This window comes from Lactococcus taiwanensis, assembly GCF_014905395.1.
Classification (GTDB): domain Bacteria; phylum Bacillota; class Bacilli; order Lactobacillales; family Streptococcaceae; genus Lactococcus; species Lactococcus taiwanensis.
In genome coordinates, this window is sequence record NZ_BNDT01000005.1 from 57,672 (window position 1) to 115,342 (window position 57,671).

The 57,671-nt window shown below is 39.6% G+C and carries 53 protein-coding genes (2 of these 53 cut by a window edge); 11 read left to right on the forward strand and 42 right to left on the reverse strand.

The window, feature by feature from the left end; genetic code table 11:
- Nucleotides 1-294, forward strand: the end of a protein-coding gene (mgrA, locus tag JKP71_RS07025) for an L-glyceraldehyde 3-phosphate reductase (RefSeq protein WP_200407520.1). Its footprint begins 717 nt before the window's first position; 294 of the gene's 1,011 nt are visible here — the last part of the coding sequence; its start codon lies off the left edge, out of view; the stop codon is at nt 292-294.
- 45 nt (nt 295-339) lie between these two features.
- On the opposite strand, the gene JKP71_RS07030 is transcribed toward mgrA, so the two are convergent.
- The 3 genes from JKP71_RS07030 to JKP71_RS07040 form a co-directional block, all read right to left on the reverse strand.
- A complete protein-coding gene (locus JKP71_RS07030; RefSeq protein WP_200407521.1) occupies nt 340-1,479 on the reverse strand; it encodes a nicotinamide-nucleotide adenylyltransferase in 1,140 nt (379 codons plus the stop codon).
- Between the two features lie 101 nt (nt 1,480-1,580).
- Nucleotides 1,581-2,879 carry a peptidase U32 family protein gene (locus JKP71_RS07035; RefSeq protein ID WP_200407522.1) on the reverse strand — a complete coding sequence of 433 codons (1,299 nt, stop codon included), beginning with the start codon at nt 2,877-2,879 and terminating at the stop codon, nt 1,581-1,583.
- A gap of 318 nt (nt 2,880-3,197) precedes the next feature.
- On the reverse strand, nt 3,198-4,121 hold the full coding sequence (locus JKP71_RS07040; protein WP_200407523.1) for a peptidase U32 family protein: 924 nt from the start codon (nt 4,119-4,121) through the stop codon (nt 3,198-3,200).
- A gap of 222 nt (nt 4,122-4,343) precedes the next feature.
- Between JKP71_RS07040 and JKP71_RS07045 the strand changes: the two genes are divergently transcribed.
- The gene (locus JKP71_RS07045) at nt 4,344-4,625 is read left to right on the forward strand and encodes a DUF3270 family protein (RefSeq protein ID WP_075525900.1); all 282 of its coding nucleotides are present in this window, start codon (nt 4,344-4,346) and stop codon (nt 4,623-4,625) included.
- A gap of 28 nt (nt 4,626-4,653) precedes the next feature.
- Here JKP71_RS07045 and JKP71_RS07050 read toward each other — a convergent pair whose 3' ends face one another.
- Nucleotides 4,654-5,475, reverse strand: coding sequence for a putative RNA methyltransferase (locus tag JKP71_RS07050; protein WP_200407524.1), 822 nt, complete (start codon nt 5,473-5,475; stop codon nt 4,654-4,656).
- Nucleotides 5,476-5,781: 306 nt separating this feature from the next.
- Here JKP71_RS07050 and JKP71_RS07055 point away from each other — a divergent pair, with 306 nt between their 5' ends.
- A complete protein-coding gene (locus JKP71_RS07055; RefSeq protein ID WP_200407525.1) occupies nt 5,782-6,405 on the forward strand; it encodes a copper homeostasis protein CutC in 624 nt (207 codons plus the stop codon).
- A 39-nt stretch (nt 6,406-6,444) separates the two neighbouring features.
- Here the strand turns inward: JKP71_RS07055 and JKP71_RS07060 are convergent, their stop codons facing one another.
- Complete coding sequence (locus tag JKP71_RS07060; protein ID WP_200407526.1) at nt 6,445-7,461, reverse strand: ABC transporter permease; 1,017 nt, start codon at nt 7,459-7,461, stop codon at nt 6,445-6,447.
- Entirely contained in the window at nt 7,454-8,227 is a 774-nt protein-coding gene (locus JKP71_RS07065) for an ABC transporter ATP-binding protein (RefSeq protein ID WP_200407527.1), read from the reverse strand. The genes JKP71_RS07060 and JKP71_RS07065 overlap by 8 nt, the downstream gene beginning before the upstream one ends.
- A gap of 137 nt (nt 8,228-8,364) precedes the next feature.
- Here JKP71_RS07065 and JKP71_RS07070 point away from each other — a divergent pair, with 137 nt between their 5' ends.
- Entirely contained in the window at nt 8,365-8,766 is a 402-nt protein-coding gene (locus JKP71_RS07070) for an HIT family protein (RefSeq protein WP_075525905.1), read from the forward strand.
- An 11-nt stretch (nt 8,767-8,777) separates the two neighbouring features.
- Nucleotides 8,778-8,999 (forward strand): hypothetical protein, encoded by a 222-nt coding sequence (locus JKP71_RS07075; RefSeq protein ID WP_075525906.1) that lies wholly within the window; start codon nt 8,778-8,780, stop codon nt 8,997-8,999.
- A 12-nt stretch (nt 9,000-9,011) separates the two neighbouring features.
- Here the strand turns inward: JKP71_RS07075 and JKP71_RS07080 are convergent, their stop codons facing one another.
- The 21 genes from JKP71_RS07080 to typA form a co-directional block, all read right to left on the reverse strand.
- Entirely contained in the window at nt 9,012-9,353 is a 342-nt protein-coding gene (locus tag JKP71_RS07080) for a hypothetical protein (RefSeq protein WP_075525907.1), read from the reverse strand.
- A gap of 56 nt (nt 9,354-9,409) precedes the next feature.
- Nucleotides 9,410-10,129, reverse strand: coding sequence for a pilin N-terminal domain-containing protein (locus JKP71_RS07085; RefSeq protein ID WP_200407528.1), 720 nt, complete (start codon nt 10,127-10,129; stop codon nt 9,410-9,412).
- Nucleotides 10,126-11,397, reverse strand: coding sequence for a class C sortase (locus JKP71_RS07090; RefSeq protein WP_200407529.1), 1,272 nt, complete (start codon nt 11,395-11,397; stop codon nt 10,126-10,128). Before JKP71_RS07090 ends, JKP71_RS07085 begins: the two co-directional genes overlap by 4 nt.
- A gap of 23 nt (nt 11,398-11,420) precedes the next feature.
- The gene (locus tag JKP71_RS07095) at nt 11,421-13,097 is read right to left on the reverse strand and encodes a SpaH/EbpB family LPXTG-anchored major pilin (RefSeq protein WP_200407530.1); all 1,677 of its coding nucleotides are present in this window, start codon (nt 13,095-13,097) and stop codon (nt 11,421-11,423) included.
- Nucleotides 13,098-13,164: 67 nt separating this feature from the next.
- Complete coding sequence (locus JKP71_RS07100; protein ID WP_200407531.1) at nt 13,165-16,659, reverse strand: lectin-like domain-containing protein; 3,495 nt, start codon at nt 16,657-16,659, stop codon at nt 13,165-13,167.
- A 248-nt stretch (nt 16,660-16,907) separates the two neighbouring features.
- Nucleotides 16,908-17,597, reverse strand: a complete 690-nt coding sequence (gene rplA / locus JKP71_RS07105) for a 50S ribosomal protein L1 (protein ID WP_075525911.1) — start codon at nt 17,595-17,597, stop codon at nt 16,908-16,910.
- 215 nt (nt 17,598-17,812) lie between these two features.
- On the reverse strand, nt 17,813-18,238 hold the full coding sequence (rplK, locus tag JKP71_RS07110; RefSeq protein WP_075525912.1) for a 50S ribosomal protein L11: 426 nt from the start codon (nt 18,236-18,238) through the stop codon (nt 17,813-17,815).
- A 182-nt stretch (nt 18,239-18,420) separates the two neighbouring features.
- On the reverse strand, nt 18,421-18,630 hold the full coding sequence (locus JKP71_RS07115) for a YozE family protein (RefSeq protein WP_075525913.1): 210 nt from the start codon (nt 18,628-18,630) through the stop codon (nt 18,421-18,423).
- Nucleotides 18,631-18,646: 16 nt separating this feature from the next.
- Entirely contained in the window at nt 18,647-19,183 is a 537-nt protein-coding gene (msrA, locus tag JKP71_RS07120; RefSeq protein ID WP_200407532.1) for a peptide-methionine (S)-S-oxide reductase MsrA, read from the reverse strand.
- A gap of 113 nt (nt 19,184-19,296) precedes the next feature.
- On the reverse strand, nt 19,297-20,157 hold the full coding sequence (locus JKP71_RS07125) for a CvfB family protein (protein WP_200407533.1): 861 nt from the start codon (nt 20,155-20,157) through the stop codon (nt 19,297-19,299).
- Nucleotides 20,158-20,373: 216 nt separating this feature from the next.
- Nucleotides 20,374-20,928 carry a ribosome recycling factor gene (gene frr / locus JKP71_RS07130; RefSeq protein ID WP_075525916.1) on the reverse strand — a complete coding sequence of 185 codons (555 nt, stop codon included), beginning with the start codon at nt 20,926-20,928 and terminating at the stop codon, nt 20,374-20,376.
- A 4-nt stretch (nt 20,929-20,932) separates the two neighbouring features.
- Entirely contained in the window at nt 20,933-21,748 is an 816-nt protein-coding gene (locus tag JKP71_RS07135) for a DUF817 family protein (protein ID WP_200407534.1), read from the reverse strand.
- Nucleotides 21,749-21,753: 5 nt separating this feature from the next.
- Nucleotides 21,754-22,470 (reverse strand): UMP kinase, encoded by a 717-nt coding sequence (gene pyrH, locus JKP71_RS07140; protein ID WP_075525918.1) that lies wholly within the window; start codon nt 22,468-22,470, stop codon nt 21,754-21,756.
- An 86-nt stretch (nt 22,471-22,556) separates the two neighbouring features.
- On the reverse strand, nt 22,557-23,009 hold the full coding sequence (locus JKP71_RS07145) for a hypothetical protein (RefSeq protein ID WP_200407535.1): 453 nt from the start codon (nt 23,007-23,009) through the stop codon (nt 22,557-22,559).
- A 148-nt stretch (nt 23,010-23,157) separates the two neighbouring features.
- Entirely contained in the window at nt 23,158-24,348 is a 1,191-nt protein-coding gene (locus JKP71_RS07150; protein ID WP_075525920.1) for an acetate kinase, read from the reverse strand.
- Between the two features lie 255 nt (nt 24,349-24,603).
- On the reverse strand, nt 24,604-25,794 hold the full coding sequence (locus tag JKP71_RS07155; RefSeq protein WP_200407536.1) for an acetate kinase: 1,191 nt from the start codon (nt 25,792-25,794) through the stop codon (nt 24,604-24,606).
- Between the two features lie 112 nt (nt 25,795-25,906).
- Nucleotides 25,907-27,130, reverse strand: a complete 1,224-nt coding sequence (locus tag JKP71_RS07160; protein ID WP_200407537.1) for an MFS transporter — start codon at nt 27,128-27,130, stop codon at nt 25,907-25,909.
- A 63-nt stretch (nt 27,131-27,193) separates the two neighbouring features.
- Nucleotides 27,194-28,090: an Rgg/GadR/MutR family transcriptional regulator gene (locus tag JKP71_RS07165; protein ID WP_200407538.1), complete on the reverse strand. Its 897-nt coding sequence runs from the start codon at nt 28,088-28,090 to the stop codon at nt 27,194-27,196.
- Between the two features lie 10 nt (nt 28,091-28,100).
- Nucleotides 28,101-29,054, reverse strand: coding sequence for a class I SAM-dependent methyltransferase (locus JKP71_RS07170; protein WP_075525924.1), 954 nt, complete (start codon nt 29,052-29,054; stop codon nt 28,101-28,103).
- An 84-nt stretch (nt 29,055-29,138) separates the two neighbouring features.
- Complete coding sequence (locus JKP71_RS07175; RefSeq protein ID WP_075525925.1) at nt 29,139-29,390, reverse strand: DUF3165 family protein; 252 nt, start codon at nt 29,388-29,390, stop codon at nt 29,139-29,141.
- Nucleotides 29,391-29,492: 102 nt separating this feature from the next.
- A complete protein-coding gene (typA, locus tag JKP71_RS07180) occupies nt 29,493-31,331 on the reverse strand; it encodes a translational GTPase TypA (protein WP_075525967.1) in 1,839 nt (612 codons plus the stop codon).
- 280 nt (nt 31,332-31,611) lie between these two features.
- On the opposite strand from typA, the gene JKP71_RS07185 reads away from it, so the two are divergent.
- Genes JKP71_RS07185 through JKP71_RS07195 form a run of 3 tightly spaced genes read left to right on the forward strand, consistent with a single transcriptional unit; the run spans nt 31,612 to nt 33,216 of the window.
- Nucleotides 31,612-31,830: a YqgQ family protein gene (locus JKP71_RS07185; RefSeq protein ID WP_075525926.1), complete on the forward strand. Its 219-nt coding sequence runs from the start codon at nt 31,612-31,614 to the stop codon at nt 31,828-31,830.
- 25 nt (nt 31,831-31,855) lie between these two features.
- Nucleotides 31,856-32,827, forward strand: coding sequence for an ROK family glucokinase (locus JKP71_RS07190; RefSeq protein ID WP_200407539.1), 972 nt, complete (start codon nt 31,856-31,858; stop codon nt 32,825-32,827).
- A gap of 2 nt (nt 32,828-32,829) precedes the next feature.
- On the forward strand, nt 32,830-33,216 hold the full coding sequence (locus JKP71_RS07195) for a rhodanese-like domain-containing protein (RefSeq protein WP_082272337.1): 387 nt from the start codon (nt 32,830-32,832) through the stop codon (nt 33,214-33,216).
- 80 nt (nt 33,217-33,296) lie between these two features.
- Here JKP71_RS07195 and JKP71_RS07200 read toward each other — a convergent pair whose 3' ends face one another.
- Complete coding sequence (locus JKP71_RS07200; RefSeq protein ID WP_075525928.1) at nt 33,297-33,746, reverse strand: Dps family protein; 450 nt, start codon at nt 33,744-33,746, stop codon at nt 33,297-33,299.
- A gap of 164 nt (nt 33,747-33,910) precedes the next feature.
- Between JKP71_RS07200 and JKP71_RS07205 the strand changes: the two genes are divergently transcribed.
- The gene (locus JKP71_RS07205) at nt 33,911-34,570 is read left to right on the forward strand and encodes a prepilin peptidase (protein ID WP_200407540.1); all 660 of its coding nucleotides are present in this window, start codon (nt 33,911-33,913) and stop codon (nt 34,568-34,570) included.
- Here the strand turns inward: JKP71_RS07205 and dinB are convergent.
- The 10 genes from dinB to argS all read right to left on the reverse strand — a co-directional run bounded on the left by dinB (nt 34,512) and on the right by argS (nt 47,266).
- Nucleotides 34,512-35,621: a DNA polymerase IV gene (gene dinB / locus JKP71_RS07210; protein WP_200407541.1), complete on the reverse strand. Its 1,110-nt coding sequence runs from the start codon at nt 35,619-35,621 to the stop codon at nt 34,512-34,514. The genes JKP71_RS07205 and dinB overlap by 59 nt on opposite strands.
- Before the next feature lie 49 nt (nt 35,622-35,670).
- Nucleotides 35,671-36,162 carry a YbaK/EbsC family protein gene (locus tag JKP71_RS07215; RefSeq protein ID WP_200407542.1) on the reverse strand — a complete coding sequence of 164 codons (492 nt, stop codon included), beginning with the start codon at nt 36,160-36,162 and terminating at the stop codon, nt 35,671-35,673.
- Nucleotides 36,163-36,185: 23 nt separating this feature from the next.
- Nucleotides 36,186-37,679, reverse strand: a complete 1,494-nt coding sequence (locus JKP71_RS07220) for a basic amino acid/polyamine antiporter (RefSeq protein WP_075525932.1) — start codon at nt 37,677-37,679, stop codon at nt 36,186-36,188.
- Nucleotides 37,680-37,868: 189 nt separating this feature from the next.
- Nucleotides 37,869-38,999: an aminotransferase gene (locus JKP71_RS07225; protein ID WP_200407543.1), complete on the reverse strand. Its 1,131-nt coding sequence runs from the start codon at nt 38,997-38,999 to the stop codon at nt 37,869-37,871.
- A 221-nt stretch (nt 39,000-39,220) separates the two neighbouring features.
- Nucleotides 39,221-40,165 (reverse strand): carbamate kinase, encoded by a 945-nt coding sequence (gene arcC, locus JKP71_RS07230; RefSeq protein WP_200407544.1) that lies wholly within the window; start codon nt 40,163-40,165, stop codon nt 39,221-39,223.
- A 31-nt stretch (nt 40,166-40,196) separates the two neighbouring features.
- Nucleotides 40,197-41,141 carry a carbamate kinase gene (gene arcC / locus JKP71_RS07235; protein WP_200407545.1) on the reverse strand — a complete coding sequence of 315 codons (945 nt, stop codon included), beginning with the start codon at nt 41,139-41,141 and terminating at the stop codon, nt 40,197-40,199.
- 16 nt (nt 41,142-41,157) lie between these two features.
- Nucleotides 41,158-42,738 carry a basic amino acid/polyamine antiporter gene (locus JKP71_RS07240; RefSeq protein ID WP_075525936.1) on the reverse strand — a complete coding sequence of 527 codons (1,581 nt, stop codon included), beginning with the start codon at nt 42,736-42,738 and terminating at the stop codon, nt 41,158-41,160.
- A 141-nt stretch (nt 42,739-42,879) separates the two neighbouring features.
- Nucleotides 42,880-43,944, reverse strand: a complete 1,065-nt coding sequence (gene argF / locus JKP71_RS07245) for an ornithine carbamoyltransferase (protein WP_075525937.1) — start codon at nt 43,942-43,944, stop codon at nt 42,880-42,882.
- A 99-nt stretch (nt 43,945-44,043) separates the two neighbouring features.
- Nucleotides 44,044-45,276 carry an arginine deiminase gene (arcA, locus tag JKP71_RS07250; RefSeq protein ID WP_075525938.1) on the reverse strand — a complete coding sequence of 411 codons (1,233 nt, stop codon included), beginning with the start codon at nt 45,274-45,276 and terminating at the stop codon, nt 44,044-44,046.
- A 295-nt stretch (nt 45,277-45,571) separates the two neighbouring features.
- Entirely contained in the window at nt 45,572-47,266 is a 1,695-nt protein-coding gene (gene argS / locus JKP71_RS07255) for an arginine--tRNA ligase (protein WP_075525939.1), read from the reverse strand.
- A gap of 67 nt (nt 47,267-47,333) precedes the next feature.
- Here argS and argR point away from each other — a divergent pair, with 67 nt between their 5' ends.
- A complete protein-coding gene (gene argR / locus JKP71_RS07260) occupies nt 47,334-47,792 on the forward strand; it encodes an arginine repressor (protein WP_075525940.1) in 459 nt (152 codons plus the stop codon).
- Nucleotides 47,793-47,978: 186 nt separating this feature from the next.
- On the opposite strand, the gene murC is transcribed toward argR, so the two are convergent.
- From murC to JKP71_RS07280, 4 genes are all read right to left on the reverse strand, one after another.
- The gene (gene murC, locus JKP71_RS07265) at nt 47,979-49,310 is read right to left on the reverse strand and encodes a UDP-N-acetylmuramate--L-alanine ligase (RefSeq protein WP_200407546.1); all 1,332 of its coding nucleotides are present in this window, start codon (nt 49,308-49,310) and stop codon (nt 47,979-47,981) included.
- Nucleotides 49,311-49,556: 246 nt separating this feature from the next.
- Nucleotides 49,557-50,159 (reverse strand): hypothetical protein, encoded by a 603-nt coding sequence (locus JKP71_RS07270; RefSeq protein WP_200407547.1) that lies wholly within the window; start codon nt 50,157-50,159, stop codon nt 49,557-49,559.
- A gap of 250 nt (nt 50,160-50,409) precedes the next feature.
- The gene (locus tag JKP71_RS07275; RefSeq protein WP_200407548.1) at nt 50,410-53,547 is read right to left on the reverse strand and encodes a DEAD/DEAH box helicase; all 3,138 of its coding nucleotides are present in this window, start codon (nt 53,545-53,547) and stop codon (nt 50,410-50,412) included.
- A 238-nt stretch (nt 53,548-53,785) separates the two neighbouring features.
- Nucleotides 53,786-56,581, reverse strand: a complete 2,796-nt coding sequence (locus tag JKP71_RS07280) for a Spy0128 family protein (RefSeq protein ID WP_200407549.1) — start codon at nt 56,579-56,581, stop codon at nt 53,786-53,788.
- 738 nt (nt 56,582-57,319) lie between these two features.
- On the opposite strand from JKP71_RS07280, the gene JKP71_RS07285 reads away from it, so the two are divergent.
- Nucleotides 57,320-57,671 carry the 5' portion of a cell division protein gene (locus JKP71_RS07285; protein WP_200407550.1) on the forward strand. 158 nt of this gene lie beyond the right edge of the window, so 352 of the gene's 510 nt are visible here — the first part of the coding sequence; its start codon is at nt 57,320-57,322; the stop codon falls past the right edge of the window.

Consider the following 57,671-nt stretch of genomic DNA (forward strand, 5'->3'; position numbering starts at 1 on the left):
GATTCTCGCATGCGCGACCCGCATTATGCCACTTTGCAAGAAGACAGCTTGACACGCCCAACACTGGCTAAAATTGAAAAACTCCAGAAATTGGCCCAAAAACGTGGACAGAGCTTAGCACAACTTGCACTGGCTTGGGTGCTTCGGACGGATTTAGGACGTGGAGTAACTCCCGTTACTTCTGCGTTAATTGGAGCCAGTCGCCCACAACAAATTATTGAAAACGTTGCGGCTTTAGAGCAGCTTGACTTTAGTGCTGCTGAACTCGAGCAAATTGAACAAATCTTGAAATAAAAAGTTACTGACCAGCTGGTCAGTAACTTTTTAAGGTGTTAATACTTACGAACGCAAGCGTTCAATTGTTATGCCTGTGTAAGCTTTGACTGCATCAATCGCATGATGATAACGTGATAAATATCCAGCTCGATCCTTCTGATTTCCAGAATCATCAAGGATGACGACACGATCCATCAAATCAAATGCGGCGAGCTGACGTAACAGCTCCTGATGAAAAATCAGGCGTGGGTCTTGAGCCCCTTCTTGAAGTGCGCACCCCTCTTCTTTTTCCACTGAAGGAGGGATGACCAAGATTAAATCCATCCGTTCTCTAGCAATCGTTTTTTGAAAAAGGAGCTTAAGTTCCTCGAACTCCGTTTTGGGTAAGTTTATCCTTGCATGAACACTCGTTACCAAAGCGTCCGTGTCCAAAAACACGATTCCCTGATTCGCTGGTGAATTTAGCTGCTGTGAGTTAGCATCGTATTGACCAGTGATGAGACGAGCATAATCTTCCTGACGTAATTCTTCGTCAGTGAGGTTATAAGTTGCTTTGTAAGCTTGGAGGTAATCTTCAGAAAAAGGGGCATTAATAGAGCGCGCTAGTCGCCGAACGAGTGTTGTTTTTCCTGTTGAAGCTGAACCCATCACTGTCACAACTTTCGAAAAATGCCGCCTAAAGACACGATTGATTTTGTCCCATTGGGCTTGCGGATTTTCACGTATCTTTGTCGCAGACATCGCGATATCTTGACGGTCGGCAAGCTCTACCTCATAGCTGTTGCCGTCCTTTGGAAATCGACGCTTAAGTTCCGTAGCATAAGCAGATTCGCCCACATAAAAAGTAATTTCCAACTTATCTCGTGTGGTGTACGTATTAATCAGGTTTAAAAGACGACTCACCCACTCATCCCAACCATGAGGCATTGCAGGTAAGTCATTTTCATCGAGTTTAGCGACTTGTATCGCTTCTTCATCTCGAAAAGCTTCTCGTAAATAACGAAAACGTTTCTCCAAAGGCAGCCCAATCTGCGCGCCACGATCTTGATCATCGCCTGAAACGACTAATAACACGCCATCATTCAGACTAGCACATTTATAGATTTGCTGTTGATGACCAACATGCAAGGGGGCAAAGGTTCCAAAATAGACCCCTATTTTTTCACCTGTTAATTTTTTATTCGAACGTATATTTGACATCATGATAGCCTTATTTTACCAAAAAAATCTTCTAAGTAAACTTTTACGGGCAGCCACAGTGTTAAAAAATACTGACCAGCCGGTCAGTATTTCATCAGTCCTATTTAAGCACGCGCACGCACTGTTTTAGACATGCCTGTTTGTTTATCATAAAGATTGATCAACCCTGAACCATTTTTACGAATCATATCGCCTGCTTTGACCGCAAATGGCACGTCAATGTGCAAGAGCGTCATAGGATTTGGCGCACGGTCAATATGCTCGTCTGTCTCAGCCAAGCGCAAGTTGGTCACGACCGTATCCACATGGCGGAAGCCCGGCCCGTAAAACTCGATTTGGTCGCCTTCAGTTATGACATTACGTTGGCGGATTGTTGCCACCATTGTCGTTTCATCAAAATCCACCACTTCGCCGACAAATTTGTATTCAGGAATTTTCCGACGCGCGCCGAAAAGTTGTTTATTTTCATCAGGTGTTTCATAGTAAAAACCAGTGTCCAACTCACGTTGTGCGACTTTCCAAAGCTCATCAACCAAGCGTGGTTTGATTTCTTCAAAACGTTCTGGCGATTCCCAGTAAGCATCAATTGCTGCTTTGTAAACATTGGCAACCGTTGACACGTAGTGAATTGATTTCATCCGGCCTTCAATTTTGAGCGAATTCACCCCATTTTCAATCATATCTGGAATATGCTCAATCATAGACATATCCACGGCTGACATTGAAAATTCTTCAGAAACTTCACCTGTGATGGAATGACGCTCTCCACCAAAGGGCAGATCATACAAATCATATTTCCAACGACATGACTGCGAACAGCCCCCACGATTGGCATCACGCATGCTCATGTAGTTGGACAAAACACAGCGCCCAGAATAAGAGATACACATGGCACCGTGGACAAAAGCTTCGATTTCAACATCCGTATGCGCGCGTATTTCGCGCAATTCTTCCATAGAGACTTCACGCGCCAAAACGACACGTTCAAGACCAAGATTTTTCCAAAATTCTAGTGTTTCATAATTCGTCGCTGAGGCCTGAGTTGATAAGTGAATTGGCAAGCCTGGTGCTTCTGCCGCACAGATGGCAATAAGTGCAGGATCAGATACGATAACCGCAGAAATACCTAAATCGCGCAAAGTACGGAACCATTCGCCAGCGCCTTTTTCATTGCCTTCGTGCGTGACCATGTTGGCCGCCACGTAAACCTTCGCATTATGGCTAGAGGCATAAGCCACCCCCTCGGCCATTTCTTCAAAGGTAAAATTACCCGCCCGCGAGCGTAGACCATAAGCCTGCCCACCGATATAGACAGCATCAGCACCGTAATCGATCGCAACTTTTAGTTTTTCAAGCGTACCAGCAGGTGCAAGCACTTCTGGACGCGTTTTTGTGATTGACATAATAAATTCTCCAATTTTCAAGATTGTAAGTATTTTGAAAAGGCTGGTGCAGAACAAACCCCGCACCTCGGTAAACTCCTTGTCAAAGAGTACCTGCCAAAACTTCTTAACAACAGCAACTTGGCACCTTAGCGCTTAGTCACTGGATGCTCCAAAAGACAAAGCCTTCCAGATTCCTTATAGGTTTATTTTACAGGATTTTGAAGGAAATGGAAACTGTCAAAGATGACAAAGTTCTTTGACATTATAGTATTTATCGAGGTAATAGGTGGGCAAAAACAAAAAAATTACTGACGTACCTGTCAGTAAATTTTTCACTTATTTTACAGCATCTTTATCCAAATCATAGAAACCATGTGACAATGTACGGCCTGCTGGATGCAACTTACGCACCTTTTCATCCAACTGGAAAGCTTTAAGTTCAGTAAATTCTCCAGATTCAATCAGATTTTTTGCTTCCACAAAACATTTTGTAATTTCAACAAAATTTTCTCCTCGAGTGAAAATACCATCAAGTTTCCAGTGGTCGTAACCCATATCCACTAAATCAGAAAGCTCTGTCATCATATCCAAGTCATCATTTGCAAAGATATGCGTCCCGTGTTTGTCCTCAAAAATTGAGTAGTGGGTTTCTTCTTTTTTGGGTTCCGAAACAAAGAGATTGCGTGCACGATCTTTTCCAGTCTCTTCGGTTTTGATAAAGTTATAGTAATTTTGTACCAGTGGACGCTTACTATGATGTATCACAGTTGCACCGTAAACTAGTAGTTCGCCAGGAACTTGTAATTCTTGTGCCATGTCTGCTAGCTCTTCTTTAGGTAATTCACGAGCAAGGACAGCTTCTACAGCTCCTTGTTGTGCCCAAAAATTAACTTGCCGTGCTGACGCCACCATCGTGGAAGCATCATAAGTAAAGGGAAGGGCGTAGTGGTCACGTTGCAAAACAAAGATAACTCCTGCATCCCCTACTGCAATACGATCCACCTTAATTTCCACTAAGAAATCAAGGTAAGGCTTAATTTTAGCCATCATTTCTGTATGCATCAACGCATTAACCGCTACTGTGACAGTTTTTCCAGCTGCATGCGCTAATCTCGTAATTTCCTGCAGTTCTTCCCGACTCAAAGCCGTCGGAACACGTAATCCGTAGTTTTCTTCACCAATGTATAAACGATCGACTCCTGCTCCAAGCAATGCCTTCGCTTGCTCAACGCTCTCAGCCGTAGAAGTAATAGTAATCATATTGCTATTATATTATAAAATAATCTATTAAGCGAGTGTCAAAAAGATCCTCCTTTAAGATTCCTCTCAATCCCCTACTCTTTTCACCCTTTTTCAGGCTCTTTAATCATGTTTTGCGCTTACAGTAATCTTTTTGTAACCAAATTAACTCTAATATAACATTTATTGGATAAATTTATACTATAATAATGACATAAATCTCGGAAAGCTGCTAAATTATCTATGGAATTAAGAAATCTCAAAGACTTTTACGAAAAACAAGAATATTACAATTATGAAGAAACTCAAGGACGTGAACAACGACAATTCAATAAAAGGGTCGAAGAATTAAATTTCTTTACCAATATTGCTGTTTTTTCGATTTTCCTTGCAATTATTACTTATATTTTAGTTTCTGTGCTGATTAGTTGGATTGCAGTTCCCGTTGCTGTGGTGGTTTCTTTAGGCCTTTATATTTCTGTCAAAAAAGGGATTTCTAAAGCAATTAAATTTCTCATGAAATAAAACAAAACCTATCGTTTAAGATAGGTTTTTATTTATGCCCGATTAAGAGTTGGACATGGATTGTTGCTCGCATTGGTGGATTTTTACGCGCCTGCTCCTTACGCTCTGGCGAAACCGCCCACTCCAGAGGACTCATGGATAAGAAATCCTGACGTAATGGTTCTGGGAGTTCAAAAGTATAACGCAATTCCTTTTGTTCTACTTCAGAAAACTCTGCTTTAAAGCGATCCACAACCGCTGTGTTTTCATAGTCAATAGGAAGCCCATAAACGTTACGGAGTTCCTGTAAATAATAACGGTCGGGCACGACTTTAATTACCACTCCTTCTGGGACAAGTACCCGTTTGAATTCTGCATAATTTGAAGGGGTAAAAATGTTCAGAACCGTCGAAAAGGATTGATCAGCAAATGGGAGATTGGTTAGATCAGCCAAGCTCAAAAAACTTCTCATTTCGAGTTCTGTTGCCATTTCTATGCCTTCTTTCGCAATGTCAAAAGCAAATTTTGTTCCTTTTACATCTAACTCTTGTAAAAATGTCCCCTCACCTGTACCCACATCTATCAAATGTCCCTCTTTCAAAATCAACTGAATTTCTTTCAAAAGTGGTTGATACATTCCTGATTCGATTAGACGCCGCCGCGGTTCAAACATTTTTCGTGTATAATGTACTGTATCCGGTTTTGTTTGCAAAAAATTAACATAGCCTTTTTTGTTCAAGTTATAAGTATGTTTATTTTCGCACCGCAAAGCATAGGGGCTAAGTTGGAACGGGCGATGACAAAGCGGACACCTTACAAGTTGCAAATTTTCTTCTAATAATTTATAAGACTTTTCAATTTTTTTTAACATAGCTATTATGTTATAACAATTCTCAAAGATATGCAACTTCTCTTAAAAGCAACTTTCAGTTGATTAAACTGCCTTTTCTGATCATTTTTGATAGCCACATTTGTTACATCATAAAACTTGCTCGGCATGCTATAATAATTACGGCTAAATACTAACAAATTTTATTGATTAATAACCGCAAAGCTATTTTACACCCTGCTCGACTCCAGCCAATTCGAGCTTTTTTTATTTTAACCTTCCCTTATAACATTGCAAGTCCTGATAATATCGTTTATAATTGTTAGAGAACTTTTGAAAGGAAAAACTATGATTATTCGAGAACTTTGTGTTGAAAATTTTACGAAAGTGCCTCATGCTATCCGAGAAGGCGTAGAGCGTATTGAGCTGTGTGATAACCTTGCGGCGGGAGGAACTACACCATCTTACGGAGTTATTCAACAAGCAGCCGAACTCGTTGCTGAAAGCAAAACAACCCTTGCAGTGATGATTCGTCCTCGCGCAGGAGATTTTGTTTATAACTCCTATGAACTTAAAATCATTGAAACAGATACACTCAAAGCCATTGAAGCTGGCGCCCAAAACATTGTCTTTGGTGCGTTGACCGAGGAAAATGAATTAGATACTGATGCCCTAGAAACTGTGATGGTAGCCGCACAAGGCCTCCCTGTAACTTTCCATATGGCCTTCGATGAGATTAAGAATCAAAAAGAAGCCATTGACCAACTAATTGAATTCGGTGTGGATAAAATTTTGATGCATGGTGGCCCACTTAATCAACCACTCAACACAGAAAAAATTAAAGATTTAGTTACCTATGCCAATGGTCGGATTACAATTTTGATTGGCGGAGGTGTGACATCAGCAAACTATGAAAGTTTAGCGCAAGCTTGCCAAACCTCGTTTGTTCATGGTACAAAAATCATTGACTAAAATAAAAAAAAGCTTCATAAAGTAGAAGCTTTTTTATTTTTATTTTTTCAATCTAACTCTAACATAAAACTTAGTAAGTATGAAGTTAAACAGAACAATGACCACCGCCAAAACAATTGGACGTATAAAGATTAGGCTCATTATCAATTCGATAAGGGTAGTTACGAGCATCACTCGAAAAAGAACAACACGCAAACCTGCAGTTTTCGCCGTTTTTTTCACGGGATAAATTCGTGTCAAAAGTTGATAATCAAATGTCGTACGCAATGAGAGGAGCTGAAAAATTAAGAGGTAATTAAAGACCAAGACAATAATAAGCGCTACAATCCCATTGCTGATAAAAATCATGGACAGAATTGATAAAACTAAAAGTCGCAAGGTTAAACCTAAGAAATCTCCACTGCGCAAGAAACTCCGCATAAACAGATAATCATAAGTCCTTCTGGTATCTGGTAAAAGAAAATCTAGATATTTCCTACGGTGACTATGTGATTTTAGACCTTTGACATTCGTAAATAAAGCAAAGAGACGCAAAGTAGCAGTTTTACGTGTTTCTTCTGACTCAATCATCGCTGTCCAATTCAGGATACCTGTCTGTTGCCAACGCCAGATTTGAGAGTAAAACCACGCTCCTTTTAGTGCCACTAAAAGAATGAACCAGATAATAAATATAACTACGTTAAAGTTCAACAAAGGTGCAACAATGAGTATCAAAAGTAGAGATAAGACCGCTGGTAGTATCAATGAACGTACTAGACATTGCAAGAGATAACGCTTTAGTGCGAGTTCTTGTGGAAGGAGAAACACCTTATCAGCTGCTTCCACAAATGTAGCGATGCGTCCCACAAGCTGACTAAGTACTGTGACTAGCACAACAAGAATTATCTTCTCTAAAAGATGTGCTTGGTGTGTTTGAAGAAAAGTCACATACTGAACGACCAAGGCACCTAGCAAAATCATTAAGAATAGAACAAAATGATCATTAAAAACATAGCGAAGATATTTTAAATTTTGCTTGTACCAGTCTTTTCGACGTTTCGCAAAAATTTCAGTCATGAGTAACTTCTTCCCCCTTCTTCAGCGGGTCGCTGGGGAAATTTCCCTTCGTCAAAGAAAGATAGATTTCATCCAAGCTTGCTTCTGGCTGACCAAATTGTTGACGAAGTTCTTCTACTGTTCCTGTAGCAACAACTTGACCTTCATGGAGGACAACAAATTTATCACAGAATTTTTCTGCTGTTGATAAGATATGAGTACTCATAAGAATCGAGCTACCTGTTTGTTTCATTTCCAACATCAAATCAATCAAATCTTGAATCGCTAGTGGATCTAATCCCATAAAGGGCTCATCTACAATATATAAAGAGGGTTCCGTCAAGAAAGCACAAATAATCATGACTTTTTGCTTCATCCCTTTTGAGAAATTGACAGGGAACCAGTCCAATTTATCACTTAATCGGAAAGTTTTTAGTAATTTTTCCGCACGCTTTAGAGCTAGTTCCAAAGGAATTCCATAAGCCATTGCCGTAACTTCAATATGTTCACGAAGCGTTAATTCTTCATAAAGACTTGGAGTCTCTGGAATAAAACCTATCTTTTTTCGATAGCCCTCTAAATCTTGCTGCAAAGTTAAACCATCGAGCTCAATCTGTCCTGAGTAAGGAGTCAAAAGCCCAATCACTTCTTGAATTGTTGTCGATTTCCCAGCACCATTGAGACCAATTAGCCCCACAAGTTCGCCATCTTTGATTTCAAAATTAAGATTTTTTAAAACAGGATGCCCGAGATAGCCACCCGTTAAGTTTGTTATTTTTAGTACCACGTTATGTACTCCAATTCTACTTAAATTTGGTATAATCTAAGTATATTATAACATTTTCCTTAGCAATTCTGCTCAATTTTTAGGGTATTCATCGCTCAATAGGTAGAAAAGCTAAACAGTTTGGAGGCTAATATAAAATGGAAGATTGTATTTTTTGCAAAATCATCGCTGGAGATATCCCCAGCACAAAAATCTATGAAGATGATGATGTTGTAGCTTTTCTTGATCTCACTCAGACAACTAAAGGACATACCCTTCTCGTTCCTAAGCAGCACGCACGCAATATCCTCGCAATGCGCCCCGAAGATGCTGCACTATTATTCAGTAAAGTTCCTCTGATTGCCAACAAACTTGTCCATAAACTCCAAGCCAAAGGGATAAATATCTTGCAAAATAATGAGGAGATTGCTGGTCAAACAATTTTTCATACGCATGTGCATTTGATTCCCCGCTATGATGATAACGATGGCTTTATTGGTAAATTCACTCCACACGACTATGACTTAGCTGAAATTGCGGCTCAAATCAACAAAGATTAAAGGAGAAAGCAATGTTTGAACTTTTTAAGGATTTAAAAACAATGATGGGTGAACTCTCAGATGATTTCAAAACCATGAAAGTCAACTTAGCACGTGTTCAAGAAGAAACCCTCAAGGCAGAGCAAGTTGGCAAAGCACTGCAAACAAAAGTTAATGAATTTGAAATCTCTATTGCTCCTCGGATTGAAAAAATCAATAGCTTAATTGATGAAATAACAAAACAGGTTGAATGATTCAACCTGTTTTTATTTTGTTTTATTTTGTTGTTTATAAAATTGTCTTCCCCAAAAAATGCCTAAAAGTTGCGCTAAAATGAAGCCAACAATGATAACTAACAGTTTTTCGATATCATGATGTTGGATATAAGTGAATGTATGCTGTGAGATGGATAAAACAGCAATAAAAATAATCAAAATAAGATTCATCCCAATAATACGACGATATCTTCCTTTTCTACTTTCCCAAAAACTGATAAACAAGATTAAAATCGTTACCATTTCAAGTCCGATTAAGGTTAACCCTAAAAGCTGAAAAAGGTACGCAATCCCAAATATAATTGTTGTAAAACCCCATAGAAATAATAACATAACATTATTTTAACATGTTTCTCTTAATTACTCAATACTGTACAAAAAAAGAGGGTTTACCTCCTTTTTTTCATCAGAATAATGTCACCAAGTAAGAGAGAAAATCCTAGTAATCCCATCAAAATTGAAATTTTAACACCCGTTTTAGGGAGGTATTTTTCAAAAATATTGGTTTGTTGTATTTGTGTGTCTTTAAGTTTCCTAGACCCTTTTTGTTTTGTTAGTGATGTTATAAATTCTGCTGGATCTACGCTCGATTTGGGATACAGATAAACAGTATCTTTAGTTTCTATACCTGTGGTGTCAGGTAAGGGCAACCTCACCACAACGGGAGGTGAAGCTTGTGAAAGCTTGAGCATCGGATTTGGCTGCTCACTAATCAAGTAGTCACCGTCCGGTAACATCGTGGTCGCCATACCGTTTTTATTAGTGACTAATTCTTGTGGGCTTCCAACTAAACGATAAGTCGAAGGCTTGGGATTTTCCGTCGCTACATCACGAGCTGCTCCTGTTGGGACAAACCGCTGTACAATATAATGAATTCCAGCCATCGGCGACAATTGATTGCCTAGATTATCAATTGGAAGATTATTAATTTTCTGCCCATCATCAGTTGTTTGTGAGGGGATAAAGCTCGTTGCACCAGCAGTCAATCCATATTTGACGATGACTAGCTGCTGGGTATGGACCTCTTCAGCTAAACTATTTTTTGTAAACACAATATTTCCCAGAAAAAGGAGTAAAATCATCCAGCTATATTTCATTTTGTGCATCATGATTGCTCCTTTCCTTTTCTGAGGGGAATGCTCTTGAGATAACGGAGGTGAGCAAGAGCTTTTGTGGATTTTAGACAATATTGTTGCGTTTTTCTTGCGGTTGGGTGCGGACCAATAATCAACTCATGCTCTTTATCCACGAAATTTGAATTTTTTACTTTTGACAGATATTTTTTCCAGTTTTCACTTTTATTTTTAAAAATCCAACGTGACAGCTCTTTATGTTTTCTCAAACGATAAACGTTCAGGTAAAGGGGCTGATCAGGGTATATTTTTTCTGCTTGTGCAATAGCGACTGATTTGCTTGTGACCAAGTAGAAACCCGCTCCAAAATCTCCTCTCAAGCTGTCATGGGCTAGTGTTGGTTTTTCTAATTTTTCCAAACTAACTTGGTAAAGGGGGCGTTGGTTGGCTAAAAGCCAATAGAGGAGAATGACCAACCCTAACAGCGCTAATACTCCAGATGCTAGCATGACCCAGAAATTATAGCCAAATGAGTTTCTGTTGATTGCTTCACTAGGTAGCTTTTGGTTATAGGGAACACGCTCCCCTGTGACCAAGAGGCGCTTATTATTTATCCCTGTCGGATAGCAAGTGACAAGCGTCACCAGATCTTTACCTTTGATCACGTTGAGCGACGAAATATCTTTGGGATCCACTACTTTGATATTATCAATCTTGTATTTTAAGTCTAAATCGAGAACACTCAAATAGAAAACATCACCAAGTTTAAGTTTATCGAGTTCTGTAAAGAGGGTATTATTTATCCGACCAGAGTGGGCTGGTAGGACGGCGTGCGTGTTTATCCCACCGATGGGGAGGCTGGTTTGTGGGATGTGACCGACACCTGCAAAAAGAATCTTTTCAGAATCGCCGTGATAGATAGGAACATTCCGAACATTGATTTGTGGAATCGCGATATAACCCATCATCCCACTCTCATCGAGGGATAGCTGCTTGTTATAATCAGGGAGAGCCTTCTTGAAGGCGACACCTTGACTAACAGCATAGATGTATTCGTTGTATAATCTTGCACTGGCCAAGAGTTCATGCTCTTTTTGGGCGGGAATTTTACTGACTTGTGCGCGATAGTTTTGAATGGTTGTAAGATTTTGCTGAGCCACCATGAAATTTACCACGATTGGATAAAAAAGCAACCCTAGAGCAATAATTGCTAGCAGAATACTTAGAGCATTGCGCAGGATCAGACGGCGTTTTTTCTTTGGCCTCTGCTGTTTTTGAGAGGCCTTGTGTTGAATAAATTTCATAATAATCCTCTCAAAATGAAGCCCTAGTAGCTGGCTTCTTCATCGGTCGTTTGGTGACGACGAATCAAGAACGCTGTTGTTCCGATCATGCCTGATAGTACAAGAATTCCCAAAATTCCTTGCCCACCAGTGAAGGGTAAATCTAGTGTCCGATTATTGTCAATTGTGACGTTTGACAAAGGAGAGCTACCTGTTGAGACCGTCAACTGAGTGGCTGATGCGCTACCACTTGGTAGCTGATATCCTGTGGGTGCCTTGGTTTCAACCGCCCAGTAAGTCACTCCGTCTGTGGTTGCTGTGCCGTCTCCTGTGGTACCAACAGGTAAACTCAAGCCTTCAAAGGTCGTCATCCCTGTACTAGTTGTAGTGTGATTGGCTGTGCTATCGACAATAGTGCCTTTGGTCGTATCACCTCCTACTACGGCGACTGCATCAGCAGCACTAGCTGCAGCAACAATTGTAAATTCTGCTCCTGCAAGTGGTGTTTTTGTCGAAGCATCTTCTTTGGTTAATTGTCCACCAGCGACGTTGATTGTTTCTTTAGTCGTTGACGTGTCAGTGTTATCTAGAGTTGTCCCATAGGCATTGGTCACCGTTGTGGTATAGGTGGAGTTGACCGTTCCGACAAAATCCGAGTCAACGGTAGTTGGGACGGTCACTTTCAGTTGGGTATTTGCCGCTGTAGCATCGCCATCTGTTGTCAATGCTACCGCCTTAGCAATCCCTGCAGGAGTTAGTGTAATCGTCACAACTGATGGCGAGCCAGAACCTCCTGTCACTGTAGTCGTGTAGTCTGTCCCTGACGTCAAGCCATCAATCGTGATTCCACTGCTGCTTACAGTGACACCTTTGTCGATATTTTCTGTGATGATGTATTTGGCAGTTGAATTTGCTGCACCATTGGCAATGGCTTCGGTAGTCATCATCGAAGCGTCAAAGGTTGGGGTTAAAATCATGTCTACTTGCTTTCCTTCGGCATCTGTTGTCGTTTCATTATTGGGCGACCAATCGGCATTTGTAGCGCCATTTTTTACAGGAATAGCAGAGCCATCAATGGGATTAGTGTCGTGATTAACCTCCGTTCCTGTATTATTATTTGCCGTGGTCAAGCTAAGTTTAGGATAAACTTTGGTCGTATTGCCATTGACGACTTGGACGATGAAATCCGCAATCGGCGTAATCCCGCCAACAAGTGTTGTTTCGTGGATCAGATAATAGCCATCAGGGAGACTCGTTGCGGTAGCAATGCCTGTACTGTCAGTAGTTATCGTCGTGTCACCATTGGGTCCAGTTTGGTAAGTCGAGCTGTCAGTCGCTGACATATCCCCTGGCGTTTTCCCATCAGCTGCAACGATGGATTGGACATGGAAGGAGACATTCACCATCCCATAGACACCACCGACAGCATCAGGGGTGGCTGCACCACCAACATTGGTATTGCCCGTCCCATCACCTGCTACACCTGATGTATCTAAGCTCGCTTGGTCCGAAGCATCATTGGTCGTCCCTGGATAATTGGTCACATTGCCAGAAGTATCTTTACTGGGCGCTGCTTGTTGGGCATCAATGACGATAGAGCCTGTTCCTGTGCCCGTAATATCCGCCAAGACCAACGGTGCGCTAAAGCCTGTAAAGGTTGTGGCAGAGATTAATAAAATACTTGCGATATTGAACTTTTTATGGAGTCGTTTTAAGGTCATTTCTGTTCGCCTACCTTTCCTGTAAGTATTGCTGGTAACGCTATCGAATCAAAAGAAGTTATGAAAATCACTGATCCTCCTTTCTGCTTCGCCATGCCAGACCTGAAAGTGACAAGAAGCCACTGAGCGTGGCAAGCGCTAAAAGCGTAATCAAACCAATGCCCCCTGCATGTGGTAGCTCAAAATATATGACCTCAAGCTGGGTGATGGTACTGACAGTATTTGCAGCGCGCTCGTCACTCGTCAGCGTCGTTAAATATTCACTGACGGAGCTGTCAGCATGGGTCGTCAGCCAATTTTGATAAGCGAGTTGTCCCGTACCAGTGAGCGCAGTGTAATGTTCGGTGTAAGTCCCTGCGCTCAGGGTATTCGCTGGTATGGTATCCGTAGATAAGCCTTGCCAGACCGTCTGGTTATTTTTGTCCGTAATGCTGACGAGAACGACATTTCCATTGACAGTATTTTTATTGCTGTCATTATCTTGTCCGTCAGCATCAAAGGCACTAATCAGATCGCTTTCTGGCTGATAGTCGAGGATTTTAGAAATTGTGTGCTGGCTGTTACTGCTCAGGGCTGTATCATCAGTTACCGTAAGAAGCGTGGTGCTACTGACCGTTTGGTCAGCATTTTCGTCAGCTGACAATGTCGCGAGATAATCACTGACGGAGCCGTCAGCATGGGTCAGCAGCCAGTTTTGATACGCGGTATAGCCTGCGCCATTGAGGGCGGTGTAGGTCACGGTGTAAGTGCCTGTTTTACTGCTAACATTTGCTGCATCAATAACATTTCCTGAGCTATCAGTAATTGTGATTTGGACAGGTCCGTTAACCGTTGAAAAAGCATTGTCTGCATTGGTTCCGTCACGATCAAGCCCTGCGGTCAAATCACTGATCGGATTGTAAGTTGTTCCAACTGTAATCTCATCTTCTGCTTTACTTGTCAGCTGCGTTTGGTCAAGTGCAACTTCCATAGCAATGACAGGATCAGAGCTTGTCACATTAGGATGTGCTGCCAGCAAATCAGACCAGGAGGCGTAATGTGTCAACGTATTATAGCCTTTATCAGTGGTTTGGGTGCTGACCGTGTCATCAGTATAACTATAACCGCCCGTCAGATAATAAGTTTTCCCTGAGCCATTTACGTTTGTCAAATCAGCCGGCGTTGCCTGCAGCTCGCCAAGCTGTGCTGCTGTTTGATCAGTGAGCGGACTTCCTGCCAAAAGGCCTGACGCAGCACTCCCTTGGTTAGCAAAATAGCCCCGGGTTGGATTACCTGCTTCGCCAAAGTTAGGATCGTCTGTCAGCGGTTGACCACTGCTATCCACTGCTACCGTTGTCCAAATGACACTCGTGTTGTTAGGGATAAGCACTGTCGTAAAGCTATTGCCACCGACGTGGTAAGTATTCGTCGTGCTGTTTGACAGATAATAATCGAGCGGACTGCCTGGCATTGTCACATTGGACGAGTTGCCACTGCTATCAAAGCTTTGACCAGAACCACTAGTAGTTTTGAGTGCTGTCGTCGTCACACCAGCTTGATTGATGGCGCTCGTTGCGACTTCATAAGGACTACCTGAATAGCTCGCCAGTGGTGCTCCAGTAACTGGATTGCTCATCTGCCAACCAATTGAGGAGCCTAGTACTGCCGAGGTGAAAGGATGAGCACTAGCAGATGCTGGATCGCTCCAAGTAGGTAAATTCGGACCGGGGTTGGCAATAGGTGTGTCTGTACCACCAGTCGCTGTCGTGTTTGCGGGCAAGCTGGTTGTTGCTGGATTGCCAAAAGGAATCAAGCTCCCTGCATTGCCAGTGGTACCAGGAGTATTGCTGGCCCAAGCGTAAGTGAAAGTGGCCGTTTGCGTCAGTGGAGTTAAGGTCACTTGGTAAGTGTAAGCTCCACTATAAACCGCATTAGCACTGGTTTCCAATAAATTATATTCATTTGGATGAGCCGCTAGAAAATTAGCGATGGTCGTTGCTGTGTCACCACCAGTGATTGCAGGGTCAGCTGCTCCATTATAATCCGTATTAGTAGATTGAATAGCCGAAATATAGTAACCTGCAGGGACTTTCGCTGTCAAATCAGCTGACAATGTACTGGGCATGGCATCATCAGTAATGACAGAGCTGTAAGTTTGCGCTGAAACTGTTGATGAACTTCCTGTGAAATTAAAAGTGGCCGTATTATTGACGTAAGGTGCATAATTGATATTAAAAGTATTGACCGAAGTATTGGTAATCGCTAGCGACGCTCCTGTCGCTGTTCCATTGACATTTGTGTATTGGTATCCTGTCGGTAGAGGTGCCACATAGGTATAAGTTCCCTTCACACCTGGGGTGCTACTTGCCGACCCACCAGGTGCTGTTATCGTGACTGTATCACCCACATTTGCCAAAATGGTTGACGGCTTCCAGCCGTTTGAGCTAATTGCTTTGCCAGTATAGCTGTTAATATAATTAACAGTTACATCTTCTGTCCCACGTTGCGGGGTAACTGACGCAGTGGCGCTAGAAACATTCACGGAAAGATTCGAGCCATAACCCCCTGTAGCTCCAACAAAGCCTAATGTCGCTGAGTCAGGCAGTTGCGCAGCAACGGAGAGATATTGAGTCGTCCCCGAAGCTAGTGTAATACTGAGCTGGAGTGTGCCAGATTGGTAGCCAGCGGCGGCTGTATTTGTACCATCAGGCGTCCACAGGACTGTGGTGGCTTCACTAAAAGACGAAGCACTCTCAATTGCTAAATTATAAGCTTGTCCATTTGCATCATAATATGGACTATGACTGCTGTTTGTTCCAACGAGTGGGTATTGAGCTTGTTCTAGTTTCCCATAAGAGTCAGTCCGCCGTATTGCCATAACAGAGCCCGACCCAGATACCCAACCGTTCGCCGTCTGCCCATCTTGTTGGCTGTTTCCATCACTCAGATTAGAATAAAGGTCCCGCCCTAAGAAGTAAGTATTAGCCAAGCCTTGGATGCCCAAATAACCTCCTGTTGCCGTAGGCATATTGGAGGACATGGTGGCAGGGGTGGCAGGGGTCAAAATAAGTCCCAAAGCATCCCCTGCATTGGTGTAGCCTGTTGAATAATTCAGCTGAACCGTTAGAGCCAGCGGCTTTGTCATATCAAGTGAACCATTAAAACTCGCCCAACCCACTTGACTGGTCGTCGTGGTCATATCAAGATATCCTGTCGGAGTTGATGAAGTGGTGCTCCCACCAGAAGTGGTCGTGTATCTCGCAGTCCCACCCAACGTATAGTTAGCTCCATTTTGAAAATCACTCATATTATAAGAATGATTACCCGTATCATAAGTATCATAGGTTGCAGGGTGTAGACTTTGGCCGCCCTGTATTGGCGATGTGGCCGCTATCGCTTTGATTAGCCCAACAGTTCCGATAAAAGGTAGAGCGATGGGATTTAAACCAGCTACAAGAAGACTAAGCGTCATGCCCAGATAGAGCCACGTTTTACCTTTTTTCCACGCTCTAAAATGAGTCGCTTTTTTCTCATGAATAGAGTGATAAAATAACACGTTCCGATTGTTTTTCCTTGGACTCATCTGCTAGTCTCCTTTCCTAAGAATACTTACCCCTTATTAGAAAATTATGAGCTCTTGCAATGAATAGTTTACGTGAAACAATCTCTTGTTACTTCTATATTACTATAAAAAACCTCTCTTTTCTAAAGATATACAAAAGTTTCGAATCGTAATATAAATAAAAAAACCTCCCCCACAGAAAATACTAAGGAGAAGGTTTAAATGATATTAAAAACGTAGCTCAATATAAGCTACGTCTTATTTTTCTATTAGAATGAAGCTGAATCAACTTTCACACCAGGACCCATTGTTGTTGTAACAGAAAGGTTTGCGATGTAAGTTCCTTTAGAAGCTGCAGGTTTAGCAGCTGCAATAACAGCGTTCAAAGCTTTAAAGTTTTCAACCAATTTTTCTGTATCGAATGATACTTTACCGATTGGAACATGAACGTTACCAGCTTTATCAGCACGGTAGTTAACTTTACCAGCTTTTGATTCTTCAACTGCTTTAGTTACATCCATAGTAACTGTACCAGTTTTAGGGTTTGGCATCAAGTTACGTGGTCCAAGGACACGTCCAAGACGTCCAACAACTGCCATCATATCAGGAGTTGCAATAACAACGTCGAAGTCCAACCAACCACCGTTGATTTTTGTTACGAGTTCTTCAGCACCAACGAAGTCTGCACCAGCTGCTGTTGCTTCTTCAGCTTTCGCACCTTTAGCGAAAACCAAAACGCGAGCAGTTTTACCAGTTCCGTTTGGCAATACCATAGCGCCACGGATTTGTTGGTCAGATTTTTTAACGTCGATGTTAAGGTTGTAAGCAACTTCTACAGTTGCATCAAATTTTGCAAATGAAGTTTCTTTTGCAAGAGCTACTGCTTCTTCAACTGAATAAGCTTTAGTAGCATCGATTTTTTCGATTGCTGCGCGCAATGCTTTACTTTTTTTAGCCATTTTTTCTATTCTCCTTGTGGTAATATCGGTTGCTAAAACCTACCTCAACATTAGAAAGTAAGTTTCGAGCCTTCCACGAACGTGGATTGCATGTGTGACTTTTTCTGAACTTCCTTTTTGGAAATCTTGAAAATTTGTTTGAAATGCGAAGTAGCGGGTTCCTCACGTACTTAGGTACGTGAGGGTTGGGCTAACGAAGCAGTTCGGACAAATTTTTAGTCAGTAACAGTGAATCCCATAGATTTTGCAGTACCTTCGATCATTGACATTGCTGTCTCAACTGATGAAGCGTTAAGGTCAGGCATTTTAAGTTCTGCGATTTCCTTAACTTGTGCTTTTGTAACTGAAGCAACTTTGTTCTTGTTAGGTTCACCTGAACCTTTTTGAACACCTGCTGCTTTTTTCAAAAGAACTGCTGCTGGAGGAGTTTTTGTAATGAATGTAAATGATTTGTCTTCATAAACTGAGATAACAACTGGGATGATCATACCAGCTTGGTCAGCTGTACGAGCGTTGAATTCTTTTGTGAATCCCATGATGTTAACACCTGCTTGACCCAAAGCTGGACCAACTGGTGGAGCTGGTGTTGCTTTACCGGCAGGGATTTGTAATTTAACGAGTTTTTCTACTTGTTTAGCCACGATAAATTCTCCTTATATTTTGTTTTCGTGATGTGGTATGATGCTGAATTTTTCAGCTTCCACGCCTATATGTTAAAAACATACCCATCCATTCTACTGTTTTTTAGCGAATTTGTCAAGATTTATTTGACTTACAAATAAAAAAGTTTACTGACAGACTGGTCAGTAAACCTTCTTTTGTCTCAAGCTTCAAGATAAGCTTGCCAAATGTCATCAAATAGGCTGAGGTTAAAATAAAAAGGGGCCTGAGTTTCCAAATAGGTAGAAATTTCATTAAAATCTTTTGATTGCTTAGGAAATAAGGAGTCTTGAAAGACAAGATTAGCAAGCCGCGTCGCATCATCTTTCTCTACAGGCGCACGATGGCGCATCAGATAATTATAAAAAGTCATTTTCTCTTTCTAGTCTTTATTTAGTAGCAGAAGCTTTTGTCTTCCAATGTTCCTCCAAAAAATCATGACGAATTTTACTTGATTGGGCATAATCTTCTGGATTTTTTTTGTAAAAGCCTTGATGGTAGTCTTCCGCCGGCCAAAATTTTTGAACAGGTTCAATCGTTGTCACAATAGGTGAATCAAAATTTCCGCTGGCTTGCAATTGCGCTTTGCTTTCTTTGGCAATTTTTTCTTGTTCTTCGTTTTCAACAAAAATGACTGGACGATAGTTATCTCCACGGTCTTCAAATTGACCAAAAGCATCTGTTGGGTCCGTGAGTGTCCAATAAAGTTCAACAAGACTTTGATAGGTAATTTTACTATTATCAAAAATAATTTCTACTGCTTCTGTATGACCAGTCAAGTGTTTTTTTACTTGTTCATAAGTTGGATTTTCAACATTTCCACCTGTGTAGCCACTTATCACAGATAAAATCCCTTCTCGTTCTTCAAAAGGTTGCACCATACACCAAAAACACCCACCTGCAAATATTGCTCTTTCTGTTGCCATTATTTCTCCTTTACTTAATTGTCTTGTGAAATATTATAGCACAGGTCAAAAAAAAGGAGATTCTTAAACTCCTTTTAATCTTTAAATGTCGCTTTTTATTTTTCTTATCCTTCTCAAGATTCTTCAATTAGTTCCGTTCCCTCTGGACTTTGTTTGATTTTTTTAGCTTTCATCAAACCACCAAGCGCTTTTTTGAATTGTCCTTTTGAGATACCAAAAGTCGCCTTGATTTCATCGGGATTTGATTTGTCATTAAATGCCATTTTGCCACCCATTGATTGAAGATAAGCTAAAATCATTTGGCTGTCAGCATCAAGCATTTCGTAAGCACGTGGTTTTGCTGACAGATTCAGACTACGATCTTCTTTTCTAAAACCAATCACACGAACTTGAAGTTCTTGACCCACACGTGGAACTGAAAAGCGTTCATTCGGATGGATAAAGCCTAACATATTGTTATCAGGCAAATAAACAAATGTTCCTGATTCTTTATTTCGATAAACAATTGCTCGTAAATCTTGGTTTTGCATGTTGTCATAAGCAGGTCCAGCAAGTTCCCAGAAATCTTCATGCCAAGCTAAATGACCCCAAATCCGCTCTTTTCTGTCAACAATTAATTTCACATAAAGTTGGTCTCCAACTTTTGGCCATTGGTCTTTTTCAAGTGGCAAATCATCAAGAGAGACGACCACATCTTTTCCTGGTAAACCTGTGTCGACAAAGGCACCAAGGTCCTTACGAACAGCTGTTACCGTTCCCCAGCCATAATGCTCATTTGTTGCTTTTTGTTCCAAAGTCGTCAAACGACGATGGTCATCTTTATCCACATAAACAAAACCAGTCACCACATCGCCAACTGTATGTTCACCTTCTGTTTTATCTAAACGTAATAAATCTTCTCCTTTTTGGAGAAAATAGAAACGTTCACTTTCTTCCACGATTATCGCGGAGATTGTTTGTCCAATAATACTCATTTGTTCCTCTTTATTAATTGTAATTGAGAGACGTTTTGCCTCTGTTTATTTAACATTGCCTGAAAAATGAATTACAGCTTTGAGCTAGGCTGTTTGCTCTGTCAGCTTGATTCAGTCTTGTAAATTTTTTCCATCCGATAGCTTTTTGATGTAAAAACGGCTCAATGGAGCCGTCAATGCTTTTTCAAATTGTTTGACCTATGAGAAAAAATAGAATTAGATATCCAACAATTCTTTTTCTTTTGTCGCAGCAAGCTTATCAGCCTCTTTGACAGCTTCATCAGTCGCTTTTTGAATTTCTTTTTCAAGATCTTTCAAATCATCTTCTGTGATTTCGTTGGCTTTTTGCGCTTTTTTTGCAGCATCCATTGCATCACGTCGAATGTTACGGATAGCGATTTTGGCAGATTCAATGATTTTACCCATATCTTTTACCAATTCTTTACGACGTTCTTCTGTCAACATAGGAATAACCAAACGGATGACAGAGCCATCATTAGCGGGTGTAATGCCAAGATCAGACTCATACAAAGCTTTTTCAATATCTTTCAAGATTGATTTATCAAAAGGAGTAACCATCAATACACGCGCTTCGGGAATTGTGATTGAAGCCAATTGGTTAAGTGGTGTGGGTGCGCCATAGTAAACCACTTGAATACGGTCAAGAAGGCTCGCATTAGCGCGTCCTGCCCGAATATGCCCCAAGTCACGTTGCAAACTTGAGAGTGAGTTTTTCATGCGGTCTTGTGCCGTTGTAACAATTTCATTCATTTTTTTAATCCTTAATAATATTTTTTATAGTTATTTTTTTAGCAAAAATCGGTAAATTAGCAATTCGCTGCAGTTCAACAACAATTACAATAGTGATAATAATCAAAAGTGTCCAAGAAGAAATCTTCCCCAAGTCAACAAGGCGCCAAGCAGTCAGTTGGTAACTGTAGCGCCACGCATTGAAGAAGGAACCAATATTCTCCGCAAAATAGATAAACAGTCCAATTAAGAAAAAACCAAGAACTGCCAACCACTCATAGCGCTGTTTTTTTACTTTAAAGGTAAACCTCGTTCTCCAAAATAAAACAAGAATCAGCACATAAAGCAGATTACGGTAATCCAAACCATGCGTATCTGTAAAGAAATTGAGATAAATTAGCCCGCATAAACCAAGAAGATAATACCATTTGGGCCACTGTTTGACTTCGATTTCCATCTCTTTGATGATACGCACTACATAAGAGCCAATTGCGGAATACATAAATGCCGAATACAAGGGGACTCCAAAGAATTTGAAGAGACCAGGCTCAGGATAAGACCATGATCCAAATCTTACTTTATAAATCTCAAGAATCATCCCCATAATATGAAAGATAAGTATTGCAATCAAATCAAAAGCTGCTTCAAATTTTGTAAGAAGTAAAAAAACCTGAATCAGAATAACATAAATTAAGAGCCAATCATAACGCTCTAGTCCAGGAAGAGCAAGATATTTTGAAACAGCAAGTCCCAATAAAATCAGTGCGCCAAATAAAACTGAGCGAAGCTGTTTAATAAAAAAGTCCCAGAGCTGCTCAAAGAGCGGAAAGACTGTTGCCATACCTTTTACTGAACGGTTGTCCCGATTTCTTCGCCACGAACAACACGAGTAATATTTCCAGGTTCATTCATATTGAAGACTACAAGTGGAATATGATTATCCATAGACATTGTAGAAGCTGTGCTATCCATAACTTGTAAGCCTTTGGTAATCACTTCCATATGAGTCAAATGTTCAAATTTGATGGCATCTTCAACGAGTTTAGGGTCAGCATTATAGACCCCATCCACACCATTTTTAGCCATTAAGATAACGTCAGCATTGATTTCAGCTGCACGTAGAGCAGAGGTAGTATCTGTTGAAAAATAAGGAGATCCTGTACCACCTGCAAAAATGACAACACGGCCTTTTTCCAAGTGACGTTCTGCACGACGACGAATATAAGGTTCAGCAACAGCTTTCATTTCAATTGCTGTCATCACACGCGTGTCGACTCCGAGATTTTCTAGAGCACTTTGGATAAACAAACCATTTTGAATTGTTGCGAGCATTCCCATATAATCAGCTTGAGCGCGTTCCATACCGGCTTTCTCACCAGTAATTCCACGCCAAACATTTCCTCCACCGCAAACAATCGCAAGTTCTGCGCCCAAATCATGAACTTCTTTGAGTTCTTCAGCGACAGCTTTTGCTGTCTCAGGGTCAAAACCAAAACCTTTCTTTCCAGAAAGTGCTTCTCCAGAAAGTTTCAACAGTACACGTTTGTATTTAATCTCAGCCATATTGCACCTATTCTATTATATTTCTTCTATTTTACCACAAAAGCCCTTTAAAAAAAAGGCTGATTAACAAGCCTTTCTAAAAAGATTTATACCTTGAGGAAACCTAAAGAGACTGCAAGTTCTACAAGTAAAACAACCACAAGGAAAAGCCCAATAATCCAAAGAATTAAGCTTACACTTTTTACACCTTGCCAATACGGATGTGGAAGGGCTTCAAGTTCCTCTTTTTCACCTGCACGGAAACCATTAAGATGTCTGGTGCTATTTTTCCAGAGAAGTTCAGCGGGAATTAACGCTTTATTTAACAATACATCCCCATTGGGTTCAATAGTAATCTCATTACCCATCCAAGTCATCATGCCTCCTAGAAACAGATTAGCGCCATATGTTTCCTTGAGATGAGTTACATCAGCCGGCTTCATCAACAACTGAATTTGTTCACGAACTGGATAGTAGCGTATCTGACCATTTTCAAATTCTAAGCGTAAACGAACACCTGGTAGCATTTCAGCTTTTGTGACTTTTGGAATTTTTCCCATCTCCTCGCCTTCTTTCTTTTCACTTCCTTTAGTATAGCGCTTTCTTTTTCATAAAACAATCCCTTGAGATTAAAAAATAAAAAGCCATCAACACTTCACTGTGTTGATAGACTTTCAAAGTTACTGACAAAGCGGTCAGTGATATTTTTTAGGCTTTGGCTGCTTCTACATCACGCGCAATCACTAATTCTTCATTGGTAGGAACAACTAGCACTTTCACCTTAGATGAAGGCGTTGAAATTTCCCCAAATGCCCCTCTAATATTTTTTGACGCATCAATTTCCATCCCAAACCAAGACAAGCCCTCGACAATATCCTTTCGGACATCCGTATCGTTCTCACCAACACCTGCTGTGAAGACGAGCGCATCCGCTCCATTGAGAACTCCAAAATACTGCGCGATATATTTTTTCAAGCGATCTACATACATTTCATAAGCCAATATTGCTTTTTTATCTCCCTTTGCCACTGCTTCTGAGAGATCACGCATATCACTTGAAAGTTCTGAAACTCCTAAAACTCCCGATTCCTTGTTGAGAATATCAATAACCTCTTGAGCACTTCTTAGACTAGGATCACTCTCTAACATATAAGGAATGATAGAAGCATCCATCTCACCAGCTCGCGTCCCCATCATTACACCTGCAAGCGGTGTAAAACCCATCGAGGTATCCACTGACTGTCCCTTATGATTTGCTGTGATTGACACTCCATTACCGATATGAGCCGTAATAAGTTTGAGCTCCTCAAGAGGACGGCCAAGGACTTTAGCAGCTTCTTGCGCAACATACATGTGAGAAGTCCCATGAGCACCATATTTACGGATGGCATAATCTGTGTAATATTTTGTCGGAATCGGATAACGGTAAGCTTTTTCTGGTAAAGTAGCATGAAATGCTGTATCAAAGACGGCCACAGCTAAAGCCTCAGGCAGCAAACGCTGAAAAGCTTCAATTCCTAAGACATTCGCCGGGTTATGAAGAGGGGCAAGTGTAGATAGCGCCTTAATTTCCTCTAGTACTTCAGCTGTGATGATAGTTGATCCTTTAAAAAATTCTCCCCCAGCTACTACCCGATGACCAATCCCTGTAATTTCCCGAAATTCACGAATCAATTTAAAGTGGATCAACTCGTCCATTAACAACAATACCGCTTGTCGATGATCAACAATTTCTTGTTTTCTTACATGCGCTTCATCATTGAACTTTGTAGTAGAGACGGAACCAGGCAAACCAATCCGCTCAAAAATTCCTTTAGCAATAACAACTTCTTCAGGCATTTCATAAAGTTGCCATTTTAATGACGATGAACCAGCGTTAACTGCGAGTGTTTTTTCCATAGTTGATATCTCCTTTTAAGAAAGTGAGCTTTTCTTCTCTTTTCATTGTAGAAATTTATATATCTACGCAGACTAGATCAGTTAGCCTCGTTACTCTGTTTCAATAGTCCCACCTCACAAACGTGAAAGTTGGGTTATAAAAAGTAAAATCACAAAATGTATGCGTTTTATTTTCTCTCTTAGTATATCATAATTCTTTTCATTTTTTCATGAAAAAAAGACTTGGCCTCAGCCAAATCTTAGAAACTTAATGATTTATTTAGTTTTTAAGCTTTCTACATCTCGAGCAATAACTAATTCTTCATCGGTAGGAATAACATAAATTTTAACACGCGAACTGGCTTTTGAAATTTCACCCACAGCTCCCCAATCGTTCTTGTCAGGGGCAACTTCAATACCGAACCAAGTCAAACCTTCTAGAATCGCTGCCCGTACTGGTACAGAGTTTTCCCCAATTCCTGCTGTGAACACCAAGGCGTCTGCACCATTTAATACAGCCAGATATTGTCCAATGTATTTTTGAATTCTATCTACATACATCTCGAACGCCAGTTGTGCATCCGGATTTTCATCCTTGGCTCCAATAATATCACGCATATCTGAAGAAATACCAGATACACCAAAGAGGCCTGATTTTTTATTCATCATGTCTACGACATCTTGAGCATTTTTTAACTCAGAATCATTTTCAATGAGGTAAGGAAAAACTGACGGATCCATCTCTCCGGTACGTGTCCCCATCATAACTCCTGCAAGTGGTGTAAATCCCATAGAAGTATCTACTGATTTTCCACCGTTAATCGCTGTGATAGAAGCACCATTACCGATGTGTGCCGTGATAATTTTTGTTTCTTCAATCGGTTTGCCAAGTAATTTTGCTGCTTCATGTGCTACGTATTCGTGGGATGTTCCATGAGCCCCATACTTACGAACTGCATGTTCAGTGTAATACTTTTTAGGTAAAGGATAGCGGAAAGCTTTTTCAGGCATCGTCGTATGGAAGGCGGTGTCAAAGACGACAACTGATGTAGCATCAGGTAAAAGGTTTAAGAAAGCTTCAATACCCGCAGCATTAGCTGGATTGTGCAATGGGGCTAGCGCTGACAAATCTTTAACTTGTTGGAGAACTTCAGGTGTAACTACTGTAGATTTTTTAAAAAGTTCACCCCCTGCAACCACACGGTGACCAACACCTGTGATTTCAGTAAATTCTTCTACAATGCTCAACCGTTTCAAATCATCAAGCAAGACGTGCACCGCTTCCGTATGATCAGGAATATCAAAAACCCGTTCCTCTTTTTGATCGCCAAACTTGACTGTGATGATAGAATCTTTTAAGCCAATCCGTTCAATCAATCCTTTTGCTAGCACTTTTTCTTCAGGCATCTCGTACATTTGCCACTTCATAGATGATGACCCAGCGTTAACCGCTAATGTTTTACTCATGTTTAATAAACCTTCCTTGAATTTAAAATACGATTAAATTATAACACAAATCCTATTTCCTTGTGAGCTTTCAGGATGAAGAAAAACACTTTTTGAGAACGCTACCACTACTTTAAGTTTTTCGTGCTAAAATTCCTCGTATAAAAAAACATAATCCAAGCAACGCAATCAAATCCAAAGTTAATCTGACTCCGATAAGATTGGCTAAAAATATAAAGAATGCTCCTCCAAAAGGAATGGAGAATGTAAAAAGCGTTGTTATCCCTCCAGAAATTTTGCCCAAATCTTGACTGGAAATGTTTTCCATGATTAAACTATTGACCTTCGGACTGGCTTTGGCTACCGTATAAGCCAATACGAAAATTAGAAATAGCGCTAGCCCGGCTAGATTACTCAAAGTCACAGCGAACAGGGCAATCAGTGCAAATATAAGAACAAAGAGTTTCTGTAAAGTTAACTTTTTCAGAAAATCTTTCATCCATAGCGATCCTAAAAGCATTCCTGCTGATAAACTTAGATTGAAAATCAGCACGGCAACAGAGTAAGACATTCCAAATTTTTGCCCCGAAATTAATGACAAATCTGTCAGTGGTCCTATACCTGCAAAGAGGAAATTGAGTAAAATGACAGACAGTAAAATCAAAACAAAATTGCTATTCTTACTCTCTACCGTGAAAACCAACCGAATCTGAGCAAAAGTTTTTCGTAAATTCAAGTGACTTTTTTTATTTATTTTCCCCACCTCTCCCGTTAAATGCTGACGATTGAAATAAAGCACAGCTCCCGACAAAATAAAAAGCAAACCATTGACACAGCCGACCAGATAGAAGGATTGATTAGTCATTGTCAAAATCATCACTCCGAGCGGTTGTCCGACCAGTTCAGCCAGCGAACCTAGCCCTTGCAGTTGTCCAAACGCTGAACTAATTTCATCATTTTTTACATTTCTTTGCAAAATTGGAGCTCGTAAACCATTTTTATAACCTGAAATAAAATCGCATAAAGACTTCGCACCCCCAATAGCTAAGAAAAGGCCAAGATTTTTCCCACTCAAAAATAACAAGGCTATCGAGAAGTAAAGTAGGGCTTGCACCCAAGAACTAGCAATCATTTTTGAAGCTTTTTTGACTGTTTTATCTGCCAAAAATCCCGTATAAATCGCCAGAAAAACGGGAGCCAAAATGAAAAATTCAGCTAAAGAAACATAGAAGGTTGACTGATCAAAACTTGATGCGTAAATTAAAAATACGATGTTAAGCAAGCTTGTACCCAGCATGGTAAATAAGCTACTCACAAATAAGGCTCGGAAACTTCTATTTTGTCTAATAAGTTGCATATTATTTCCTCCAATAGAAAAATTATAATACGTTTGAAAATACAAAAAGAAAACCGTCCCCTATTAGGGACGATTTCCTTGCTTTTTTCTAAGTTTTTTGATTTCTTCACAATAGATTTTTGCTGTTGCTGAGTTTCCAAATCGTTCAAAAACAAAGACCACATCTTCTAAAATTTCACTACTTTTTTGAAAATCCCGGTGGGTTTCATAAAGATTGGCACGGATAAGTTCGTAAGCTATTCCAACATTGATGCTCCAATGAGTTTTCCCAACCTCTCGAAATTTTTCCAAAATAGCTTGTGCTTGAGGAATTTCGTTATGCTCGACCATGACGACTGACAAATTTCGTAAGGTCATCAGAATCAAGTTTTGATTTTCAGGAATTTTCTCATAAAATTTTTTTTGACTCAGCAGGTCTTTGGTCAACTCCTTAACCATATCATAGGGTAAATGTTGCAGTGTAAACAAAAATACATACAAGTCATAGCGTGACCAAGTGGTCAGGTCAACGAAATACTCAATCAAATTTTCTAATTCGTACTGCGACAGCCTTTTGTATTTTCCATAATTACAGAGAACAGCTTTTAGTGCAATGCTGTTGAGATGATGCTCGAATTTTTCTGATCGCTGATAAGCCAAACTTTCCTTTTTGCAAAGTTCTAAAAGCTCAGAAATTTTGCCATTTTGTTCTAGTAAACCAGCTTCTTCAAAACTCCTTGTATTTTTATTATTCTCATGTTGATCGCTGATTTCTAGAAATTCTGCCATGGAAAAATTAATATTTTCTAGTAAAAGTAAAAACTTGCTTAGTGAAATATCATTTTCGCCTAACTCAAATCTTGACAGCTGCGACTTTGAAAGAATCCCAAAAGCTGCTTGCCACAATGAAATATGCTTCTGCTCTCGAAGTTCTCGAAAAAGCTTTCCATAAGATTCTGCCTGCTCATTTTCCTCAACCATGAACCACCCCTTACAATTTCACATTTTTTGTAAATTCTTCCATAAAGGCTGCTAGACTTTCGCGATCGGTCAAAGATGAAAGGGGATGAGCAAAAGTGGCATGGGCTGCAGGACCTTTTTTTAGTACATAAATCGCCTTAGCATCGGCATTGAACAGAGAGCTGGGTAAGGTGATAACCGCCATAATACTCCCATGCTGACTAATCCAATTTTTCAAAAGTGGTCCTTGGGCGCTTGTCAGCAAATCTTCCGGCGCTAGAAAAATAGCAAACGCCCCTTCTTTAAGGTAGTTGAAGGATTGCTCAATGAGCAAATGGTGCGCAAAAGTATGGCCTTGAGGACTTGCCACCTCAAAATTTTTCGCTACACTGTCGTCAGGGTAAAATCCGATCGGTAAGTCACTGACCACCACGTCAGCTGGTTCCATCAAACGTTTTTGCACTGCATCGATCTGCATGTATTCAGCAGAGCTTTCCATGACCTCAGCCATAGAAGCTGACAAATCAAGTAGCAAATCATCGACTTCAAAGCCAACATATTCTACTTTTTTTTGTAAATTGACCAGCAAAGTTTGTGCCAAATTCCCTGTTCCAGAACCAAACTCTATAAGCCGTAGTTCTGAATTTTTATTGAGATGCTCAATGATGAAGTTAAAAATCAACCCTATCGCATCCGGCGTCATCGCATGATTGGCTTGCAACGGAGCCACTTGAGATCCCTTTAATAATACAAATTGAAAAAGTTTTTGCCACTCTTGTTTGTTTAACTGCAGCTGACGAAGCTTTTGATTGTTTACTGACAACTCTGTCAGTTCTTCGGTAGGTGCTTTTTGATTTTTTTCATCCAAAAATTGTCCATTCTGCTCTACAAAAGCATCATAAAAATCTGTATCCAATTTTTCAGAAAGAGTATTGATATTCGCAACAATCCACTCAAAACCTTGAGCAACTTTTTCCATATCCATGCTTTTTTCTCCATTCTTATGAAATCAAAATAAAACTGTCAATTCTGACAGTCTTGTTTTTGCTGTTTAAAATAACGCCACAGCTTATTTTTTCTTTTTCCGATTATCTAATTTTTCTAGTTCAATCCATGCTTTAAAAGTAATGACGAGCAGAGCTATGATACCCAAGACTTCTAAAAGGAAGGTTTGATGACTTACCGCTTGAGCAATTGCAAAAGCAATAATCAGCACGCCAACTGCAGCAAAGAAGAAAATATCCATACTCCGTCGAACGTCTTTAGGCATCATGAAAATATAAGCAAATGTCCCCAAAATCAACAGGATAATATAAAACATTTTACTCCCTTCCAAATCGGGAGGCAAGTTATGAGTCAATGACGCTTTCTAGAAGTTATAAACCTCTAACTTACCATAGCTTTCAAAAAAATCTACTAATAATTAGTCTTGTTTTTTCTTTTTAGCTGATTTTTCACGCAATGCTTTATCCAAGATTTGCTTACGTAAGCGGATTGATTCTGGTGTTACTTCCATGTACTCATCATCACCAAGGAATTCAAGTGATTCTTCAAGTGTCAAGATTTTAGAAGCATTCAACACAGACGTAGAGTCTTTATTTGATGAACGGACGTTTGTTTGTTGTTTCGCTTTTGTCACATTTACAGTCAAGTCATTATCGCGTGAATTTTCACCAATGATCATCCCACCGTAAACTTCTGTACCTGCTTCAACAAACAATGTACCACGCTCTTGCACATAACCCATTGCATAAGCTGTTACTTGACCTTGGTCCATAGAAATCAAGGCACCACGGCTACGTCCACCAATTGACCCTTTAACCATTGGCATAAATTGGTCAAAGGTATGGTTCATGATCCCGTAACCACGAGTCATTGACATAAATTCAGTTGTGAAACCAATCAAACCACGCGCAGGCGCAAGGAAAGTCAAACGTGCTTGACCATTCCCAACGTTTTGCATATCGAGCATTTCACCCTTACGTTCAGAGAGCGCTTGGATGATAGATCCTTGATATTCTTCAGGTGTGTCGATTTGCACACGTTCAAATGGTTCACAGTCCACACCATCAATTTCTTTGACGATTACTTCAGGACGCGAAACTTGCAATTCGTAGCCTTCACGACGCATGGTTTCAATCAGAATTGACAAATGCAATTCCCCACGACCAGATACGATCCATTTATCAGGAGAATCTGTATTTTCGACACGCAGTGAAACATCTGTTTGTAACTCAGACATCAAACGTTCTTCAACTTTACGTGCAGTTACCCATTTCCCTTCACGACCAGCAAATGGTGAATTATTTACAAGGAAAGTCATTTGCAAAGTAGGTTCGTCAATATGCAACACAGGTAAAGGATCAACATGGTCAGCTGGTGTTACTGTTTCACCTACAAAGATGTCTTCCATACCAGAAACTGCAATCAAATCACCCGCTTTAGCTTCTTGAATTTCTTGACGATCAAGACCGAAGAAACCGAAAAGCTTTGTAACACGGAAATTCTTAGTTGAACCATCAAGTTTTGACAAAGTAACATTGTCACCAACCTTGATTGTTCCACGGAAAACACGTCCAATACCAATACGTCCTACATAGTCATTATAGTCCAACAATGAGACTTGGAATTGTAAAGGCTCATCTGAATTATCTACTGGTCCAGGAATATGATCAATAATGGTATCAAAGATGTTTGCCATTGTGTGTTCTTGATCAGCTGGATCATCAGACATTGATGAAGATCCGTTGATTGCTGATGCGTATACTACTGGGAATTCTAATTGTTCATCATCAGCACCAAGTTCAATGAAGAGCTCAAGCACTTCATCAACCACTTCAGCTGGACGAGCAGATGGTTTATCTATTTTGTTAACAACAACGATTGGAGTCAAGTTTTGTTCCAAAGCTTTTTTCAAAACAAAACGTGTTTGAGGCATTGTACCTTCATAAGCATCAACAACAAGGACAACCCCGTCAACCATTTTCATGATGCGTTCAACTTCTCCACCGAAGTCCGCGTGACCTGGTGTGTCCAAGATGTTGATACGAGTTCCGTTATATTCAACTGCTGTATTTTTGGCAAGGATAGTAATCCCACGTTCTTGCTCAAGTGCATTTGAGTCCATCGCACGTTCAGTCAATTCTTTACGAGCATCCAACGTTTGAGATTGTTTTAAGAGTTCGTCAACCAATGTCGTTTTACCATGGTCAACGTGGGCAATAATAGCGACGTTTCTAATATCTTCGCGTAATTTAGTCAATTTTATCATACCTTACTTTCGTATATATCTAACCCATTATAGCACACTTTTTCGAAAGCTGTAAATGCACACGTTTACAAGCCTCAGCTCGTTTTTAACTAAGAATACCATTAAATTATAAAAAGAGCTTAAGAGTCATTTTATTTTAAGTCCGAACCACACCTCCTTGCCACCCCAACCTCTTTATTATCTTCATTAATAAATGAAAAAAACGACGATAAAATGCAGTAAAATATGGTCCAGACTTGAATACCGCTTTCAATTACGGTAAAATGTAATAATGAAAACTCTCTACGATGTACAAGAAATGCTGAAAAAATATGGCTATATCAACCTTTTTCCAGATCGATTAGATGCTATAACTTTCATGCAGATCGAACTTTCAAAAATGCTTGAGACTGGGATATTTCAAAAAAGCGACCATGATTATTTAACCGCTCGGCTTATTTTGGCGCGTGAAGAGAGAATAGAAAAGGAAAAATCGGAGACTAAAAATTAATTTAGTCCAGATGAGGAGAATTGTAATGACTGCAAGTAAAATTATCGGAATTGACCTTGGTGGAACTTCTATCAAGTTTGGGATTTTAACCCTCAAAGGTGAAGTTCAAGATAAGTGGTCAATTCCAACTAATATTTTAGAAGATGGAAAGCATATCGTTCCAGATATTGTTGCTTCTATCAACCATCGTTTAAATTTATACAATTTAGATAAATCTGATTTTATCGGAATTGGTATGGGAACACCTGGTTCTGTTAATATCGCTAAGGGAACTGTCAAAGCAGCCTATAACTTGAACTGGGGCGATGAGCATGAAGTAGGAAAACCAATATCTGAAGGAGTTGGACTACCTTTTATCTTGGATAATGATGCTAATGTAGCCGCGCTTGGTGAACGTTGGGTAGGTGCTGGTGAAAATAATCCTGACGTTGTATTTATCACGCTTGGAACTGGTGTTGGTGGTGGAATCATTGCGGCTGGTGAATTAGTCCATGGTGTAGCCGGTGCTGGTGGTGAAATTGGTCATATCTGTGTAGAACCTAATGGTTTTGACTGTACTTGTGGTAATAAAGGTTGCCTCGAAACCGTTACATCTGCAACGGGTATCGTCCGCTTAGCTCATCAATTTGCTGAGGAATATGAAGGAACCTCTGAAATCAAAGCAGCTATTGACAATGGGGACGAAGTCACTTCTAAAGATATCTTCGTCGCAGCTGAAGCTGGTGATAAATTTAGCCTTTCTGTAGTAGATAAATTTGCCTACTACCTCGGCTTTGCCTCTGCAAACCTTGGTTCAACTTTAAACCCAGATTCTATCGTTATCGGTGGAGGCGTATCAGCTGCAGGTGAATTCTTGCGTGAGAAAGTGGAAGCCTATTTCAAAAAGTACGCTTTCTCTACCGTTCGTAATACAACAAAAATCAAACTTGCCGTACTCGGAAATGATGCGGGGATCATTGGAGCTGCAAGCCTGGCACTCAAGTTTAAAGGAGAATAACTTTGTTCATTATTATCATTGATATCATCCTCGTTTTAGTTATTATCGGGATGTTCGTTTATCCACGTTGGAATCTTAAAAGAAACGCTAAAATAGTCGAGGAAGCGGAATTTGCTCGATTGATGCCAACTTCTCAATTAATTGATATTCGCGAACCTAACCAATTTCGGGTCAGTCATATTTTAGGGGCTCGCAATCTTCCTTCTGGACAAATCGATCAAAGCTTGAATGCGTTAAGCAAGCATAAACCTGTCCTAATCTATGAAACTGGAAAACCCGTAGGGGCTGCAAAAGTTGCTAAAAAGCTAAAAAAAGCTGGCATTCCTGAAGTTTATATCCTCAAAAAAGGGCTGAATGACTGGACGGGTAAAACCAAATCTGGCATGTAAAAATAAAAAACAGATAAGTTATTCTTATCTGTTTTTTTAATCTTACATAGAAAGGTTTCTCCAAAAGAAAAACTTTCTGCTTATTTACCGAGTTCTGCTTCAAGCATCCAAATCGTTTTTTCAATATCACCCAAAGCTGTAGTATAGAGGTCAACAGTAACTGCGTCCCCTTCCTTTTCAGAAATCTCAAGAGCTTGTGTGAATTGTTCAGTTAAATACTTATAGGCAATAACTAACTCTGACAAACGATTAGCAATTGATTTATCCCAAGTTGCTGATGTCATCTTAATCTTAGAATTTTCATCAAACTCTGCCAAAGTTGAGAAAGGTGATCCACCGATGGTAATTAAACGTTCAGCAAATTCATCAAGGTGTTCATCCAACTGATCTTTTAACTCATCCATTTTAGGGTGCAAATAAAGAAAACCTGCGCCACGCATGTACCAGTGTATTTGGTGAACAAGAGCTGATGCTTTTGACAAATCAGCAACGGTTTGATTCAATACTTCTTGTGTTTTTTCGTATGACATAAATAACCTCCATTTTTTAAACATTAAATAGCAAATACGCCTTTAACGTTAACTTTCCTATAAATAAATTATAAACTAATGAGAGTCCTTTTCCAAGTAATTTACTTTTTATTTCCAAGTCTACAAAGAGGATACATTTGCCTCTTTTTTACGTATAGCCCTATATGAAACTTTTTTTCGCTTTTTTATTTGGCAGTGTGCTAGGTTCTTTTTTTGGTGTGATTGTGGATCGTCTCCCCTTGCATCAATCCATTATTTGGGGACGCTCCCACTGTACAAGTTGCCAACATCTCCTCTCAGCTTTTGATCTCATCCCACTCGTGTCCCAAATTTTCCGTAAGTTTAGATGTCGCTATTGTCGGGCACCTATCCCGAAACTTTACCTTATTTTAGAATTTAGTTGCGCCTTAACCTTTACTTTAGCGGTTTCTCATAAACTCACTTCTATTCAAGCACTTTTTACGCTGATGTCCATTCTCTTATCGGCCTTTGATAGTCGCGATCACCATTTCCCCCTTTCTGTCTGGCTATTTTTTACACTAATTTTTATGATAAGTTTTCCTTTTCACCTCGTCTATCTATGCTGGATTGTTTTGGCTTTGCTTGCTGAACGCTTCTCTCTAAATATTGGAAGTGGTGATTTTCTCTGGTTCTTTACCGCATCTTTTGTTTTTGATTTCTTTCACCAAATGTTAATTTTGGAGATTGCTTGCTTTCTTGGTATTGGCTATTATCTCTTTACAAAGAAACGGAATGAAATTCCTTTCATTCCGTTTCTGACCATTGCATATCTAGCGTTGCTTCTTGTGCCCCAAATTCTGTGACTGTTACGCCAAGAAGCCGCACTCCCAAACTCTCATCATAGTCTAATTCTTCAAAGATCTGATGAGCAGCCTGTGCAATCTTAAGTTCATCATCCGTTTTTTCAACCAACCGTTTACGTTTCGTCAAGGTCGTAAAATCTGAATAACGAAGTTTTAGAATAACAATACTCCCTTTAAGCTGATGTTTTTTTAAGGACTGGGCAACTCGCTGAGAAATATTCGTTAATTCAGCAGTAACATCATCTGGTAAATAAAGTAACTTGCCATAAGTGCGTTCTTTTCCTACAGACTTGCGTTCTCGATAACTGTTCACTTTTGAATGGTGTATCCCATTTGCTTTTTGATAGAGCTCCCATCCATAGATTCCAAACCGCTCTGCTAAATCTACTGGGTCTGCCTTTTGAATATCTTCTCCAGTAAATAAACCGAGCGCATGGAGTTTAGGAACCGTTGCCTTACCTACACCATGAAATTTTTCTACTGGTAGCTCTGCTAAAAATTTTTGAGCTTCTTCGGGCATAATGACCGTTAAACCATGTGGTTTTTCATAGTCAGAAGCAATCTTTGCCAAAAACTTGTTATACGAAATTCCTGCTGAACAGGTCAAACCAAGTTCAATAAATATATCGTGTTGGATCAATTTTGCGATTTTTATAGCTGATTGAGAACCAATTTTATTTTGAGTTACATCAAGATAAGCCTCGTCAATCGATGCTGCTTCAATGGCATCGGTATAACGGCTAAATATTTCTCTTACTTGTTGACTCACCGCTGTATATTTTTCATAATTTCCAGATATAAAAATGGCTTGTGGACAAAGTTCGTATGCTTCTTTAGCACTCATTGCCGAATGGATACCGAAGGCACGAGCCTCATAGGAACAGGTGGAAACAACCCCTCTTCCTCCAGTTTGCAATGGGTTGCGAGCAATGACTACGGGTTTGCCTTTTAACTTTGGATTATCACGCACTTCAACAGAAGCAAAAAAGGCATCCATATCAATATGAATGATTTTTCTTGAGGTATCATTGATGAGCGGAAAAGTTAGCATAGTTTTATTATATCAAAAAAAGCTTCCTGCAAAGCAAGAAACTTTTTGACTAAAGGTCAACTACCTCATAAGTATACCCTTGATCTTCAAGGATTGTAAAACATGCTTCCATTTTGATAAAAAGGGTTTTCGTATTGTCGTTAGGATGGAAAGTTTGGATACGATGCTCTTCAAGCATTTCACGATCAAAGTAAATATGCATATTATCATAGCGCGTACCTACTAAGCCAAATAGAGAAACTATGCCCGAAGAGAGCCCTAGCATCGCTTTTAATCGTTCTTCAGATACAAAATGGAGCCTTTTCACTTTTAATATATTTGATAAATGATCCATTTCTATACGCTTTTTGTCATCCATGATAATCATATAAAACTGGGTGGACTTTTTGTTAGCCAAGACTAGCGTCTTTGATCGGCAACCTTCGTATCCTTGGATAAAAGCATCTGATTCTTCCGTCGAGTGGCTTGCTGGATGCTCTACAATCTTGTAGGGAATAGAAAGTTTTACCAATAATTCTTTTACCTCACCAAAACTTCTCATGACTTATTCCAATCTTCTTTAAATTAAAACCCTAATAATCCCCGTAAATCAAGAGCTGTACCCGTGTGACCACCACGAATTAAGAAAACAAGCGCCATAAGAGCACACAATGTCACTATTCCCATTGCTACCCACTCTCTTTTGGTTACTTTCCGTCCGTTTTCTCGTTTGGCTTTCACAAAGAGAATAAAACCAACCGTGTAAAGAATCATGGCTAACCATACATATTGCCATCCTGAAAGATAAAGAGCTAAAGCTTGAAAAGCAAAAGTGAAAAAGCCAATTAGAATACTACTCCATGATTTTTCTTGGATACCTAATTTAAGGAGATAGGCACCTACCAAACCGTAACAGATCATGATTACAGCTGTTGCCATATAAATAAATACATTATAGGCATTAGCGACAAAATAAGTGATAATGATAAAGATCTGAATCATCAACTGCGTAATCAAGAGAGAATTACTTGGAGAATGAAATTTATTTAATTTCCCAAACCAACGAGGAAGTAATTTTTGCTCTGCAAGAAGTTGAGTTGCTTCTACAGGAAGCATTGTCCAAGAGAGCCACGCTCCTAAGAGTGAGATAATGAGACCGACAGCCATAAGTGTACCGCCCCAGCCGCCGACCATTTCGTTAAGAATATAAACTAGACCAGGCGCTTTGACATTAGCCAATGTGGCTTGATCCATAAAACCGTAAGGCAGTAATGATAAAAGAATGTAGATGACAAGTAAAACAGATAAACCAATAATTGTGGCTTTCGCCGTGTCTGATTTTTTCTTCGCACGGTTACCCATCATAGCAGCGCCTTCAATCCCTACAAAGACCCATACCATAACCATTAATGAGGTTTTTATTTGTCCAACTAAAGCCCCACCCGTCATGGTATGCCAGATTACTTCTCTGACAGAGCCATCAGCAGCAAGATTGGTGGTAAAAGTTTCCCAAAAATGCTGGGTGAAAACATTGGCTTTAAAGAGCACAATACCTGTGATTGAGAAAACTACAAGGGGGATAAGTTTTGCAATCAAAACGATTGCGTTAACTACAGCAGCTGTTTCGATACCGCGATCAACTAAAAACATCAAAATCCAAGAAATAATGGAGACAATAATTACTGACAGAACCGTCAGTGAGCCGTTGGCTTCTGCAAATTTCCCTGGAAAGAAATAATCAGCTGATGTCATCATCAAAACAGAAAAACCAATCGTACCCGTCCATGCAGAAATCCAGTAGCCCCAACCAGATAGGAAGCCTACAAAATCTCCAAATCCAGCTCGTGCGTAATCTGACACACCAGAGAGTGCCGGTTTTGTTGTAATCAGCCTATTGAAACTTAGCACAAGCATCAGCATCCCAAAGCCTATGAAAAGCCATGAAACCACTACACCTCCAGGTGCTGCACCATTGGCAAGATCGTTAGCAAGGTTAAAGACTCCCCCACCAATAGCACCTGAAATAATAATCGCAACGAGCGCGAAAAGGCCAATCCCTTTTCTATTTTTCTCTTCCATTCATCTACTTTCTAGCTTTTAATTATTATTTAATTAAATTTTTTGTATAATCTTAGTTTAAAAATTAATCTTCTAACTTAAGTTCGATTTCCCAAAGGAAGAAAATTGTTATAATTATACTTTTACTTTATCTATTATATACTTTTTATGCATTATATCAAAACAGAACTGCCCTTTCAGGAAAATTTATTATTTTTGATACGCTCGTAAAAATTCAGACAGCTTACGTAAGCCTTCTCGTAAGGTTTTTTCGTCTGTACAATAACCAATTCGTGCATAACCTGGAAGGTCAAATCGATTACCAGGAATAATTAATACTCCTGTTTCTTTGAGCAGCTGAATCGCAAAATCTTCAGTTTTATTCGGTGGTAGTTCTTCAAATTTCAGAAAACTAACAGAAACAGCTTTAGGGAAAATCATAGAAACCAGAGGCTCTTGCTCTACCCAATCTTTCAAAATCGCTAAATTTCCTTTGACAATTTGGCGCGCCCTTGCCAATACTTTTTCCCTATGTTTCAATACAAGGCTAGCCACAGCATCATCAAAAACACCCGTACTAATCATCGTATAGTCCCGAATTTTCCGAAACTCATCGCAAAGATTGCGATCTTGTGTAGCAATCCAACCCACACGAATCCCTGGGACAGAGTAAGTTTTTGAAATAGAGTTGGTCGAAATTCCTTTTTCGTATAAATCAGCAATAGGTGCATAGTCTGTTTCTTCGTCCAAAGGGAGGTAAACCTCATCACAAAGAAGATAAGCATCTACACTTCGAGCTATTTCGATCACTTCCGATAAAAATGACGGAGTCATAATCGCACCTGTAGGCTGTGCAGCGTTATTTAAGCAGATAAGTTTAGTGGTAGGTTTGACCATTTGTCGTAATTCATCAATAGCTGGTAACCACCCATTTTCCTCTTTTATCTGCCAATAATCAACTTGAGCACCAAGTGTCTTTGGCCAATCATAAAGTTGTTGGTAGGAAGGGTATTGTGCAATAACATGGTCGCCTTGCCCTACCAGCCCTAAAATACTTAAGAAGTTCGCTCCGGTTGCCCCATTCGTGGAGAGAATGTTATCCTCAGGTACTCTTTGATAAAGCTTAGCTACTTCTGTTTTGAAAGCAGGCGACCCCTCAATCCAACCGTAGCTGAATTGTTCTTTCATTAACTTCGCCATGAAAGCTTTCCCACCATCAGGTTCAAATGATAAAATCTCTTCTAAGCTGAGGGCTTCAATAGTGGATTGAGCAATATCAAGGGTAGCAGATTTTTCCCAGACATTTAACCAATCTTCGCAACCAAATTGTACAAGTTCCATAGTTGTGCTGTGCAAATCCTCTTTATTGTTTAGCCGGATTTGTCTTCCTCTCGTAATTTTTATGCACTGACAGCTCTGTCAGTTAGAATAGTATTAATGATAAATAATCATACATTATTATCATAGCTTATTTTAATCAGAATCACTGACATTAAGTCTATGAATTTTAAATAATATTTTTATAATCAAAAAGAAGCTGCACTTAAAATGCAGCACCTTTTTTAGGGAATAATCTTCGTTCCTGAATCATTATTGAGGAAGTCTTCTAGATTTTCCAAAGAAGTGATTGTTGCAGGACGGCCTGTACGAGCAACAAATTCCATCGCCGCTTGGACTTTTGGTAACATCGAACCTGCAGCAAACTGACCTTCTTGAATGTATGTTTGCATTTCTTTCACTGTTACTGTTTCAAGTTTTTTCTGATTTTCTTTATTGAAATTAACAAAAACATTATCCACCGCTGTCAATATCAATAAATCATCCGCTTCGACCAGTTCTGCTACTTTCGCAGCTGAGAAATCTTTATCTATTACCGCTTCGACCCCTTCATAACCATCAGAAGTTTCAACGACGGGAATCCCTCCACCGCCAGAAACAGTCACCAATACACTTGATGAAATCAATGGTTTAATCGCTTCAGCTTCGACGATACGTGTTGGTTTTGGACTAGGAACTACTCGGCGATAACCTCGTCCTGAATCCTCTACAAATATCCAATCCGGATACTGTGCTTTCATCTCAGTAACACCAGCTTCGTCGTAAAAAGGACCAATTGGTTTTGTTGGTTTTTCAAAAGCAGCGTCATTCGCATCAACCACAGTACGCGTTACTACAGATATCACAGGGACGCGTTCCATCTCATTTTTTATAAGTGCTCTTGTAAAAGCTTGCCCCATCCAAAAGCCAATCTGACCTTGGGTCATTGCAACAGCAGTATCTAAGGGCATGGCTGGATTTTTTGGACTATTAGCTGCGAGTTGTTGCAACAAAAGATTGCCAACCTGTGGTCCGTTACCGTGGGTAACCACCATCTCTACATCGTTATTTCTAATCAACGGAATGAGTTGTTCAGCGGTCGTTTCAAGTGCCTTTTCTTGCGCTTGTGCTGATGGGTCATCTGTTAAGATGGCATTGCCTCCGAGCGCTACTACAATACGTCTTACCATTATTATTCTCCTCTATTCTCTCCTACATATTTCAAGGTACTATCTTAGTTCCACTACCAAATTTCACAAAATTTTCTACATTATCTAAACTCGTAATGGTCGCTCTTTTCCCAGTACGTTCAACAAAGCTTACTGCTGCTTCGACTTTTGGTCCCATGGAACCTTTAGCAAAGCGCTCTTCCTCAACGTATTGACGCATCTGCGCTACACTGACTTTCTCAAGGTGAACTTGATCTGGTTTGCCATAATTGAGGAAGACATCTCCCCCATTGGTTAAAATGAGCAATTCATCTGCTTCTACCATTTCAGCAAGTTTTGCAGCTGAGAAATCTTTATCAATGACAGCTTCTACACCTTTATAACCTTTACCATCTTTTATGACGGGTATCCCTCCACCACCAGAAGCAATCAAGAGACTTCCTGATTCCAAAATCGGTGCGAAACCTTCCGCTTCCACGATTTCAATAGGTTTGGGACTAGGGACCACACGACGATAGCCACGACCTGCATCTTCCATCAACTCCCAGTCAGGAAACTGATTTTTAATTTCCGGAAGTTGTTCCGCAGTATAAAAAGGGCCAATTGGTTTAGTCGCATTTTGAAAAGCAGGATCATGCTCATCCACTAAGGTTTGCGTAACCACAGAAAGGACAGGGTAATTTCCTAAACCGTTGTTAGCCAGTGCTTTTATAAAAGCCTGTGCTGTCCAAAAGCCGATTTCACCTTGTGTCATTGCTCCTACTGTATCAAGTGGCATGGCTGGATTTGTTTCACTATCTGAACCTAGCTGTTGTAAAAGTAAGTTCCCGACTTGCGGTCCATTGCCATGCGTCACAACCATTTGTGTATCATTATTCTTGATTAAGGGCATAAGCTGTTCAGCAGTTACTTCTAAAGCTTTCTTTTGTGCTTTTGCTGATGGATCTTTGGTTAGGATAGCATTCCCTCCCAGAGCCACAACAATACGTCTTACCATTTTCTCTACTCCTTAATTAATTTTTTAATGATTTTTTATTGATATCGCTTCGTACCACAAAGTATACGATAAATGTCACAACAATCAAGGGTACGACAGCCACCAACAAGGTATTGCCATCAATGCCTAGAGCATCTTGTAGACCTAGCCAGTTTCCATATACACCAAAGACAGCGAGAATACCTAAGACCGTTAAAACAATAGTTGCTACCAATTCAGCACCAGACATTTTGTTGCCATACTCTTTTTTACCCAAGGCATAAAGGATAAATCCAACCGCGTAAAGGATAAGTGAGAGCCAAACAAATTGCCAACCTGAATAGTACAATGCCAAAATTTGGAAAGCTGCTGCAATAAAACCAATCACAATATTTTTAGCATGTTTTTCTTGGATACCTAATTTAAGGAGATAAAGTCCTACCAGAGCGTAACAGATCATAATCACTGCTGTACAAAGATAGACGAAGACGTTATAAGCATCCGCTACAAAGTAAGTGACAATCAAGAAAATTTGAACAATTAATTGAGTGAGCAATAAGGAATTACTTGGTGCACCTTTTGCGTTAAGTTTACCAAACCAGCTAGGAAGTAATTTTTGATCAGACAGTTGTTGTGTCGCTTCTACTGGAAGCATCGTCCAAGAAAGCCATGCACCTAAAAGTGAAATCACAAGACCAATCGCCATGAGTGAGCCACCCCAACCACCGACCATGGCATTTAGGATGTGAACCAAACCAGGTTGTCCTGTATTGGCTAATTCTTGTTGACTCATAAAACCAAAGGGCAATAAAGAGAGCAAGATATAGATTACTAACAAGGCAATTAACCCAAGGATTGAGGCTTTACCGGCATCTGATTTACGTTTTGCACGGTCACCCATCATGGCTGCCCCTTCGATTCCGACAAAGACCCAAATCATAACCATGAGCGATCCTTTGACTTGACTGAATAAATCACCGCCAGTCATGTTTGTCCAAGTCAAACTCTTAATGACCCCATCAGCATTTGTATTTGCCACAAAGTTTTGCCAGAAATGAGCACTGAAGACACCTGCTTTGAAAGTTACAATCCCTGCAATTACGAAGACAAAAAGTGGAATCAATTTTGCCACAAGGACAATGGCATTAATGACCGCTGCCCCTTCTACACCACGCATAACAAGTAAGGTCAATCCCCAGGAAACAATCGAAACAACAATTACTGACAGAATGGTCAGTGACCCATTTTTGGCTTGAAAAACACCTGGGAAGAAGTAATCGACGGAGGTCATCATCAAAACCGCAAAAGCAATATTACCAGCCCAAGCAGATAACCAATAACCCCAACCTGAGATAAATCCGACCATATTACCAAAGCCGGCACGTGCATAATCTGATACCCCAGAAAGTTCGGGTTTATTAATAACTAAGTGATTGAGTGACAAAACGAGCATCAAAATCCCAAAACCAATCACAATCCAAGAAATGACTACGCCACCCGGTGAGGCATTTGTTGCCAAATCGTTAGAGAGGTTAAACACCCCACCTCCGATGGCGCCAGAAACAATAATTGCAACGAGGGCTGCTAGCCCTATACCCTTTTTATTTTCTGTTTCCATATTAATCCTTTCGATGATGTCAACTATCAAAGCAGCCTAAAGAACTTTTAGACTGCTGTAAATAGTTGTCAATCAAAGTTTTTCGTCAGCTACTGACAGATCTGTCAGTAAAGCCAACAAAGCTCCTCTTTCTGTTTCTTCTTATTTAAAATCTTCTGGAACTGCTGGGATGAAGAGATTACCCAAAGTTGCAGCCATGATGGCTTTGATAGAGTGCATCCGATTTTCTGCTTCTTCAAATTGGCGCGCATATTTAGAACGGAATACTTCGTCAGTCACTTCCATTTCTGTCAAACCATATTTTTCTTTGATTTCTTTACCATATTCAGTTTCAGTATCGTGGAATGCTGGTAAGCAGTGCATAAAGATCAATTGACCATTGTCAGCATTTCCAGTCATTTTAAGCATATCCATTGTGATACGGTATGGTGTCAAAAGTTTAACACGTTCTTCCCAGTTAGATTCTCCCATTGATACCCAAACGTCTGAGTAAATAATGTTTGCGCCTTTAACACCTTCTTCAATATTTGAAGTTGCAAGAGGTTTAGCACCTGATTTTTCAGCAAATTTATTGGCAATATCCATCACTTCTTGAGAAGGATGAAGTGAATCTGGAGCAACGATATGAACATTTACACCAAGCATTGAACCAGTTACGATAAGTGAGTTTGCCATGTTGTTACGACCATCACCTACGTAGACTAATGTCAAACCTTTAAGATGCCCAAAGTTTTCTTTAACAGTCATAAAGTCGGCAATCATTTGTGTTGGATGCCAATCATCTGTCAAACCATTCCAAACTGGAACACCAGAGTATTTTGCCAAATCTTCAACTTCTTTTTGAGAGAAGCCACGACGTTCAATCGCATCAAACATTGAACCAAGCACGCGAGCTGTGTCTTCTGTTGATTCTTTAATTCCCAATTGAATATCGTTAGCACCAAGGTATTCTGGATGAGCACCAAGGTCAATTGCAGCAGTTGTAAAGGCAGCACGCGTACGAGTTGAAGTTTTTGCAAAGAGCAAGGCAATATTTTTACCTTCAAGGTAGTGGTGAGGAATATTTTGTTGTTTCAATGCTTTCAAATGAAGTCCAAAATCAACAAGGTAGTTAATTTCAGCTGGTGTAAAATCTTTTTCAGCAAGTAAGCTACGACCTTGGAATACTGAATTTACTTCTGCTTTTGTAATAAGTGGTGATGTCATTATTTTCTTCCTTTTCTTTGTTTTGATTGACTGACAGAGCTGTCAGTAACTTTTGAATCATCCTAATATTTTTTATACGTTTTTAAATGAGCTTGTTCATTACAAGTCTTCACGCCAGAGTGGTTGAGACATACAACGTGCACCACCACGTCCGCGACCAAGCTCACTTGAAAGAATTTCATGAACTTTGATTCCATGTTCTTTCAAAAGTTCGATGGTGACATAGTTCCGGTCGTAAGTCACGATTTCACCTGGTGCAATGGCAAGTGTATTTGAACCATCGTTCCATTGTTCACGTGGCGCTGCGATTGGATCACCACCTCCACATTCAATCAAGTCAAGTTCTGAGAGATTTAAGACTTTCTTGAGCGCAGCTTTCAAATCATACAAGCGTTCAATCTCTACTTCACCATCTTTACCTGGACGGAGAATGAAGACATTGATATTTCCTGCACCATCCATGATTCCTGGAAAGACAGTAAATTGATCATGATTAATCATTGTAAAGACTGTATCCAAATGCATCATTGCGTGATTATGAGGAATTTCCACTGCCAATACTGTATCAAATGTTGAACGTGGGTTTGCAAATAACTCTTTAGCGAGATTTTGAATTGTTTTAGATGAAGTACGTTCTGAAACCCCAATAGCCACTGTTGTTTTATTAAGGATTAATTCATCACCACCTTCAATACGAGTTGTATGGTTACGGTCGCGCCAGATTGGAGTGTCTTTGAAACGTGGATGATTAGCCATCACATATTCAGTAATTAAACTTTCTGGTTGGCGAGCTGGGAAAGTCATTTTATTAATGGTCATTCCGACACCCATTGAAGCTTGGGGGTCACGTGTGAAGTAGGCATTTGGTAAAGGATTGAGGTAGAAATAATTTTCAGCATCAGATCCTGCCATATCGCTAAGTGCTGTACGTTTGATATCTACTTCACTTTTGCGAACACCCGCGTAGATTTTATCAACCATTTCTTTAGTAGACATAGAAGATAAGTATTGGGTTAATCCATCGTACGTACGTCCTGGACGATAACCGGCTTCGTGCAAGAGGCGATCCAAAAATTCATGTTTCACATCTGATGAAGCATCGAATACTTCAGTTGCAAGATTTTCAATATATACCGTTTCAGCTCCATTATCACGCAAAGTTTGAGCGAAGAAATCATGCTCTTTTTGGGCGATTTTGAGATAAGGAATATCATCAAAGAGTAACTGATGCATTGTATCAGGTGTGATATTCTCCACTTCTGCACCTGGACGATGGAGAAGCACTGATTTTAATTTCCCGATTTCTGAATTGACATTAATTCCGTTGTTCATTTTGGGTATCCTTTCCTAATCCAATTTAGTATTATTGGAATCGTTTACAAGGAAATTATACATCTACTCCTTACTTTTGTCAAGCGCTAACAATGCTTATTTTATGGCTTTTGTTCCTTTTTTATCTTTTTTTATATTCTGACAATTTCACGCTTTATGCAAATCTTGCTTAACCATGCTGTTTCTCACTGTTTTCTTAGAATACATTTTTGTGATTTTTGTATCAAATGAAATGTAAAAAAAATACCCTGCTGATAAAAATTAATATTTTCATCAACAAGATATTCATTTAATTTTACATATTTTCAGGGGCAGCCACACCAAGTAACCGTAGCGCTTCTTTCAACACTGTTGCTGTTGCACTAATGAGCGCAAGGCGTGAGTCTAATTCTGCGTTATCTTCCAAGACACGTACATGAGCATAATATTTGTTAAATGCTTGCGCCAATGAAATGGCATACTTAGCGATAACAGAAGGTTCATAGTTATCAGCAGCACGTTTAACGATCATTGGGAAGTCTTTCAGATATTTCACGATTTCCCAAGCCTCAGCATCTGAAATCTTAAGCTCAAGGTTATCAAGATTAACTGGACGGTTAGCTTTACGCAAAATGGATTGAATCCGTGCATGAGCATATTGCACATAAGGTCCCGTTTCACCTTCAAAAGAAACCATCTCGTCCAAATCAAAATCATAACCATTGTTACGGTCGGTCTTCAGGTCATAAAATTTCACCGCACCAACACCAACTTGTTTTGCTACTTCTTCTTTATTCGCTAGGTTTGGATTTTTTTCATCAATTTGTTTTTCAGCACGTTCGACTGCTTCGTCAAGCGCCATTTCTAGCTTAACCACATGTCCTTTACGTGTAGAGAATTTTTTACCGCCCTGTGTGACCATGCCAAAAGGAACATGGACCATATCATCAGACCAGTCATAGCCCGCTTCTTTCAAGACTGCTTTCAATTGTTTGAAGTGGTTCGTTTGTTCTCCACCTACTACATAGAGTGATTTTACAAAATTAAAAGTATTTTTCCGATAAACAGCGGTCGCTAAATCACGCGTGATGTAGAGGGTAGCACCATCTGTTTTCTTAATCAAGGCAGGATTAAGATTGTATTTTTCAAGATCAACAATCAAAGCACCTTTTGATTCATGGAGAAGATTTTTATTTTCTAAATCTTCAACAATGGCATCCATTTTATCACTATAGAAACTTTCGCCCATAAAGTGGTCAAATGTTACACCCAATTTCCCGTAAATTCGATTGAATTCAATTAATGAGACATCAGAAAACCATTTCCAAATGCGAAGCGCTTCTTCATCGCCTTGCTCCATTTTAAGGAACCATTCACGGCCTTCCTCATCAACTGCTGGATCTTCTTTAGCCTCAGCATTGATTTGAACATAAAGTTTCAGCAATTCGTCAATAGGATTGGCTGTGATTGTTGCTTCATCCCCATATTTTTTATAGGCAGTAATCAACAAACCGAATTGTTTGCCCCAGTCACCCAAGTGATTGATTTTGATCGGTTGATATCCTAATTTTTCATAGATTTTGGCGATGGAGTCCCCGATAACCGTTGAACGCAAATGTCCAATTGAGAAAGGTTTAGCGATATTTGGCGCTGACATATCAATGGGCACATTGCCGCCTGCACCTATATTTTCGTCACCATAGTGTTCTCCAGCGGTCAAAATTTCATGAATCACACCAGAGGCGGTTGCATTTTTATCAAGGAAAAAATTGACATAAGGTCCAACAGCTACAACTTTCTCGAACCCACTAGCATCTATCTTTTCAGCGAGTTCAGCAGCAATGGCTTGAGGGGCTTTTCGGAGGGTTTTAGCTAATTGAAAAGCGGGGAATGCTAAATCACCTAAATCTGATGATTTAGGTTTTTCGATAATAGCTGCGATTTGGTCAACTCCAAGGGCACCATCAAGAGCAGCGGACAGTGCTTGGCTTACTAATTGTTTTTCATCCATTCACCAATTATACAGAAAAAATACTAATTTTGTCAATATATTTGATATTATATGGTATAATTATGCTATGAAAAGAGACGAAAGATTAGAAATTATTAAGGATATCGTGACTAATAACCGTATTTCTACCCAAGAAGAGTTACAAAATTTATTGGTAGAACGTGGTGTATCAGTTACACAGGCCACCCTCTCCCGTGATATTAGAAAATTAAATATTATTAAGAAACGAGATAAAGGCGAAAGTTTCTACTCGTTTCTGACCTCTGGAAATGATAAAATAAATTCAGATCTCCACCTGTATTTTTACAACTTTGTCATTTCGGCAACCTCTGTAGGAGCGTTAGTGGTTATTCGCACTAAGCTCGGCGAAGCAGATTTGCTAGCCAATGCTCTTGATGATGAGCGTGATAGTCGTACTGATATTCTAGGTACAATCGCTGGAGCAGATACGCTTTTAGTTATTTGTGCTTCTGAAAAAGATGCTACTGTACTCACAGCAGAAATAAAATATATTTTAATGGGTTAAAATTATCGTCCGTTAAGGATCAGTTAAGCGATTACATTTATAATGTTTTTACTCCCTAAATAATTTCTTCATAAACCCCTTTAGTCCAAGTCACCTTATGTGGCTTGGATTTTTACTTGCTCATCTTACTGACAGACCGGTCAGTAATAAAAAACACACTGAGCCATATGCAGTGTGTTTTTTATTTTATTGTAGATTTGTAGAAATTTGGCTAAGTAATTTTTCAAAAGCCAGTTCGTACTTTTGAATATTTCCCGCACCCATAAAGACATAAACTGCACGTTCGTGGTCCAACAAAGGAGAAACATTTTCAAGTTCAATCACTTTAGCTGGTTTACGAACTTTATCTGCCAAGTCTTGCGCAGTGATTTCATGATGATCTACTTCTCGAGCAGAACCATAAATCTGTGCTAAATAAACCGTATCAGCATGGTCTAAAACGCTAGCAAATTCGTCAGCAAAGGCAATTGTTCTTGTGAAAGTATGGGGTTGGAATACTGCAACAATTTCACGGTCTGGATATTTTTGACGAGCAGCATCCAGAGTTGCTTCGATTTCTGTAGGATGGTGAGCAAAATCATCAATGATTACTGTTTCGCCCACTTTCTTTTCTGTGAAACGACGCTTCACTCCGCGGAAAGTCAAAAGATGATCTGCCACCTCCGTCATATCTAAGCCCAAATTATGACAAACTGCAACAACGGACAAAGCATTTAAAACGTTATGTTTACCATAAGCCGGCACGACAAAGTGTCCTACTTTTTCGCCACGGAAAAAGGCATCAAAGGAAGAGCCACGTGTACTGCGGATAAGGTTTTCTGCGCGATAATCATCATTTGCTTCAAAACCATAATAGAAAATTGGTGCTTTTGCAGTCAACTTACGTAAGTTACTATCTTCACCATAAGCAAAAATACCGTTTTTTATATTATTAGCATAATCCTGAAAAGCAGCCGTGACATCTTCAATTCCTTCAAAATAGTCCGGATGGTCAAAGTCAATATTTGTCATGATGGTGTACTCAGGATGATAAGGCATAAAGTGGCGCTCATACTCATCAGATTCAAAGACAAAATATTTACTTTGAGCGTTCCCGCGTCCTGTTCCGTCCCCAATCAAGTAGGAAGTATCGACAATATTCGCCATCACATGTGCTAACATACCCGTTGTTGACGTTTTACCGTGAGCCCCAGCTACCCCAATGCTTGTGAAATCTTCCATGAAATGGCCCAAGAATTCGTGGTAACGTTTGAAAGGAAAACCATTTTTATGCGCAAATGCTATTTCAACGTTATTGTCGTCACGAAAAGCATTTCCAGCAATGAGTTCAAATTCAGGTTTAATGTTCTTCTCATCAAAAGGTAAAAGAGGAACACCTGCTTGTTCAAGTCCACGTTGCGTGAAGAAATAATCTGTTGAATCTGATCCTTGAACTTTTTTGCCCATTTGATGCAACATTAATGCAAGTGCGCTCATGCCAGAGCCTTTGATTCCGGTAAAATGATATGTTTTTTCCATGTTAAAATATTCCATCAGCTTCTGACCGAGCTGTCAGCAGATAAGTAAAACCTTCGCTCAACTTATCAGAGCCCCGTTAAAAAAGTCAACATTCTCTTTTAACGACTCAATCAATGATAGAAATTTCCCTTCTTTTCTTACAGTTAAAGTGTATTTTGCTCAAAATGATTCTGCCAACATTTGCTGACAGAACCATCAGTTCTAAAGTTAAGCCCCTCTTAGTGGGTTTTAACAGTATTCTATAGTCTAAACAATTCCTCGGTCAAAAATATTCTTCCGTTTATTTTCGAAATAACTCCCTTTTTGGGCCTCCGTTGTTGCGCCATGTGGCGTAGCTTTTTTCATAGCTGAGGAATCTTTTGCTACAGCATCTGAAACGTTCATGCCCCGTTTTTTCATGTCCTGAATTGGATTATCATTTACAGAAGGACGCTTATTTAAAATAGCTGAGGTTGAGCGACGTACTGACAAATCTTCTTTATCACGCTCCAAGGGCGATACATATTGCTTAGGAGGTTTTGGAAGTGTTGCTGCAGCTCGTTTTGCTCGTTCTTTTGATTCATCTACGCTCGTTTTTTTCGGCATTTTATCGTAAGAGCTGACCCCACTGTGATTCGAACTCAAAGGACGATGTTGCGTGCTAAAACTCGTTTTTGCCTTATACGGTTTGAAATTTTCAGAACGCTTTGTTTCTGGTTTTGCTGGACTTTTCGTCCCACCAATCGAAGCTTCATCTTGAAGGCTCGGATTTCTCGTCAGCAACTGCTGGTTCGTAAAAATCACACGAGTATCTTTTTGGAGACTTTCATCATCCCCGATGATTGGAAATGTAACTCTTCTTTCTACCATTTTTTGCCCTACTTTTTTAGTTTATTTATTTCATTTATGATTATTCTATTTCAAATTTTTTGAATCGTCATTCTCTGACTAAAACAAGCAGAAAGCACTGACGATGCTGTCAGTAGAGCTTCATATCACTTCTTATCAATAGCAAGAGAACCTCATTCCTCATTTTAGCTCAATTCTTATTCCAGTAAGTGTTAGGCCAAAATAATATGATTCCATTATCATTATAGCTTAATTTCGCCGTTTTTTAAAGTCAAACTCCGAGAATTTCCCGAATTTCTGACTCACTGAGCACTTTGTCGACCGCATCTCCTTCAAGGACATTTGCAATTAAATCTTTCTTGCGCTCTTGTATCTCCATGATTTTTTCTTCAATCGTCCCTTGAGTAATCATTCGAATCACTTCAACCGTGTTCTTTTGTCCCATCCGGTGTGCACGCGCAATAGCTTGCTCTTCTACCGCAGGATTCCACCATAAGTCAACCAAAATAACTACATCCGCGCTGGTTAGGTTCAACCCTACCCCGCCAGCTTTAAGTGAAACTAAGAAAGCATCTCGACTTCCAGCATTAAACGCCTGTACCATAGACAATCTGTCTTTGATTGGTGTTGAGCCTGTCAGTCTGTAACTTGCCATCCCTTGCTCTTCCATCAATTCCTCAATATAAGGAAAAACTTTTGTAAACTGTGAAAAGATTAGTGGTCGATGTCCAGAATCTTTGATTTGAGCTAGAAGTTCACGCAATCGTTCTAATTTTCCAGATGAGCCTGTATAGTTTTCCATAAAGAGGGCTGGCGTGTTACAAATCTGTCTTAACCGTGTAATTCCCGCCAAAATTTCTATCCGTGAGCGAGATAGAGCTGCGCTATCCATTTCCATGACCTGCTGTTGCATCAGCTCAAGCTGGGCGAGATAGATGACTTTTTGATCTTCCGCTAATTGATTATATAAGGTGATTTCCATCTTTTCTGGTAATTCTTGGAGTACCTCTTCTTTCTTACGCCGCATGATAAAGGGCTGGATTAAACGTGAGATTGAGGACGGTGCCATTTTATTAAATTTTTCACGTTTAGGTAAGAAACCAGGCATTACTACTTGGAATATCGCCCAAATCTCTTCAATCCGATTTTCCAATGGTGTTCCCGATAAAGCAAAAGTATGTTCTACATTGAGTGCGCTTAATGCCTTGTTGGTTTTGCTGCTATAATTTTTAACCACCTGCGCTTCATCAAGCAAAAGATAGTTCAATTTTTTACTTTGATAAGCCTCAAAGTCCTTCAGAAAACTTCCATAACTCGTAATAAAGATTTGGCGATCACTCTCAAGTTGCTCCATGCGCTCCGTTTTGGTACCATCAACAACAACAAAATTATCTTCATCAGTGAACTTTTCAAATTCACTGGCCCAGTTATAAGTTAAGCTAGCTGGTGCCGTAACTAAAGCTCGTTCGCCATCTTTTAAGTTTGACAATAAAAAGGTAATGGCTTGGACCGTTTTACCCAGTCCCATATCGTCCGCTAAAATCCCTCCCAAATCATAATGACTCAGCATACTCATCCAACGTACCCCTGTTTCCTGATACGATCTCAAATCAGCTTTAACATGCTCAGGTTTTTCATAAGGGAAAGTTTCTGGGTGTGTCAAATGTTGATAAAGGGATTTGAATTTTTCTGAAAAAGACGTACCCTTGATGTTTTCAAATATTTTTGAGACTTGAAAACTTCTATTTACATTGACTTGAAGTCGGTTGCCTTTAAGGGTAAATTGATCATCTAGTTCATGAAGTGCTGATTTCAAGTGATCAAATTTTTCGTCAAAATGATAAAATTTCCCACTTTCACTGATGTAAAATTCGGCATCTTCTTGGAGTTTCGCTATTACTTCTGCAAATTCATTCTCTCCAACTTGAGGTAAATCAAAGGAAATATCTAAAAGCCCACCAATGTTATCAATGTGAATATCCGGTACTTCGTCCATTTTCAGTTCTTCAAGATTTTCAGATAGCCTAACAGTACCCACCTTACGAAAAGCAGGAAGGATTTTTATAAAAAATGTCTCCGTAAGTGCTCGCATTTGATCATAAGTGGAAACTTCTTTTGCTGACGGTATGGTCAGTGTAGAATTAAAAGATTTTGGAAAACCAAAACGCTCCATCAGCGCAAATATCTTTTGCTCTTTGCGCAAATCCCGAGAAAATTCCAAAGTTTCCAAGTCATGGAAGCTATCAATGAAGAAATTTCCATAATCAAAGCGAATCCCCAGACTCAAAGTATCTTGGTTTACCATTTCAAAAGAAAAGGTTGCATCAAAAGGTTTAACTACAAAATGTTCTGGCGCAATTACCTGACCTAGTCCAGCTAACTGTTGTAAGGCTTGGGCTAACTTATCTTTATCACTATATGAAAATTTAATGGATGCTTCCTGAGCAAATTGTTTACTTAAAACTAGAAGTAAACGGCGTTGCTCTTGGGTAACTTTATAAAAAATATGATCAGCATACAACAAAGCATAGTCATAAAAATTATGATAATCTTCGTGAAGCATTTTTAACTCAATATAATCTTGTTGGCTTTCTACCACAAACCGATAAAGCTCAGATTCATTATCTAAAGGAATGAACGTATAATAATTAACTGGACTTCCCGCAATTTTGAGCTGATGATGCGCCAGAGCAGAAACTAAATCCATTGCCTCTTCCAAAAATAAAAAAGGGATATTGAGGTAACGACCATTTTTAATATAGAGTGAGCGCGTTAAAGCTTCATCTGATTTTCCATCAATTTTTAAAAGGAAGCTTAAAAAATCTTGACTTGCTTCATCAAAATGTTCGAAAAATAAATCAATATAGTGCAATGATCCCAACGAGTACTGACTATAATTTTTTAAAGCGCGCAAAAAATAGGGAATATCTTTAATGACATAAGAACGCCCTAATTTTTCACTCTTCAAACGGAGATCAAAATATAAAAAGTAATCCATTGAAAAATGGTCATAGAGCTGACTATTATCCTCAACCAGTACTTCAATTGAATATTGATCAGCATTAAAATTAAGAGACGTTTCACCATTTATGGCATTCAAAAAAGCCACATTCTCGGTATAAAGTGGTCGCTCAATGCTTCCTGATTCGTTTTTATGTGGCTCTGAAACTTCTGGACCTTTATTCTTTAAATATTCTTCTACGGCTGCAATATGTTTACAATAGCGATGATTTTGCTGAAAAATTGTACAAGTACAATTATCCTGCGCACCATCTAAGTCATAAACTACCTGTTCCCCATCAATTTCTACTGAAAGTTTGAAATCTACTTCCACTGGATCTTCCAAGAACCCTTGGTTGTATAAGGCAATTCCTTCACTCCTTACGCGCGCTGGCATCATTCTACTCATAGTTAATTATTTCCCTCGATATCGTTCCCAAAATTTGCGTATATTATACCATAAATTCCTCATTTTTGCTTGTTTCTTCACATGTTTTTCCTCCTCTAATAAAGTAAAACTTTTTTATTTAAGCTCTTGTATTATATTTTAAAAATACAAATTAAAAAGCCTTACAGAACAGCTCTATTCTGTAAAGCTTTGAAGAAAGGAGAAGTATTCGGTGTAATTTCTTACTTTTAGTTCCCTATCATTTCGTACGTAGGGCCTTTATTACTGCATAGATCAGATAAACTCCAAGAAGAATCCCCAGACCCATGAGAATAATCCATATTGTCATGCTGTCACCCGTCTGAGGCAAGGTAACTTTCGACGTAGCTTTGCTTGATGAAAGTTTGGTCGGAGCACTCTTTGAAGGAGTTGTAGCATTCTTTGTTTTTGTTGCAGATGCTTCTGCAGCCTTTAGTGGTTGATACTGATTTTTAAAGTGTGGTTTTTTGTCATAAGCTGCTACTGCTACAAGCTGACCATCGTGATCTTCAACTTTTACATGCACCTTATAATTTGAAGGATCATAAGTAATCTGAGGATCCTCTCCTTTTTGCTCACGAATAATATAGTCGTAAGCTCCTACTTGGTTGTAGACGATTTCCTCAAACAACACCGCTCCAGATTGCTTATTTTTTGTCGTCTGAATAACTTTTCCAGAGGCATCTAATAGTTCAAAAGTAAAGGCATCATCTGACAGTTTTTTACCTACTAATTCTTTAGTTGCTTCTAACCTTAATTTCGCGACTTGGGGATGATACTTGTTCTCAAAGCGCGCTTTATCTTCTCCTGTGGCTGATGCTATTAACTGGCCTGATTCTTCTTTAACTTCAACAACAACTGGGTAAGTTGAAGGATCATATTCTATATTCTGATCAGCTCCATTTTTTTCCCGTATTGTATACTGATATTTTCCAGTTGCTGTGTAGCTTTGCTCATTGAAAACAATCTGGCCTGATTCATCATTTGTAGCGGTCTGAATAACCTTCCCCGACGCATCTAACAACTCAAACTGAAACTCATTAGCTTTCAAAGAGCGTCCTTCAAGTGCTTTGGTAGCTATGAGTTGATAATTAACAGACCGTTTAACAGTAGGATGCACTGCCAACTTCGGCGTTCCAATAGTATCATAACGTTTTTGCTGTGTAGGATCGGTATAATACAACTTTGCTCCGGTGTCCTCATCATCAATCCCCCGTTCTACATCATAGATATCTGTTCCTTTCTCACTCGTATCTGCATTTGTAGGATAATAAGTATCTTGTGCAACTTGTCGATACTCTTCTTTTAAGACTAAGGGGATATTAATCTCTGGATAGTCGTCAGGAGCATAGTCATAAAGATCCCCCAAGTCCCAGACAATCGTCTGTTCTTCACCTTTTGTTTCGTAGTTTCCTTCTACCGTGACTCCTTCAGGAAGCGTCGCATCTTCTGGAACATAGTAGTATTGACTTACTTTGTCTCTCAGCTCTGAGTATCGTCCACCAGGAAAAAGGGTCGAATTAAGAAGAAGATTACTCAGATATTCTTCTCCTGCTCCGATATTATCGGCTGGAACTTCAAAATAATTTTGAGGATCATTGGTCATAGATTTTAAAATAGCACTATTAGCCATATAATCTACTGTAATCATTTCAGCTCCCATACCAGAAGCTTCGTACGTCCCTCCTTCAAGAGGTGTAAGATAGGTGGGATTAACATCATGTCGCTGGTAAGGCCCTGTTAAAGCTCCTTCGATAGCAACCGGCTGATTATTTGTAATCGCATCAGACATTGACAAAATTCTTGCATCTGCCTGAGCAAACGATACAATAGATCCGCCTCCACCCCAACCAAGTCGCATGGTAGAGGCACTTTGCGGTACTCCATCGGATAAGAAGACAACCATGGCCCCTTTACTTGATTTTGCTTCATCAGAGCGTTCCTGAAGAAGATTATAAGCCATACTTAAACCATATTGATAATCGGTCTGTGGTGTTGTAAACAACCGGGGGAGCATATCCTCAAGCGCTGCTTCATTATCCACAATATTATTTTTCCACCCCACTATGGAATTGTAAGTGCCTGTAATCGCGCCGCCCGCATCAATTCCTGTGCCTGTAGTCGTATCAAAATGACCTTTTTCACCATTTTTAGAAACCAGATTATCTCTAAAGTTATTCATTCGAGCCGAGTTATAGTTCAGATGTTCTACCATACTTGAATCTCTTATAGAAAAAGGTACAAGCGCTACTCTATTTTCGGGGTGTTCCTTGAAAAGTTTTGTACTCACTGTCGTAATAGCTTTTTTAGAAAGCATCCAGCGATCGTAACACCCCTCGTCTTCTTCACCATGTACCCAAACTCCTGGCGTTGCTTTATTTCCTACCTGTGCAGTAGCGTCCCAGTGGCTAATGCGTACAAAAGTATCTCCCTCTTTTTTAAAATGATAAGGGATATATTTGGCAGTATCGGGTGTAAATTGTTCAAAGAGATGGACAGGCGTGGTACCCACTTGTTCCCACTGCTTCACATCGGGATTATAAACTGTTAAGGTATTATCGCCATTATTATATACTTTCGTCACATCAGCATTTTCAACTGGTTCTTTAGTCTGTCCAAGCGGTTCTAGGTAAAAATGTTCTTGATTCAGGCAAGGACTTGAGTAAAGCGGATAACCCTCACTGTTCGCGTTATCGGTATAGGTCATATCCATACTCCCTGACCGATCTAAGACGAAAATCACATCCATCGGCCCAGATAGGCTTGAACCATTCACTTTCAACATTAAATTGGCTTTATAAGCCGCTGGATCCGTCCACCAGGCATCCTTTTCAACGATATTCGCAGTATTTGTTTCTTTATCTCTCAACGGTGTTTCTGCCTTTTGCACTGCTACAGGGGATTCTGCCTTAACCTGCTTGACAGGAAAATTATTAGCGGCAAAATATGTCACAATAAAGGTGAGGACTAATGCCATCAGCGCAAACACTTTCAATACTCGTCTTAAATGTTTCATCATTCCACCATTAATTTGTACTTCTTACAAATCCTTTCTTTGTTTGTCCCCATAATTTTTATTGGGTCTATCTAAATAGTTGCTCAAGTCTCTATTCTTTAGATTTAATAGAGACCTCTTTCTCCTTCCTTTTAAAATCTTCTCACTTCATCAATAAGTTCTTACTCGCCTCCTCATCCCTCTTTTCTTTATGTACTCTAAAAATATATTAAATCCTAAGGGACTTCAACCGTTATACGTATTAAAATGACTACACGATTATTCTTTTCTTCATCTAAAAGAGGGGAACAGCTTTCGCTTCCCCTCACTACATGCTTTCACTCTAATCTCCAAATAATAACCTGTCCAATTTCTTGAACGGATTTGGAGGAGTCATCTTTCTCCAAAATTAATCTCGTTTTTTCCCTTTAAAAAATCACTTTATAGATATTCCATAACTTCCAAAATAGCTAGGCCCTTCCAATTCTTAAATTGTGGAACTTTATCATTTTACGTACTTACAAAGTGCATATTTTGTTTTTTATTCTAAGTCAAATCAATTTGGAGTGAATTTCAATAATGTTATAATTCGTTGAAATAGTTAGAGAACGCTAATCCTGAGTATCTTTTTAGAACTTCAGATAATGCTCACACATGATTTTAAATTTGGTTTTATGCAACATTTTCCAAACGTTACTTTTATTTCTATTTAAAATACTGGTCTTTTATCTTGATTGACTATTACTAAGGAAATACGCAATGAAACAAAACACAAAACGCCGAGAAGTCGCTAAAATTTTAGTTGAAGACCGCTTCTTTGAAAAAGGCCATCGCAAAACAAAAATAATACAAAGTTTGGTGGCGCTCATTGGATGGGTAGGAATCCTTGTACCTCTTATTTGGACTTCTTCTCCCTTTCTTTTGCCGCGGCATCTTACCAAGCGATATCATCTGATGAATGGTGGCGAAATTTCGTCCATTCGTTTACTTTTTATTTTTTTAGCTTTTACCTTTTTGACTATTGTCATTATCTATATCACACTAACCCTCTTTAATAATCATCGTTTTAATCGTACCTTACGTTACAAAAACACGCATAATGAAGCCCAAC

Coding starts and splice junctions, on each gene's coding strand:
- JKP71_RS07030 (WP_200407521.1), bottom strand. CDS start 1,479: ATGATGTCAAATATACGTTCGAATAAAAAATTAACAGGTGAAAAAATA.
- JKP71_RS07035 (WP_200407522.1), bottom strand. CDS start 2,879: ATGTCAATCACAAAAACGCGTCCAGAAGTGCTTGCACCTGCTGGTACG.
- JKP71_RS07040 (WP_200407523.1), bottom strand. CDS start 4,121: ATGATTACTATTACTTCTACGGCTGAGAGCGTTGAGCAAGCGAAGGCA.
- JKP71_RS07045 (WP_075525900.1), top strand. CDS start 4,344: ATGGAATTAAGAAATCTCAAAGACTTTTACGAAAAACAAGAATATTAC.
- JKP71_RS07050 (WP_200407524.1), bottom strand. CDS start 5,475: ATGTTAAAAAAAATTGAAAAGTCTTATAAATTATTAGAAGAAAATTTG.
- JKP71_RS07055 (WP_200407525.1), top strand. CDS start 5,782: ATGATTATTCGAGAACTTTGTGTTGAAAATTTTACGAAAGTGCCTCAT.
- JKP71_RS07060 (WP_200407526.1), bottom strand. CDS start 7,461: ATGACTGAAATTTTTGCGAAACGTCGAAAAGACTGGTACAAGCAAAAT.
- JKP71_RS07070 (WP_075525905.1), top strand. CDS start 8,365: ATGGAAGATTGTATTTTTTGCAAAATCATCGCTGGAGATATCCCCAGC.
- JKP71_RS07075 (WP_075525906.1), top strand. CDS start 8,778: ATGTTTGAACTTTTTAAGGATTTAAAAACAATGATGGGTGAACTCTCA.
- JKP71_RS07080 (WP_075525907.1), bottom strand. CDS start 9,353: ATGTTATTATTTCTATGGGGTTTTACAACAATTATATTTGGGATTGCG.
- JKP71_RS07085 (WP_200407528.1), bottom strand. CDS start 10,129: ATGATGCACAAAATGAAATATAGCTGGATGATTTTACTCCTTTTTCTG.
- JKP71_RS07090 (WP_200407529.1), bottom strand. CDS start 11,397: ATGAAATTTATTCAACACAAGGCCTCTCAAAAACAGCAGAGGCCAAAG.
- JKP71_RS07095 (WP_200407530.1), bottom strand. CDS start 13,097: ATGACCTTAAAACGACTCCATAAAAAGTTCAATATCGCAAGTATTTTA.
- JKP71_RS07100 (WP_200407531.1), bottom strand. CDS start 16,659: ATGAGTCCAAGGAAAAACAATCGGAACGTGTTATTTTATCACTCTATT.
- rplA (WP_075525911.1), bottom strand. CDS start 17,597: ATGGCTAAAAAAAGTAAAGCATTGCGCGCAGCAATCGAAAAAATCGAT.
- JKP71_RS07115 (WP_075525913.1), bottom strand. CDS start 18,630: ATGACTTTTTATAATTATCTGATGCGCCATCGTGCGCCTGTAGAGAAA.
- msrA (WP_200407532.1), bottom strand. CDS start 19,183: ATGGCAACAGAAAGAGCAATATTTGCAGGTGGGTGTTTTTGGTGTATG.
- JKP71_RS07125 (WP_200407533.1), bottom strand. CDS start 20,157: ATGAGTATTATTGGACAAACAATCTCCGCGATAATCGTGGAAGAAAGT.
- frr (WP_075525916.1), bottom strand. CDS start 20,928: ATGAATGAAATTGTTACAACGGCACAAGACCGCATGAAAAACTCACTC.
- JKP71_RS07135 (WP_200407534.1), bottom strand. CDS start 21,748: ATGGCAACAGTCTTTCCGCTCTTTGAGCAGCTCTGGGACTTTTTTATT.
- pyrH (WP_075525918.1), bottom strand. CDS start 22,470: ATGGCTGAGATTAAATACAAACGTGTACTGTTGAAACTTTCTGGAGAA.
- JKP71_RS07145 (WP_200407535.1), bottom strand. CDS start 23,009: ATGGGAAAAATTCCAAAAGTCACAAAAGCTGAAATGCTACCAGGTGTT.
- JKP71_RS07150 (WP_075525920.1), bottom strand. CDS start 24,348: ATGGAAAAAACACTCGCAGTTAACGCTGGTTCATCGTCATTAAAATGG.
- JKP71_RS07155 (WP_200407536.1), bottom strand. CDS start 25,794: ATGAGTAAAACATTAGCGGTTAACGCTGGGTCATCATCTATGAAGTGG.
- JKP71_RS07160 (WP_200407537.1), bottom strand. CDS start 27,130: ATGCAACTTATTAGACAAAATAGAAGTTTCCGAGCCTTATTTGTGAGT.
- JKP71_RS07165 (WP_200407538.1), bottom strand. CDS start 28,090: ATGGTTGAGGAAAATGAGCAGGCAGAATCTTATGGAAAGCTTTTTCGA.
- JKP71_RS07170 (WP_075525924.1), bottom strand. CDS start 29,054: ATGGATATGGAAAAAGTTGCTCAAGGTTTTGAGTGGATTGTTGCGAAT.
- JKP71_RS07175 (WP_075525925.1), bottom strand. CDS start 29,390: ATGTTTTATATTATCCTGTTGATTTTGGGGACATTTGCTTATATTTTC.
- JKP71_RS07185 (WP_075525926.1), top strand. CDS start 31,612: ATGAAAACTCTCTACGATGTACAAGAAATGCTGAAAAAATATGGCTAT.
- JKP71_RS07190 (WP_200407539.1), top strand. CDS start 31,856: ATGACTGCAAGTAAAATTATCGGAATTGACCTTGGTGGAACTTCTATC.
- JKP71_RS07200 (WP_075525928.1), bottom strand. CDS start 33,746: ATGTCATACGAAAAAACACAAGAAGTATTGAATCAAACCGTTGCTGAT.
- JKP71_RS07205 (WP_200407540.1), top strand. CDS start 33,911: ATGAAACTTTTTTTCGCTTTTTTATTTGGCAGTGTGCTAGGTTCTTTT.
- dinB (WP_200407541.1), bottom strand. CDS start 35,621: ATGCTAACTTTTCCGCTCATCAATGATACCTCAAGAAAAATCATTCAT.
- JKP71_RS07215 (WP_200407542.1), bottom strand. CDS start 36,162: ATGAGAAGTTTTGGTGAGGTAAAAGAATTATTGGTAAAACTTTCTATT.
- JKP71_RS07220 (WP_075525932.1), bottom strand. CDS start 37,679: ATGGAAGAGAAAAATAGAAAAGGGATTGGCCTTTTCGCGCTCGTTGCG.
- JKP71_RS07225 (WP_200407543.1), bottom strand. CDS start 38,999: ATGGAACTTGTACAATTTGGTTGCGAAGATTGGTTAAATGTCTGGGAA.
- arcC (WP_200407544.1), bottom strand. CDS start 40,165: ATGGTAAGACGTATTGTAGTAGCGCTCGGAGGCAATGCCATCTTAACA.
- arcC (WP_200407545.1), bottom strand. CDS start 41,141: ATGGTAAGACGTATTGTTGTGGCTCTGGGAGGGAATGCTATCCTAACC.
- JKP71_RS07240 (WP_075525936.1), bottom strand. CDS start 42,738: ATGGAAACAGAAAATAAAAAGGGTATAGGGCTAGCAGCCCTCGTTGCA.
- argF (WP_075525937.1), bottom strand. CDS start 43,944: ATGACATCACCACTTATTACAAAAGCAGAAGTAAATTCAGTATTCCAA.
- arcA (WP_075525938.1), bottom strand. CDS start 45,276: ATGAACAACGGAATTAATGTCAATTCAGAAATCGGGAAATTAAAATCA.
- argS (WP_075525939.1), bottom strand. CDS start 47,266: ATGGATGAAAAACAATTAGTAAGCCAAGCACTGTCCGCTGCTCTTGAT.
- argR (WP_075525940.1), top strand. CDS start 47,334: ATGAAAAGAGACGAAAGATTAGAAATTATTAAGGATATCGTGACTAAT.
- murC (WP_200407546.1), bottom strand. CDS start 49,310: ATGGAAAAAACATATCATTTTACCGGAATCAAAGGCTCTGGCATGAGC.
- JKP71_RS07270 (WP_200407547.1), bottom strand. CDS start 50,159: ATGGTAGAAAGAAGAGTTACATTTCCAATCATCGGGGATGATGAAAGT.
- JKP71_RS07275 (WP_200407548.1), bottom strand. CDS start 53,547: ATGAGTAGAATGATGCCAGCGCGCGTAAGGAGTGAAGGAATTGCCTTA.
- JKP71_RS07280 (WP_200407549.1), bottom strand. CDS start 56,581: ATGAAACATTTAAGACGAGTATTGAAAGTGTTTGCGCTGATGGCATTA.